Annotated in this window: 51 protein-coding genes and 1 rRNA gene (1 of these 52 running past the window's edge); 36 read left to right on the top strand and 16 right to left on the bottom strand. The window is 55.6% G+C overall.

Features of this window, described 5'->3' with window-relative positions; translation table 11 throughout:
* From hrpB to fhuB, 6 genes are all read left to right on the top strand, one after another.
* Window positions 1–819, top strand: partial view of an ATP-dependent helicase HrpB gene (hrpB, locus tag LLF79_RS18300; protein ID WP_227880110.1) — the end only. It extends 1,611 nt beyond the left edge of the window; the window shows 819 of its 2,430 coding nt (coding positions 1,612–2,430); its start codon lies beyond the left edge, outside the window; its stop codon occupies window positions 817–819.
* A 142-nt stretch (window positions 820–961) separates the two neighbouring features.
* The gene (mrcB, locus tag LLF79_RS18295) at window positions 962–3,487 is read left to right on the top strand and encodes a bifunctional glycosyl transferase/transpeptidase (protein ID WP_008501930.1); all 2,526 of its coding nucleotides are present in this window, start codon (window positions 962–964) and stop codon (window positions 3,485–3,487) included.
* A gap of 231 nt (window positions 3,488–3,718) precedes the next feature.
* On the top strand, window positions 3,719–5,929 hold the full coding sequence (gene fhuA / locus LLF79_RS18290; protein ID WP_021240495.1) for a ferrichrome porin FhuA: 2,211 nt from the start codon (window positions 3,719–3,721) through the stop codon (window positions 5,927–5,929).
* Window positions 5,930–5,979: 50 nt separating this feature from the next.
* A complete protein-coding gene (fhuC, locus tag LLF79_RS18285) occupies window positions 5,980–6,777 on the top strand; it encodes a Fe3+-hydroxamate ABC transporter ATP-binding protein FhuC (protein ID WP_008501928.1) in 798 nt (265 codons plus the stop codon).
* A complete protein-coding gene (gene fhuD, locus LLF79_RS18280) occupies window positions 6,777–7,667 on the top strand; it encodes a Fe(3+)-hydroxamate ABC transporter substrate-binding protein FhuD (RefSeq protein ID WP_023293241.1) in 891 nt (296 codons plus the stop codon). Before fhuC ends, fhuD begins: the two co-directional genes overlap by 1 nt.
* Window positions 7,664–9,646 carry a Fe(3+)-hydroxamate ABC transporter permease FhuB gene (gene fhuB / locus LLF79_RS18275; protein WP_065102057.1) on the top strand — a complete coding sequence of 661 codons (1,983 nt, stop codon included), beginning with the start codon at window positions 7,664–7,666 and terminating at the stop codon, window positions 9,644–9,646. The genes fhuD and fhuB overlap by 4 nt, the downstream gene beginning before the upstream one ends.
* A gap of 84 nt (window positions 9,647–9,730) precedes the next feature.
* Here the strand turns inward: fhuB and hemL are convergent, their stop codons facing one another.
* Entirely contained in the window at window positions 9,731–11,011 is a 1,281-nt protein-coding gene (gene hemL, locus LLF79_RS18270) for a glutamate-1-semialdehyde 2,1-aminomutase (protein WP_008501925.1), read from the bottom strand.
* 177 nt (window positions 11,012–11,188) lie between these two features.
* Between hemL and clcA the strand changes: the two genes are divergently transcribed.
* Window positions 11,189–12,589, top strand: coding sequence for a H(+)/Cl(-) exchange transporter ClcA (gene clcA / locus LLF79_RS18265; RefSeq protein WP_021240492.1), 1,401 nt, complete (start codon window positions 11,189–11,191; stop codon window positions 12,587–12,589).
* A 79-nt stretch (window positions 12,590–12,668) separates the two neighbouring features.
* Window positions 12,669–13,013 carry an iron-sulfur cluster insertion protein ErpA gene (gene erpA, locus LLF79_RS18260; RefSeq protein ID WP_008501923.1) on the top strand — a complete coding sequence of 115 codons (345 nt, stop codon included), beginning with the start codon at window positions 12,669–12,671 and terminating at the stop codon, window positions 13,011–13,013.
* 58 nt (window positions 13,014–13,071) lie between these two features.
* Here the strand turns inward: erpA and LLF79_RS18255 are convergent, their stop codons facing one another.
* The 3 genes from LLF79_RS18255 to mtnN are packed head-to-tail and all read right to left on the bottom strand — an operon-like array spanning window position 13,072 to window position 15,214.
* On the bottom strand, window positions 13,072–13,695 hold the full coding sequence (locus LLF79_RS18255) for a TRIC cation channel family protein (RefSeq protein WP_227880108.1): 624 nt from the start codon (window positions 13,693–13,695) through the stop codon (window positions 13,072–13,074).
* Window positions 13,696–13,722: 27 nt separating this feature from the next.
* A complete protein-coding gene (btuF, locus tag LLF79_RS18250; protein WP_063417720.1) occupies window positions 13,723–14,523 on the bottom strand; it encodes a vitamin B12 ABC transporter substrate-binding protein BtuF in 801 nt (266 codons plus the stop codon).
* Window positions 14,516–15,214 (bottom strand): 5'-methylthioadenosine/S-adenosylhomocysteine nucleosidase, encoded by a 699-nt coding sequence (mtnN, locus tag LLF79_RS18245; RefSeq protein WP_008501920.1) that lies wholly within the window; start codon window positions 15,212–15,214, stop codon window positions 14,516–14,518. The genes btuF and mtnN overlap by 8 nt, the downstream gene beginning before the upstream one ends.
* 82 nt (window positions 15,215–15,296) lie before the next feature.
* Here mtnN and dgt point away from each other — a divergent pair, with 82 nt between their 5' ends.
* The 3 genes from dgt to cdaR all read left to right on the top strand — a co-directional run bounded on the left by dgt (window position 15,297) and on the right by cdaR (window position 19,684).
* On the top strand, window positions 15,297–16,811 hold the full coding sequence (gene dgt, locus LLF79_RS18240) for a dGTPase (RefSeq protein ID WP_008501919.1): 1,515 nt from the start codon (window positions 15,297–15,299) through the stop codon (window positions 16,809–16,811).
* A gap of 131 nt (window positions 16,812–16,942) precedes the next feature.
* On the top strand, window positions 16,943–18,379 hold the full coding sequence (gene degP, locus LLF79_RS18235; protein WP_227880107.1) for a serine endoprotease DegP: 1,437 nt from the start codon (window positions 16,943–16,945) through the stop codon (window positions 18,377–18,379).
* A 147-nt stretch (window positions 18,380–18,526) separates the two neighbouring features.
* Complete coding sequence (cdaR, locus tag LLF79_RS18230; protein ID WP_227880106.1) at window positions 18,527–19,684, top strand: DNA-binding transcriptional regulator CdaR; 1,158 nt, start codon at window positions 18,527–18,529, stop codon at window positions 19,682–19,684.
* Between the two features lie 89 nt (window positions 19,685–19,773).
* Here the strand turns inward: cdaR and LLF79_RS18225 are convergent, their stop codons facing one another.
* The 4 genes from LLF79_RS18225 to map all read right to left on the bottom strand — a co-directional run bounded on the left by LLF79_RS18225 (window position 19,774) and on the right by map (window position 24,664).
* Window positions 19,774–20,163 (bottom strand): DUF3461 family protein, encoded by a 390-nt coding sequence (locus tag LLF79_RS18225; protein ID WP_008501916.1) that lies wholly within the window; start codon window positions 20,161–20,163, stop codon window positions 19,774–19,776.
* Between the two features lie 111 nt (window positions 20,164–20,274).
* The gene (gene dapD, locus LLF79_RS18220) at window positions 20,275–21,099 is read right to left on the bottom strand and encodes a 2,3,4,5-tetrahydropyridine-2,6-dicarboxylate N-succinyltransferase (RefSeq protein WP_008501915.1); all 825 of its coding nucleotides are present in this window, start codon (window positions 21,097–21,099) and stop codon (window positions 20,275–20,277) included.
* A gap of 32 nt (window positions 21,100–21,131) precedes the next feature.
* Window positions 21,132–23,807 (bottom strand): bifunctional uridylyltransferase/uridylyl-removing protein GlnD, encoded by a 2,676-nt coding sequence (glnD, locus tag LLF79_RS18215; RefSeq protein WP_227880104.1) that lies wholly within the window; start codon window positions 23,805–23,807, stop codon window positions 21,132–21,134.
* Window positions 23,808–23,869: 62 nt separating this feature from the next.
* On the bottom strand, window positions 23,870–24,664 hold the full coding sequence (map, locus tag LLF79_RS18210) for a type I methionyl aminopeptidase (protein WP_008501913.1): 795 nt from the start codon (window positions 24,662–24,664) through the stop codon (window positions 23,870–23,872).
* 321 nt (window positions 24,665–24,985) lie between these two features.
* On the opposite strand from map, the gene rpsB reads away from it, so the two are divergent.
* The 20 genes from rpsB to tilS all read left to right on the top strand — a co-directional run bounded on the left by rpsB (window position 24,986) and on the right by tilS (window position 48,464).
* A complete protein-coding gene (rpsB, locus tag LLF79_RS18205; protein ID WP_003856207.1) occupies window positions 24,986–25,711 on the top strand; it encodes a 30S ribosomal protein S2 in 726 nt (241 codons plus the stop codon).
* Between the two features lie 117 nt (window positions 25,712–25,828).
* Window positions 25,829–26,680, top strand: a complete 852-nt coding sequence (gene tsf / locus LLF79_RS18200; RefSeq protein WP_014830708.1) for a translation elongation factor Ts — start codon at window positions 25,829–25,831, stop codon at window positions 26,678–26,680.
* A gap of 150 nt (window positions 26,681–26,830) precedes the next feature.
* Window positions 26,831–27,556 carry a UMP kinase gene (pyrH, locus tag LLF79_RS18195; protein WP_008501910.1) on the top strand — a complete coding sequence of 242 codons (726 nt, stop codon included), beginning with the start codon at window positions 26,831–26,833 and terminating at the stop codon, window positions 27,554–27,556.
* A gap of 167 nt (window positions 27,557–27,723) precedes the next feature.
* Window positions 27,724–28,281: a ribosome recycling factor gene (gene frr / locus LLF79_RS18190; RefSeq protein WP_008501909.1), complete on the top strand. Its 558-nt coding sequence runs from the start codon at window positions 27,724–27,726 to the stop codon at window positions 28,279–28,281.
* Window positions 28,282–28,374: 93 nt separating this feature from the next.
* A complete protein-coding gene (ispC, locus tag LLF79_RS18185) occupies window positions 28,375–29,574 on the top strand; it encodes a 1-deoxy-D-xylulose-5-phosphate reductoisomerase (protein WP_008501908.1) in 1,200 nt (399 codons plus the stop codon).
* Window positions 29,575–29,760: 186 nt separating this feature from the next.
* Window positions 29,761–30,519, top strand: a complete 759-nt coding sequence (gene ispU / locus LLF79_RS18180; RefSeq protein WP_021240487.1) for a (2E,6E)-farnesyl-diphosphate-specific ditrans,polycis-undecaprenyl-diphosphate synthase — start codon at window positions 29,761–29,763, stop codon at window positions 30,517–30,519.
* Between the two features lie 12 nt (window positions 30,520–30,531).
* On the top strand, window positions 30,532–31,389 hold the full coding sequence (gene cdsA / locus LLF79_RS18175; protein WP_008501906.1) for a phosphatidate cytidylyltransferase: 858 nt from the start codon (window positions 30,532–30,534) through the stop codon (window positions 31,387–31,389).
* Window positions 31,390–31,400: 11 nt separating this feature from the next.
* Window positions 31,401–32,753, top strand: coding sequence for a sigma E protease regulator RseP (gene rseP / locus LLF79_RS18170; protein WP_008501905.1), 1,353 nt, complete (start codon window positions 31,401–31,403; stop codon window positions 32,751–32,753).
* Between the two features lie 31 nt (window positions 32,754–32,784).
* Window positions 32,785–35,202 (top strand): outer membrane protein assembly factor BamA, encoded by a 2,418-nt coding sequence (bamA, locus tag LLF79_RS18165; protein ID WP_227880103.1) that lies wholly within the window; start codon window positions 32,785–32,787, stop codon window positions 35,200–35,202.
* 122 nt (window positions 35,203–35,324) lie between these two features.
* On the top strand, window positions 35,325–35,819 hold the full coding sequence (gene skp / locus LLF79_RS18160) for a molecular chaperone Skp (protein WP_008501902.1): 495 nt from the start codon (window positions 35,325–35,327) through the stop codon (window positions 35,817–35,819).
* Between the two features lie 3 nt (window positions 35,820–35,822).
* On the top strand, window positions 35,823–36,848 hold the full coding sequence (gene lpxD / locus LLF79_RS18155) for a UDP-3-O-(3-hydroxymyristoyl)glucosamine N-acyltransferase (protein ID WP_227880101.1): 1,026 nt from the start codon (window positions 35,823–35,825) through the stop codon (window positions 36,846–36,848).
* A 102-nt stretch (window positions 36,849–36,950) separates the two neighbouring features.
* On the top strand, window positions 36,951–37,406 hold the full coding sequence (gene fabZ, locus LLF79_RS18150) for a 3-hydroxyacyl-ACP dehydratase FabZ (RefSeq protein ID WP_010426706.1): 456 nt from the start codon (window positions 36,951–36,953) through the stop codon (window positions 37,404–37,406).
* A 3-nt stretch (window positions 37,407–37,409) separates the two neighbouring features.
* Window positions 37,410–38,198: an acyl-ACP--UDP-N-acetylglucosamine O-acyltransferase gene (gene lpxA, locus LLF79_RS18145; protein ID WP_008501899.1), complete on the top strand. Its 789-nt coding sequence runs from the start codon at window positions 37,410–37,412 to the stop codon at window positions 38,196–38,198.
* Window positions 38,198–39,346: a lipid-A-disaccharide synthase gene (lpxB, locus tag LLF79_RS18140; RefSeq protein ID WP_023293232.1), complete on the top strand. Its 1,149-nt coding sequence runs from the start codon at window positions 38,198–38,200 to the stop codon at window positions 39,344–39,346. The genes lpxA and lpxB overlap by 1 nt, the downstream gene beginning before the upstream one ends.
* Window positions 39,343–39,939, top strand: a complete 597-nt coding sequence (gene rnhB, locus LLF79_RS18135; protein ID WP_227880099.1) for a ribonuclease HII — start codon at window positions 39,343–39,345, stop codon at window positions 39,937–39,939. The genes lpxB and rnhB overlap by 4 nt, the downstream gene beginning before the upstream one ends.
* A gap of 38 nt (window positions 39,940–39,977) precedes the next feature.
* The gene (dnaE, locus tag LLF79_RS18130) at window positions 39,978–43,460 is read left to right on the top strand and encodes a DNA polymerase III subunit alpha (protein ID WP_008501896.1); all 3,483 of its coding nucleotides are present in this window, start codon (window positions 39,978–39,980) and stop codon (window positions 43,458–43,460) included.
* A 12-nt stretch (window positions 43,461–43,472) separates the two neighbouring features.
* Complete coding sequence (gene accA / locus LLF79_RS18125) at window positions 43,473–44,432, top strand: acetyl-CoA carboxylase carboxyl transferase subunit alpha (RefSeq protein WP_008501895.1); 960 nt, start codon at window positions 43,473–43,475, stop codon at window positions 44,430–44,432.
* Between the two features lie 99 nt (window positions 44,433–44,531).
* The gene (locus tag LLF79_RS18120) at window positions 44,532–46,664 is read left to right on the top strand and encodes a lysine decarboxylase LdcC (protein ID WP_227880096.1); all 2,133 of its coding nucleotides are present in this window, start codon (window positions 44,532–44,534) and stop codon (window positions 46,662–46,664) included.
* Window positions 46,665–46,729: 65 nt separating this feature from the next.
* Window positions 46,730–47,119, top strand: coding sequence for a VOC family protein (locus tag LLF79_RS18115; RefSeq protein ID WP_008501893.1), 390 nt, complete (start codon window positions 46,730–46,732; stop codon window positions 47,117–47,119).
* Window positions 47,120–47,177: 58 nt separating this feature from the next.
* Window positions 47,178–48,464, top strand: a complete 1,287-nt coding sequence (gene tilS, locus LLF79_RS18110) for a tRNA lysidine(34) synthetase TilS (protein ID WP_063436215.1) — start codon at window positions 47,178–47,180, stop codon at window positions 48,462–48,464.
* 28 nt (window positions 48,465–48,492) lie between these two features.
* Here the strand turns inward: tilS and rof are convergent, their stop codons facing one another.
* Both rof and LLF79_RS18100 read right to left on the bottom strand, forming a co-directional pair.
* Window positions 48,493–48,753: a Rho-binding antiterminator gene (rof, locus tag LLF79_RS18105; RefSeq protein WP_008501890.1), complete on the bottom strand. Its 261-nt coding sequence runs from the start codon at window positions 48,751–48,753 to the stop codon at window positions 48,493–48,495.
* Window positions 48,740–48,940, bottom strand: coding sequence for a YaeP family protein (locus LLF79_RS18100; RefSeq protein WP_008501889.1), 201 nt, complete (start codon window positions 48,938–48,940; stop codon window positions 48,740–48,742). The genes rof and LLF79_RS18100 overlap by 14 nt, the downstream gene beginning before the upstream one ends.
* A gap of 196 nt (window positions 48,941–49,136) precedes the next feature.
* Between LLF79_RS18100 and LLF79_RS18095 the strand changes: the two genes are divergently transcribed.
* Genes LLF79_RS18095 through nlpE form a run of 3 tightly spaced genes read left to right on the top strand, consistent with a single transcriptional unit; the run spans window position 49,137 to window position 50,834 of the window.
* Window positions 49,137–49,682: a YaeQ family protein gene (locus tag LLF79_RS18095; protein ID WP_021240481.1), complete on the top strand. Its 546-nt coding sequence runs from the start codon at window positions 49,137–49,139 to the stop codon at window positions 49,680–49,682.
* Complete coding sequence (arfB, locus tag LLF79_RS18090) at window positions 49,679–50,101, top strand: alternative ribosome rescue aminoacyl-tRNA hydrolase ArfB (protein WP_008501887.1); 423 nt, start codon at window positions 49,679–49,681, stop codon at window positions 50,099–50,101. Before LLF79_RS18095 ends, arfB begins: the two co-directional genes overlap by 4 nt.
* 34 nt (window positions 50,102–50,135) lie before the next feature.
* Window positions 50,136–50,834, top strand: coding sequence for an envelope stress response activation lipoprotein NlpE (gene nlpE / locus LLF79_RS18085; protein WP_021240479.1), 699 nt, complete (start codon window positions 50,136–50,138; stop codon window positions 50,832–50,834).
* 47 nt (window positions 50,835–50,881) lie between these two features.
* Here nlpE and proS read toward each other — a convergent pair whose 3' ends face one another.
* The 6 genes from proS to metN all read right to left on the bottom strand — a co-directional run bounded on the left by proS (window position 50,882) and on the right by metN (window position 56,461).
* Window positions 50,882–52,600: a proline--tRNA ligase gene (gene proS / locus LLF79_RS18080; RefSeq protein WP_227880094.1), complete on the bottom strand. Its 1,719-nt coding sequence runs from the start codon at window positions 52,598–52,600 to the stop codon at window positions 50,882–50,884.
* Between the two features lie 112 nt (window positions 52,601–52,712).
* Entirely contained in the window at window positions 52,713–53,420 is a 708-nt protein-coding gene (gene tsaA, locus LLF79_RS18075) for a tRNA (N6-threonylcarbamoyladenosine(37)-N6)-methyltransferase TrmO (RefSeq protein WP_023345466.1), read from the bottom strand.
* Entirely contained in the window at window positions 53,417–53,821 is a 405-nt protein-coding gene (gene rcsF, locus LLF79_RS18070) for an Rcs stress response system protein RcsF (protein ID WP_227880092.1), read from the bottom strand. The genes tsaA and rcsF overlap by 4 nt, the downstream gene beginning before the upstream one ends.
* A 106-nt stretch (window positions 53,822–53,927) precedes the next feature.
* Complete coding sequence (metQ, locus tag LLF79_RS18065; RefSeq protein ID WP_014168729.1) at window positions 53,928–54,743, bottom strand: methionine ABC transporter substrate-binding lipoprotein MetQ; 816 nt, start codon at window positions 54,741–54,743, stop codon at window positions 53,928–53,930.
* Window positions 54,744–54,783: 40 nt separating this feature from the next.
* On the bottom strand, window positions 54,784–55,437 hold the full coding sequence (locus tag LLF79_RS18060; protein WP_003856130.1) for a methionine ABC transporter permease MetI: 654 nt from the start codon (window positions 55,435–55,437) through the stop codon (window positions 54,784–54,786).
* Window positions 55,430–56,461 carry a methionine ABC transporter ATP-binding protein MetN gene (gene metN / locus LLF79_RS18055; protein WP_023293225.1) on the bottom strand — a complete coding sequence of 344 codons (1,032 nt, stop codon included), beginning with the start codon at window positions 56,459–56,461 and terminating at the stop codon, window positions 55,430–55,432. The genes LLF79_RS18060 and metN overlap by 8 nt, the downstream gene beginning before the upstream one ends.
* 188 nt (window positions 56,462–56,649) lie before the next feature.
* Here metN and gmhB point away from each other — a divergent pair, with 188 nt between their 5' ends.
* Window positions 56,650–57,216, top strand: coding sequence for a D-glycero-beta-D-manno-heptose 1,7-bisphosphate 7-phosphatase (gmhB, locus tag LLF79_RS18050; RefSeq protein WP_008501879.1), 567 nt, complete (start codon window positions 56,650–56,652; stop codon window positions 57,214–57,216).
* A gap of 368 nt (window positions 57,217–57,584) precedes the next feature.
* Window positions 57,585–57,671, top strand: a 16S ribosomal RNA gene (locus LLF79_RS18045); the annotation flags it as partial.

Below are 57,671 nucleotides of genomic sequence, written 5' to 3'. Positions count from 1 at the left end.
CTGCAGGGGAGCAACTCCCCGGATGCGCGTATCCTGCAAGCGATTGCCGTCGATATTGACGCCCTGACCCGTACCTGTCCGCATCTGCTCCAGCAATCGGACATCGTCGAGTGGGATGACGCCCAGGGCACGCTGAAGGCGTTTCGTCGTAGCCAGATTGGCAAACTGACACTCGGAACGAAGCCGCTGGCGAAGCCGTCGGAAGACGAGCTCCATCAGGCTATGCTGAACGGCATTCGGGAAAAAGGGCTCAGCGTGCTGAACTGGACGCCGGAGGCTGAACAGTACCGCATTCGCCTGCACTGCGCCGCTCGCTGGTTGCCGGAGTACGCCTGGCCAGCGGTGGATGACGAAACGTTACTCGCGTCGCTGGAGGCCTGGCTACTGCCGCAGATGAGCGGCGTACACTCCCTGCGGGCGCTGAAAGCGCTTGATGTTAAGGTCGCGTTACAGAATTTACTGGACTGGTCATTGCGTCAACGTCTGGATAGTGAACTGCCAGGGCATTACACTGTGCCGACCGGAAGCCGGATTGCCATCCGTTATCATGAGGATAATCCGCCGGCGCTGGCGGTTCGAATGCAGGAGATGTTTGGCGAGGCAACCACGCCGTCTATCGCTGAAGGGCGCGTGCCGTTGGTGCTTGAACTGCTGTCGCCCGCGCATCGACCCTTGCAGATCACTCGCGATCTGGGGGCGTTCTGGGCGGGGAGCTACCGTGACGTGCAGAAAGAGATGAAAGGGCGGTACCCCAAACACGTCTGGCCGGACGATCCGGCGAATACGGCGCCGACGAAGCGGACGAAGAAGTATTCCTGAAAGGGATGTGCGGCTTGATGCCCTCACCCCGGCCCTCTCCCACAGGGAGAGGGAGAACTAATTTTGAGAGATTTCTTCTTTCACAGACCGGTGGAAGAAAAGAGAATCGGGCCTTTGCGCCTGAAAGTTGCGGAGAAAAAGCATGGCGGGGAATGACCGCGAGCCAATAGGACGTAAGGGAAGACCAACGCGTCCGGCGAAAGAAAAGGTAAGCCGTCGTCGCCTCAGAGATGAGGACTATGACGATGACTATGAAGACGATGATGAGGATGAAGAACCGATGCCGCGTAAAGGGAAAGGCAAAGGGCGCAAGCCTCGGGGCAAACGCGGCTGGTTCTGGCTGCTGCTGAAGCTCTTTATTGTTTTTGTTGTGCTGATGGCAATTTACGGCGTCTATCTGGATCAGAAGATCCGCAGCCGTATCGACGGTAAAGTCTGGCAGTTACCTGCGGCAGTGTATGGCCGCATGGTGAACCTTGAGCCAGATATGTCCATCACGAAAAACGAAATGGTAAAACTGCTGGAAGCCACCCAGTATCGTCAGGTGTCAAAAATGACGCGCCCTGGCGAATTCACCGTGCAGGCCAACAGCATTGAGATGATCCGCCGTCCGTTTGATTTCCCGGACAGCAAAGAGGGTCAGGTGCGCGCGCGTCTGACCTTTGACGGCGATCGTCTGGATACCATCGAGAACATGGATAACAACCGTCAGTTCGGTTTCTTCCGTCTCGATCCCCGTCTGATCACCATGCTCTCGTCGGCGAACGGCGAACAGCGTCTGTTCGTGGCGCGTAACGGCTTCCCGGATCTGCTGGTTGATACCCTGCTGGCAACCGAAGACCGCCACTTCTACGAGCATGACGGCATCAGCCTCTACTCGATTGGCCGTGCGGTCCTGGCGAACCTGACCGCGGGCCGTACCGTGCAGGGGGCAAGTACGCTGACCCAGCAGCTGGTGAAGAACCTGTTCCTCTCCAGCGAGCGCTCTTACTGGCGTAAAGCGAACGAAGCGTATATGGCCGTGCTGATGGATGCACGCTACAGCAAGGATCGTATCCTTGAGCTGTATATGAACGAGGTGTACCTCGGTCAGAGCGGCGACAACGAAATCCGCGGCTTCCCGCTGGCGAGCCTGTACTACTTTGGTCGTCCGGTCGAAGAGTTGAGCCTGGATCAGCAGGCGCTGCTGGTGGGCATGGTGAAAGGGGCGTCCATTTATAACCCGTGGCGTAACCCGAAACTGGCCCTTGAGCGTCGTAACCTCGTTCTGCGTCTGCTGCAACAGCAGCAGGTGATTGACCAGGAGCTGTACGACATGCTGAGCGCACGTCCGCTCGGCGTGCAGCCGCGCGGCGGGGTGATCTCGCCTCAGCCTGCGTTTATGCAGCTGGTGCGTCAGGAGCTGCAGAGCAAGCTTGGCGATAAGGTGAAAGACCTCTCCGGCGTGAAGATCTTTACGACCTTTGACTCCGTGGCGCAGGATGCGGCAGAAAAAGCGGCGGTGGAAGGCATTCCGGCGCTGAAGAAACAGCGTAAGCTCTCCGATCTTGAAACCGCGATGGTGGTGGTTGACCGTAACTCCGGCGAAGTTCGTGCGATGGTGGGCGGTGCCGAGCCGCAGTTTGCTGGCTATAACCGTGCCATGCAGGCGCGTCGCTCGATCGGCTCTCTGGCAAAACCGGCAACCTATCTCACTGCCCTGAGTCAGCCAAACCAGTATCGTCTCAATACCTGGATTGCGGATGCGCCGATCTCCCTGCGCCAGCCTAACGGCCAGGTGTGGTCACCGCAGAACGACGACAAGCAGTTTAGCGGTCAGGTGATGCTGGTGGATGCGTTGACGCGCTCCATGAACGTGCCGACGGTGAACCTGGGCATGTCGCTGGGTCTGCCAGCGATTGTCGATACCTGGCAGAAGCTGGGCGTGGCGAAAGATCAGCTGCACCCGGTACCGGCGATGATCCTGGGGGCGCTCAACCTGACGCCGATCGAAGTGGCGCAGGCGTTCCAGACGATCGCCAGCGGCGGTAACCGCGCGCCGCTCTCCGCCCTGCGTTCGGTGATTGCCGAAGATGGCTCCGTGCTGTATCAGAGCTTCCCGCAGGCGGAACGTGCCGTTCCTGCGCAGGCGGCCTATATGACGCTGTGGACGATGCAGCAGGTGGTGCAGCGCGGTACCGGCCGTCAGCTGGGGGCGAAGTATCCGGGCCTGCATCTGGCGGGTAAAACCGGGACCACCAACAACAACGTTGATACCTGGTTTGCCGGTATTGATGGTCGTGAAGTGGTGATCACCTGGGTAGGCCGCGACAACAACCAGCCGACCAAGCTGTACGGCGCGAGCGGGGCGATGTCGATTTACCAGCGCTATCTGGCGAATCAGTCCCCGGTGCCGCTGAACCTGGTTGCGCCGGAAGATATCGTCGATATGGGCGTGGACAGCTCCGGTAACTTCGTCTGCGGCGGCGGAATGCGTACTCTGCCGGTCTGGACAACCAACCCGGATTCCCTGTGCCAGCAAAGCCAGCCAGAACAGCCAACGGGTAACCCGTTCGAGCAGTCTTCTCAGCCACAGCAGCCGCAGCAGCAACAGCCGCAGCAGCAGAACGAGAAGAAAGACAGCGATGGTGTCGCAGGCTGGATTAAAGATATGTTCGGCGGTAACTAACCGCGTGAGGTCCCCCCGCAAGGGGGGATTTTTTTACCCATTCCCCCCCTTTTTTTAACCCTCTTTTTAATATTGATTAACCCTTCGTTCTCTCCTGGTTATTTCTTAAACCCTTAATTCTCGTAGGGCCGCTTACTGCTTGCTATGCAGTCAGCGTTTCGCCTATTATGCTGCGGTCATAATAATAATTCTCGTTTACGTTATCATTCACTTTTCCATCAGAGATACACCATGGCGCTTTCCAATACTGCTCAGCCAATCAATACGTCGCTGCGTAAAATCGCGGTCGTCGTCGCCACAGCGGTTGCCGGCATGTCGGCTTATACACATGCTGCCGAAACCCCGAAAAAAGAAGAAACCATTACGGTAACCGCAGCACCTGCGGCACAGGAAAGTGCCTGGGGACCGGCACCCACGATTGCGGCTAAACGCACCGCCACCGCGACCAAGACCGATACCCCGATTGAGAAAACCCCGCAGTCTATTTCTGTCGTCACCCGTGAAGAGATGGACATGAAGCAGCCGGGGACGGTTAAACAGGCGCTGGCCTATACGCCGAGCGTGTTCGCAACACGCGGGGCGTCAACAACGTATGACGTTGTTTCTATTCGTGGGTTCACCACCTCCAGTACCGTGAATACTAACCAGTATCTGGACGGGATGAAGCTGCAGGGAGATAACTATTCTGAAGCGTCCATGGATCCGTATTTCCTTGAGCGCGTCGAGCTGCTGCGTGGCCCAACGTCCGTTCTGTACGGTAAAAGCCACCCGGGCGGCGTGGTCAGCATGGTCAGCAAGCGCCCAACCACCGAGCCACTGAAAGAAATTCAGTTCAAAATGGGTACCGATAACCTGTGGCAGACCGGGTTTGATTTCAGCGATGCGATTGATGATGACGGCGTGTGGTCATACCGTCTGACCGGTCTGGGGCGCAGCGAAAATGCGCAGCAGGAGATGGTGAAATCTTCCCGCTACGCCATTGCACCTGCTTTCAGCTGGCGTCCTGACGATAAAACCGATTTTACTTTCCTGAGCAACTTCCAGAGCGATCCGGATGCAGGCTATTACGGCTGGCTGCCGCGGGAAGGTACCGTTGTGCCTTACTACGATGCCAACGGCAAAGCACACAAGCTGCCGACCGATTTCAACGAAGGTGAAGAAGATAACAAGATCTCCCGTCGTCAGAAAATGGTGGGTTACAGCTTCTCGCATCAGTTTGATGACACCTTTACCGTGCGTCAAAACCTGCGCTACACCAAAATCAATACGCTTTACCGTTCCGTCTACGGTAACGGCTATATTGCACCGGCTCAGATCAGCCGCGCGTATGTGCGCTCCGATGAGGACCTCAACTCGTTTACCGTTGATACTCAGCTTCAGTCCAAATTCGCGACGGGTGCAGTGGATCATACCCTGTTGACGGGCGTTGATTACCTCCGCATGCGTAATGATATTGATGCTGACTACGGCACGGCCGATCCCATCAGTATGACGAAGCCTGCGTACGGCAATCCAAATGTCGACGTTTACTACCTTTACAAAGTGCTCAACCGTCAGGAACAAACCGGCCTTTATGCGCAGGATCAGGCTGAATGGGATAAGTGGGTACTCACAATGGGTGGCCGCTATGACTTTGCGAAAACCTCAGCACTGACGCGTACAACCGGTACTACCGCGGAAATCAACGATCAGGCATTCACGTGGCGCGGCGGGATTAACTACCTGTTCGACAACGGCATCACGCCTTATTTCAGCTATAGCGAATCGTTCGAACCGATTTCAGGTACCACTCAGGGCGGCAAACCGTTCGATCCTGCACGCGGCAAGCAGTATGAAGCGGGCGTGAAGTACGTACCGAAAGATCTGCCTGTTGTGGTCACGGCTGCTGTTTATCAGTTAACCAAAAACAACAACCTGACGGCCGATCCGGCGAATCCAACCAGCGGCTTTAGCGTGCAGGGCGGTGAAATTCGCTCTCGCGGTTTCGAACTGGAAGCGAAAGCTGCCGTCTCTGCCAACGTGAACGTGACGGCTTCCTATAGCTTTACTGATGCCAAATACACGCACGATACCTGGTATGAAGGCCGTCGTCCGGCGGAAGTGCCGCGCAATATGGCGTCTCTGTGGGCAGATTATACCTTCCATGAGACGGCGTTGAGCGGTCTGACGGTAGGGGCTGGCACCCGTTACATTGGTAACACCGTGTCCTATTACTCTGCCTCGTCGCCAAAAGCCTACCAGTCGTTCAACGTCGCGGGCTATGCCCTGGCGGATGCCACCGTGAAATACGATCTGGCACGCTTTGGACTTCCCGGCTCTTCTGTCGGCGTCAACGTGAACAACATCTTCGATCGCGAATACGTCTCCAGCTGCTACAGCGAATATGCCTGCTACTGGGGAGCAGGACGTCAGGTTGTTGCTACCGCGACCTTCCGCTTCTAATCTCTCTTCGGGCACGGTTCGCCGTGCCCTTTTTATTTAAGTTGGCTGATATGCAGGATAATCAAACGCAACCCGACACCACCTTTACGCTCAACCATCTCTCCTTTCGCGTACCCGGGCGCACCCTGCTGCATCCGCTCTCTTTGACGTTTCCCGCAGGTAAAGTCACTGGCCTGATTGGTCACAACGGTTCCGGTAAGTCCACGCTGCTCAAGATGCTGGGACGCCATCAGCCGCCGTCAGAAGGCGACATCCTGCTGGATGACCAACCGCTGGAGAGCTGGAGCAGTAAAGCCTTTGCCCGCAAAGTGGCGTATCTGCCGCAGCAGCTGCCGCAGGCGGAGGGGATGACGGTGCGAGAGCTGGTGGCGATTGGGCGTTATCCGTGGCATGGCGCGCTTGGACGCTTTGGCGTGGCCGACAGAGAGAAAGTGGAAGAGGCGATTGCGCTGGTCGGGCTTAAGCCGCTGGCGCACCGTCTGGTGGATAGCCTGTCCGGCGGTGAACGCCAGCGCGCGTGGATTGCAATGCTGGTGGCCCAGGACAGCCGCTGCCTGCTCCTCGACGAACCCACCTCCGCACTTGATATCGCCCATCAGGTCGATGTTCTGGCGCTGGTGCACCGCTTGAGCCAGCAGCGCGGTCTGACGGTGATTGCGGTGCTGCATGATATCAACATGGCGGCACGCTACTGCGATTACCTTGTTGCGCTGCGCGGCGGCGAAATGATTGCGCAGGGAACGCCGTCCGAGCTGATGCGCAGCGAAACGCTGGAACAGATTTATGGTATTCCGATGGGTATTCTGCCTCACCCGGCCGGGGCTGCACCGGTGAGCTTCGTGTACTGATGCTGGACAACATGCGCATTAGCCGCCGTCGCCTGCTGACGGCGATGGCCCTCTCACCGCTGCTGTTAAAAATGAATACGGCGCGTGCCGCCGCCGTCGATCCGCACCGCATAGTGGCGCTGGAGTGGTTGCCGGTCGAGCTGATGATGGCGCTCGGCGTTACGCCCTACGGCGTCGCGGACATTCCCAACTATAACCTTTGGGTGAACGAGCCGAAGCTGCCGGACTCGGTGATCGACGTCGGCCTGCGTACGGAGCCAAACCTCGAGCTGCTCACCCAGATGAAACCCTCGTTCCTGTTCTGGTCCGCGGGCTACGGTCCGTCAGAAGAGGTGATGGCGCGCATTGCGCCCGGGCGCGGATTCGCTTTCAGCGACGGTAAAAAACCGCTGGCCGTAGCGAAAAATTCGATTGGCGAGATGGCGCATTTCCTTAACCGGGAAGCGGAGGCCAAACGGCATCTCGACGAATTTGATGCCCTGATCGACTCCCTGAAGCCGCGTTTTGCTCACCGGGGCGATCGTCCGCTGCTGATGGTGACGCTGCTGGATGCCCGCCATATGCTGGTCTTTGGTAAAAACTGCCTGTTCCAGGAGGTGCTGGACAGCTTCGGCATTCGCAACGCCTGGGAAGGGGAGATGACGTTCTGGGGCAGTACCGCTGTGGGTATCGATCGCCTCGCGGCGTTTCGCGATGTGGATGTGCTGTGCTTCGATCACGGCAACGAGCGTGACATGCAAACCCTGATGGCGACCCCGCTCTGGCAGGCGATGCCGTTTGTGCGCGAGCGGCGCTTCCAGCGCGCTCCGGCGGTCTGGTTCTACGGCGCGACGCTGTCGGCGATGCATTTTGCCCGCGTGCTGGATAACGCCCTGGGAGGTAAAGCATGAGTACGCGTATTGCCCGTTTCCCGGCGCTTCTGCTGATGCTGATTTTTCTTGCCGCGCTGGCGTTAACCGGGTTCAACCTCTCTGCCGCGTTACCGCGCGCGCAATGGGGAGCCGCGCTGGCCTCGCCGGATATCGACAATATTCAGCAGATGCTGTTCCACTACAGCCTGCTGCCGCGTCTGGCAATCTCCCTTTTAGTCGGTGCCGGTTTAGGGCTGGTGGGCGTGCTGTTCCAGCAGGTGTTACGTAACCCGCTGGCGGAGCCAACCACGCTCGGCGTCGCGACCGGCGCACAGCTTGGGATCACTATCACCACGCTGTGGGCGCTGCCGGGAGCGTTAACCTCGCAGTTTGCGGCACTCGCGGGGGCGTGTGTGGTGGGCGCACTGGTCTTTGGCGTGGCCTGGGGCAAACGCCTTTCTCCGGTGACGCTCATTCTGGCCGGACTGGTGGTGAGCCTCTACTGTGGCGCGATTAACCAGCTGCTGGTGCTTTTCCACCACGATCGGCTGCAAAGCATGTTCCTGTGGAGTACCGGTACGCTCACCCAAACCGACTGGAGCGTTGTGCTGCGCCTGTGGCCGCAGCTGGCTGGCGGTGTCGTGCTGACGCTGCTGCTCCTGCGTCCCCTGACGCTGATGGGACTGGATGATGGCGTGGCGCGTAACCTGGGGCTGGCGCTGTCGCTGGCTCGCCTGGCGGCGCTGACGCTGGCGATTGTATTGAGCGCCCTGCTGGTGAATGCGGTTGGCATCATCGGGTTTATCGGCCTGTTTGCGCCGCTGCTGGCGAAAATGCTTGGTGCGCGCCGTTTGCTGGCGCGTCTGCTGCTGGCCTCGCTGATTGGGGCGCTGATCCTCTGGCTTTCCGATCAGCTTATTCTCTGGCTGGCGCGGGTGTGGCGGGAAGTCTCTACCGGCTCGGTCACGGCGCTTATCGGGGCGCCGCTGCTGCTTTGGCTGCTGCCGCGTCTGCGCAGCATGAGCGCACCGGCGATGGATGCGGGCGATAAAGTCCATGCTGAACGTCAGTCGGTACTGTGGTTTAGCCTTGCCGGGCTGGCGGTGCTGATTATTGCCTCGTTCGCGGCGCTCTCATTCGGTCGCGATGCCGCGGGCTGGCACTGGGCAACGGGCGATTTACTCAACGATCTGCTGCAGTGGCGCTGGCCGCGTATCTTTGCTGCGCTGATCGCAGGGGTAATGCTGGCGGTGGCGGGGTGCATTATTCAGCGTCTGACCGGCAACCCGATGGCGAGCCCGGAAGTGCTTGGGATCAGCTCTGGCGCCGCCTTTGGCGTGGTGCTGATGCTTTTTTTTGTGCCGGGCAATGCGTTTGGCTGGCTGATGCCTGCCGGCAGTCTCGGGGCGGCGGTTACGCTGCTGATTATCCTGATTGCCGCCGGTCGCGGCGGGTTTTCACCGCACCGTATGCTGCTGGCGGGGATGGCGCTCAGCACCGCGTTCACCATGCTGCTGATGATGCTGCAGGCAAGCGGCGACCCGCGTATGGCGAAGATCCTGACCTGGATATCCGGCTCAACGTACGGCGCGACCGGCAGCCAGGCGATCGGGTCCGGGCTCGTGATGGTCGTGCTGCTGGCGATGGTGCCGCTGTGCCGACGCTGGCTCACTATTCTGCCGCTCGGCGGGGAAACCGCACGTGCGGTTGGAATGGCGCTGACGCCAGCGCGTGTAGCGCTGCTGCTGCTCGCCGCGTGCCTGACGGCGACGGCCACCATGACGATTGGCCCGCTGAGTTTTGTGGGGTTAATGGCGCCGCATATCGCCAGAATGATGGGGTTCCGCCGGACGATGCCGCATATCGTCATGTCGGCCCTCACGGGCGGCGTGATGCTGGTGTTTGCAGACTGGTGCGGAAGAATGGTGCTGTTCCCGTATCAGATCCCGGCGGGGCTGCTGTCGACCTTTATTGGTGCGCCGTATTTTATTTATCTGTTGAGAAAGCAGAGTCGGTAGTCAGGTGCGGCCTGATGCCCTCTCCCACGGGGAGAGGGACAACACCGTAGGCCGGGTAAGCGTTAGCGCCACCCGGCAATGCTCTTAGAGCTTCGCAAACACCTTACGCGCCGCGTCAATGGTGTTATTGATATCTTCTTCGCTGTGCGCCACGGACATAAAGCCCGCCTCGAATGCGGACGGTGCCAGGTACACGCCTTCTTCCAGCATCAGGTGGAAGAAGCGCTTGAAGCGTTCAACGTCGCACTTCACCACGTCCTGATAGCGGGTCACGGTTTTCGCCTCGGTGAAGAAAATCCCGAACATCCCGCCTACGTGGTTAACCACCAGCGGAATACCGGCCTCTTCTGCCGCTTCCAGCAGGCCGTTTGCCAGCTGCGTGGTCCGGTCGGTCAGGGTTTCGTGAATACCTGGCTGAGCCACTTCGGTCAGGCAGGCAAAGCCCGCCGCCATGGCGATAGGGTTACCGGAGAGCGTGCCCGCCTGGTAAACCGGGCCGGTTGGAGCCAGCGCTTCCATGACGTCCTTACGACCACCGAACGCGCCGACCGGCATGCCGCCGCCGATGATTTTACCCAGGCAGGTGAGGTCCGGCTCCACGCCGTAATAAGACTGGGCGCCCGCCAGCGCCACGCGGAAGCCGGTCATCACTTCGTCGATGATCAGCAGCGCGCCGAATTCATCGCACAGGGCGCGCAGGCCCGGCAGGAAGTCAGGCTGCGGTGGGATACAGTTCATGTTGCCCGCAACTGGCTCAACGATGATGCAGGCGATCTCCTGCGGATACTGCTCGAACGCCGCGCGAACGGTGTTCAGATCGTTATAGGTGCAGGTCAGGGTATGCTTCGCGAAATCCGCAGGTACGCCAGGCGAGTTTGGCTGGCCGAGCGTCAGCGCGCCGGAACCCGCTTTCACCAGCAGGCAGTCCGCGTGGCCGTGGTAGCAGCCTTCGAACTTGATGATTTTATCGCGGCCGGTAAAACCGCGCGCCAGGCGGATGGCGCTCATGGTGGCTTCGGTGCCTGAGTTCACCATGCGCACCATGTCCATGGTCGGGACCAGCTCGGTGACCAGTTCCGCCATCTTCACTTCCATTTCGGTAGGCGCACCGAAGCTCAGGCCGCGCTGGGCGGCTTCAATCACGGCGTTACGAATGGCCGGATGGTTGTGCCCCAGCACCATCGGTCCCCAGGAGCCGACATAATCGATATAGGCTTTGCCATCGACATCATACAGATACGCGCCGTCAGCACGTTCGATAAACAGCGGTGTGCCGCCCACGCCGGTAAAGGCGCGCACAGGTGAGTTCACGCCACCCGGAATAAGCTCGCGGGCTGCACTGTAGAGGTTTTCAGACTTGCTCATGGCGTCGTTCCTGGTTCGTATAAAATGATTAAGCCCACTATTCTAAGTGATTCGGGGAAGGTTATGAAATTTTTAGCCTGGTAATGCTTTAAGATTTGTTAAGTAATTTTAAGGAGACGGTGGGGCAGTCTCTGGTAAAATCCTCGCGGCTTTTTGTATGACGAATAAGTACAGGACATGAAATCAGATTCTCCGTCTTTTGAAGAACAACAGTTTACGCGCGCCCAGCATCGAATCAGTATTCGACGGCTGCTCAATCGCGATAAAACGCCGCTGGCGATCCTGCTGGCCGCTGCCGTGGTGGGAACGCTCGCCGGTCTGGTGGGCGTGGCGTTTGAAAAAGCGGTTAATGCCGTGCTCAACTGGCGAGTGGGAACCGTGGCCGGTTTCGCCGACAGCCGATGGCTGGTCTGGGTTGCGGCGTTCGGGCTGTCGGCGCTGTTTGCCATGGTGGGGTATTTTCTGGTGCGTAAATTTGCGCCGGAGGCGGGCGGGTCCGGCATCCCGGAAATTGAAGGGGCGCTGGAGGAGCTGCGTCCTGTGCGCTGGTGGCGAGTCATTCCGGTGAAATTTATCGGCGGCATGGGTACGCTGGGCGCGGGGATGGTTCTTGGCCGGGAAGGACCCACGGTTCAGCTGGGCGGGAACGTCGGCCGCATGGTGGGCGATCTCTTTCGGATGCGCAGCGCCGAAGCGCGCCATACGCTGCTGGCAACCGGTGCGGCGGCGGGGCTATCGGCGGCCTTTAACGCGCCGCTGGCGGGCATTTTGTTTATCATCGAAGAGATGCGCGCGCAGTTTCGCTACAACCTGATCTCCATTAAAGCGGTGTTTACCGGCGTCATTATGTCGAGCATTGTGTTTCGCCTCTTTAATGGCGAAGGGGCGGTCATTGAGGTGGGTAAACTGACCAACGCGCCGGTTAACACCCTGTGGCTTTACCTGATCCTCGGCATGATTTTTGGCGTGGTGGGACCGCTGTTTAACACCTTTATCCTGCGCGCTCAGGATATGTTCCAGCGTATTCACGGTGGGAATACGACTAAATGGGTGCTGATGGGCGGCCTGCTTGGCGGAATCTGTGGCGTGCTCGGGTTTATCGAGCCAAATGCCGCGGGCGGCGGCTTCGGGCTGATCCCCATTGCGGCGGCGGGGAACTTCAGCGTGGGTCTGCTGCTGTTTATGTTTATCTCCCGCGTCATCACCACGGTATTGTGTTTTTCCTCCGGCGCGCCCGGCGGGATATTCGCCCCGATGCTGGCGCTGGGAACCTTGTTGGGCACCGCGTTTGGTATGGCGGCTGAGGCGGGCTTTCCCGCCTATCACCTTGATGCAGGGACCTTTGCGGTAGCCGGAATGGGGGCGCTGCTGGCCGCCTCCCTGCGCGCGCCGTTGACCGGTATCGTGCTGGTGCTGGAGATGACGGACAATTACCAGCTCATTTTGCCAATGATCATTACCTGTCTCGGGGCGACACTATTAGCCCAGTTCCTGGGTGGAAAACCGCTATACTCCACCATCCTCGCGCGTACCCTGGCAAAACAAGAGGCGGAGCGGGCCGCCGCGCAGAATACTTGAATGAATTACCAGGGTATTAGATAATGACGAAAAGAATTGGGTGAATTTTACCCAATAGCAGTATTCATGGGAGCATAAGATGAGTGATGACGTAGCTGTGCCGCTGGAATTTACCGAAGCAGCAGCCAACAAAGTGAAAACCCTGATTGCCGACGAAGACAATCCGGATCTGAAACTGCGTGTCTATATTACCGGTGGCGGCTGCAGCGGCTTCCAGTACGGTTTTACTTTTGACGATCAGGTTAACGATGGCGATATGACCATTGAGAAACAGGGCGTCGCGCTGGTGGTTGACCCGATGAGCCTGCAGTATCTGGTAGGTGGTTCGGTAGATTACACCGAAGGTCTGGAAGGTTCACGCTTTGTGGTGACCAACCCGAATGCAACAAGCACCTGCGGGTGTGGGTCTTCGTTCAGCATTTAAGCCTGAATGCGGATTGTAGGCCCGGTAAGCGAAGCGCCACCGGGCTTATAAACGACGCCTATCTTGAAGTTTCATCCAGCGCAAACGTCGGCAGCTTCAGGTGCCAGCGTATCGCCGCTAAACGTATCGCCAGCGTCACGATCATCCCCAGCATCGCGGCGTTTTCCAGCGGAATGGCAAAGGTGTAATACGCGGTCGCGTGGACAATGCCGCCCGCAATACAGGCCGTTGCGTAAATTTCAGTACGCAGGATCATCGGCACCTCACGTGCCAGAATGTCGCGAATGATCCCGCCGCCCACGCCGGTTAATACGCCCATGCAGATCGCCACCATCGGACCGGTGCCCGCATTAAACGCCTTATTGACGCCAATACCGACAAACACGGCCAGACCGACGGCATCCAGTACCGGCAATATCCATTTTGGTAATCGGCGGGGCTGGCGAACCAGCACAATGGTTAATAAACAGGTGACCATCGCGATCACCAGGTCGGTTGGATCTTTCACCCAAAACACCGGGCCATTGGCCAGCGCCATATCGCGGATAGTCCCGCCGCCCACGGCGGTCACCACGCCCAGCACCAGCACGCCAAACGGATCCATGCGTAGTTTTCCGGCGAGCAGGACGCCGGAGATAGCAAAAACGGCTGTGCCAAGAATATCCAGCCAATAAACGAGCATCGTTAAATCCTCGAAAAGGGTCTTATGTTAGTGACTCTCTGCCAGCGCGGCACAGAGCTGTTTTGCGGCGAGGATAATACGCGGGCTGGCGCGTTCAAACCAGTCGCTGTTGAGGGGTATTACCGGTATTTTTAGCTGCTTTTGCCAGAATTGCTCGATTTTGGGAATTTCGCTCGCATTTCCGACCACCACGATGGCCTGTGGCTGGCGCGCCAGAACCTGCTCACGGCTTACCTGAGGCCACGGTACCCGGCTGGCTGCAAAGATGTTTTCACCGCCACAGACTTCCAGTACCTGATTCTGAATCGACCCTTTTCCGGTGGTGAACAGCGGCTGGCTGCCAAACTGCAGGAAGATGCGCTTTTTAACAGGGGTATCGTATCGGGATTTCAGCGCGGCATAGTCGCTGAGCATCTGTTTCGCTGCAGCCTCGGCTTTTTTGGGCGTAGGGCTATAGGGTGCCAGGGCCTGTAGCGCCTGAGCGACCTGCTCAATGCTGACGGCATCAATCCACATGACCTTGATGCCAAGGGAGGTAAGCTGGTTGACCTGCCGCTCGGCGTTTCCGCCGCGCCAGGCCAGCACGAGATCCGGTTTCAGCGCCACGATGCGCTCAAGGTTCATCCCTTGCCAGGTTGCCACCTGTTCAATGCCTGTCGCCTGAGGGGGATAATCCGAAAAGCTGCTCACGCCAACGGGTGTGATCCCGGCGGCAAACGCCAGTTCGGTATTGGCGGGAGAGAGGGTAATCACACGCGGCGCGGCAAAAAGCCACGCCGGTGCGAGCAGAAGCAGGGCGGCCAGCGCCCTGAAGGTATGTTTAGCCACGTGCCAGGTTCTGCACCAGGCGTTCCACCATCACGGTGGACTGTTTTGCCGCAACGGTCAGGAACTCGTCGAAGCTGATGTGGGACTGCTGATCTGCCACGTCAGAGATGGCGCGAACCACTACAAACGGTACGTTGAAATTATGGCAAACGTGCGCGATCGCGGTCGCTTCCATCTCAACGGCCACCGCCTGAGGGAAGTTATGACGGATTTTCGCCAGGCCAACGGAGCCGTTGATGAACGCATCACCGCTGACAATCAGACCGCGTACCGCGTTGAGGTTGAGCTCAGCAATGCAGGTCTCTGCCGCCGCAATCAGTTTGTCGTCCGCTTTAAACCCTGCCGGGCAGCCCGGAAGCTGGCCGTACTCGTAGCCGAACGCGGTGACGTCAGCATCGTGGTAACGCGCTTCGTCGGAAACAACGATATCACCCACCTTCAGCGTCGGCGCCAGGCCGCCCGCAGAGCCGGTATTCACGATCACGTCCGGCTTGCAGCGCTCAAGCAGCAGGGTGGCACCCAGCGCCGCAGCGACTTTACCGATGCCTGATTTCAGCAGAGCCACGTCAACACCGTTTAGCTGACCGGTATAGATCTCACAACCCCCCAGAGAGAGGGTCTGACGGTTCTCAATTTTGTCACGCAGGAGCGTAACTTCTTCTTCCATTGCACCAATAATGCCGATTTTCATAGATTTACTCGCGATGTGCCTTGTTAAGATGCATAGTCTATCATGCGGTTAAGGGGAAACGCATTCTCACGCGGGGGAGCACATGTCACCAATCGATTTTCGCACCAAAATTAACTGGCACCGACGTTTCCGTTCGCCGCAGGGCGACAAGAGCGAACATGAGATCCTGCGTATCTTCGAAAGCGATCGCGGGCGGATCATTAACTCGCCCGCCATCCGCCGTCTGCAGCAAAAGACCCAGGTCTTTCCGCTGGAGCGTAACGCCGCGGTGCGCACGCGCTTAACCCACTCCATGGAGGTGCAGCAGGTCGGGCGCTACATCGCCAAAGAGATTTTAAGCCGTCTCAAAGAGCAGCGCTTACTGGAAACCTATGGTCTGGACGAGCTGACGGGGCCTTTTGAGAGCATCGTTGAGATGGCCTGCCTGATGCATGACATCGGCAACCCGCCTTTCGGCCACTTTGGTGAGGCGGCTATCAATGACTGGTTTAAGCAACGGCTTTACCCTTCGGATGCGGTAAGCCAGCCGCTGAGCGACGACCGCTGCATCGTACGCGATTTACGCCTGCGTGAAGGTGAAGAGGGGCTGAACGATCTGCGCCGCAAGGTGCGCCAGGACCTCTGTCACTTTGAGGGTAACGCGCAGGGGATCCGGCTGGTGCATTCCCTGATGCGTATGAACCTGACCTGGGCGCAGGTCGGCTGCATTCTTAAATATACGCGCCCCGCGTGGTGGATGGGGGAGACGCCCGCGTCCCACAGTTATTTAATGAAAAAACCGGGCTATTACCTTTCCGAAGAGGCTTATATTGAACGGTTACGTAAAGAACTTTCATTGACGCCAAACGGCCGTTTTCCATTGACCTGGATTATGGAAGCCGCCGATGATATTTCCTATTGCGTGGCCGATCTGGAAGACGCCGTTGAGAAAAGAATTTTCAGCGTCGAGGAGCTTTATCAGCATCTTTATACGGCCTGGGGCACCCATGAAAAAGGCTCGCTGTTTGCGCAGGTTGTCGAAAATGCCTGGGAAAAATCGCGCTCAAATACATTAAGCCGCAGTACGGAAGACCAGTTCTTTATGTATTTGCGGGTCAATACATTAAATAAGCTGGTGCCATACGCGGCGTCACGCTTTATTGATAATTTGCCGCTGATTTTCAGCGGGGAATTCAACCACGCCCTGCTGGAAGATGACAGCAGTTTCAGCCAGCTCCTCGAGCTTTATAAACATGTGGCGATGCGGCATGTATTCAGCCATCCGGATGTCGAACAATTAGAGCTGCAGGGATATAGAGTGATCAGTGGGTTACTGGAAATTTATGCTCCGCTGCTCCAGCTGTCGGTCGACGAATTCAGCGAGCTGGTGGAACACGAGCGCGTGCGCCGTATTCCCATTGAATCACGACTTTATCAAAAACTTTCTACCCGACACCGTCTGGCGTATGTCGAAGCGATTGGCAAGCTGGATCGCCAGTCACCGCAGTGGCCGGTGATGGAATATTATTACCGCTGCCGTCTTATCCAGGACTATATCAGCGGCATGACGGATTTGTATGCCTGGGATGAATACCGCAAGCTGATGGCGGTGGAATAATTCCGGAGTTTTGTAAAGACGGCCAATAAATTTTTACCTTTTCCATAAACTTATCGCCGGAACTAAGCGGTATAAAACGAATCTGAGTTACACAGCAATTTTGCGTTACCTGTAAATCGAGATTGAGAAACATGAAAAAAACCACATTAGCAATGAGTGCACTGGCTCTGAGTTTAGGTTTAGCGCTGTCTCCTCTGACTGCTACTGCAGCCGAGACCGCGTCGTCGGCAGCAACCGCGCAGCAGATGCCAAGCCTGGCACCGATGCTCGAAAAAGTGATGCCATCGGTGGTGAGTATTAACGTTGAGGGTAGCACGACCGTCAATACGCCGCGCATGCCGCGTAACTTCCAGCAGTTCTTCGGCGACAACTCGCCGTTCTGCCAGGACGGTTCGCCATTCCAGAGCTCTCCGTTCTGTCAGGGCGGTGGCGCAGGGGATGACAGCCAGGGCGGCGGCCAGCAGCAGAAATTCATGGCGCTTGGCTCGGGGGTAATCATTGATGCAGCGAAAGGCTATGTCGTCACCAACAACCACGTTGTCGATAACGCGAGCAGTATTAAGGTTCAGCTGAGCGATGGCCGTAAGTTTGACGCCAAAGTGGTCGGCAAAGACCCGCGCTCCGACATCGCGCTGATCCAGATTCAGGATCCGAAAAACCTGACGGCGATTAAAATTGCCGACTCCGACGCGCTGCGCGTGGGTGACTATACCGTGGCGATCGGTAACCCGTTCGGTCTGGGTGAAACCGTGACCTCGGGTATCGTCTCTGCACTGGGCCGTAGCGGCCTCAATGCTGAGAACTATGAGAACTTCATCCAGACGGATGCGGCGATCAACCGCGGTAACTCCGGCGGCGCGCTGGTGAACCTGAACGGCGAGCTGATCGGTATCAACACCGCGATCCTGGCACCGGACGGCGGCAACATCGGGATCGGCTTTGCTATCCCAAGTAACATGGTGAAAAACCTGACCGCGCAGATGGTGCAGTATGGCCAGGTGAAACGCGGTGAGCTGGGTATCCTGGGTACGGAACTGAACTCCGAACTGGCTAAGGCAATGAAGGTTGACGCCCAGCGCGGGGCATTCGTCAGCCAGGTGATGCCAAACTCCTCTGCCGCGAAAGCGGGCATTAAAGCGGGGGATGTGATCACCTCCCTGAACGGTAAACCGATCAGCAGCTTTGCCGCCCTGCGTGCGGAAGTCGGCTCTATGCCTATCGGCAGCAAAGTGACCCTTGGTCTGCTGCGCGACGGCAAGGCGGTTAACGTCAGCCTGGAGCTGCAGCAGAGCAGCCAGAATCAGGTGGACTCCAGCACCATCTTCAGCGGTATTGAAGGTGCCGAGATGAGCAACAAAGGCGCAGATAAAGGCGTAATGGTGAATAACGTGAAGGCGAATTCACCGGCAGCCCGTATTGGCCTGAAAAAAGGCGATGTGATCATGGGCGCTAACCAGCAGCCGGTGAAAAACATCGCGGAACTGCGTAAGATCCTCGACAGCAAACCTTCCGTGCTGGCGCTGAATATCCAGCGTGGTGACACCTCTATTTACCTGCTGATGCAGTAATACTCTGAAGCCCCTGTTCGCAGGGGCTTTTCTCGTTTCTGTGACCTTTCACACAAGTCCACACTTCTTCCTCTCTCTTTGTGCATCTGCACAATGCGGGCGTCGCTGAACTTCCCTATGCTTGAGCTCTGCTCACGGGAGGGTTCTATGGCTGGCTGGCATCTTGATACCAAAATGGCGCAGGATATTGTGGCGCGCACCATGCGCATCATTGATACCAATATCAACGTAATGGATGCCCGTGGGCGCATTATTGGCAGTGGCGATCGCGAGCGTATTGGGGAATTGCACGAAGGCGCGCTGCTGGTGCTCTCCCAGGGGCGCGTGGTCGATATCGACGATGCGGTAGCGAAACACCTGCACGGCGTCCGTCAGGGCATCAATTTACCGCTGCGCCTTGAAGGCGAGATTGTGGGGGTCATCGGCCTCACCGGCGAGCCCGAGTCATTGCGAAAATATGGCGAGCTGGTCTGCATGACGGCGGAGATGATGCTGGAGCAGTCGCGGCTGATGCACCTGCTGGCTCAGGACAGCCGCCTGCGCGAAGAGCTGGTGATGAACCTTATTCAGGCAGAGGAGCATACGCCTGCGCTGAGCGAGTGGGCGCAGCGTCTGGGGATCGATCTGAATCAGCCGCGCGTGGTGGCGGTCATTGAGGTCGACAGCGGCCAGCTGGGCGTAGACAGCGCGATGGCCGAGCTGCAGCAGCTGCAAAATGCACTGGCGACGCCGGAGCGCGATAACCTGGTGGCGATCGTTTCTCTGACGGAGATGGTGGTGCTCAAACCGGCGCTCAATACGTTTGGCCGCTGGGATGCGGACGATCATCGCCGTCGCGTGGAGCAGTTAATTTCCCGTATGAAAGAGAATGGTCAGCTGCGTTTTCGCGTTGCGCTGGGCAACTACTTTACCGGTCCGGGCAGTATCGCCCGCTCCTGGCGAACCGCGCGCACCACCATGATGGTGGGCAAGCAGCGAATGCCGGAGAGCCGCAGCTATTTTTATCAGGACCTGATGCTGCCGGTGCTGCTCGACAGCCTGCGCGGTGGCTGGCAGGCCAATGAGCTGGCGCGGCCACTGGCGCGCCTGAAAGCCATGGACAATAACGGCCTGCTGCGCCGGACCCTGCAGGCGTGGTTCCGTCATAACGTGCAGCCGCTGGCGACGTCAAAAGCGCTGTTTATTCACCGCAATACCCTGGAGTATCGGTTAAACCGAATTTCAGAGCTGACGGGGTTAGATCTGGGAAATTTCGACGACAGGCTGCTGCTGTATGTGGCGCTGCAGTTGGATGAACAGAGATGAAGCTGTTTGCCGGGGGGCGGCTTCGCCTTACCCGGCCTACATGCGTTCGTAGGCCCGGTAAGCGAAGCGCCACCGGGCAATAAAACGGCTTATTTGTTGCGGGTTAACTTCTCAAGATCCGCTTCAATCTCGCTGATCTTATTGGTAACAACGCTTTCAAGGTGACGCAGATCGTCAAGGATCTTGCGCTTGAGATCGACTTCGGTGCGGTCGCGCTGGCAGATCTGATCGAGTTCATCGATCACATAGCGCAGGTTAGGGCTGATTTCCTGTACTTCTTTGTATCCCTGTCCTACACCGTCAGCAACAACGGTCTTACGCTGGCGTGGGTATTTAAACTTCACGCTTTTGGCGAAAAACTCTCCTTTGTCCTTGTGAAAATAGATTTTCAAAATATCGTTATTGGCTTCCTGGCGGAGGCTGTAACGATCAATTTCATCAGGATTGGTAATGCCCAGACTTTTCAGATTATCGTACATAGCGGTACCCTTGATCTCAACATAACCTTTGAATAATTAACGAAAAAATCTATTTTCGCCACCCTCAGATATAAAAAAAGCGGGGTTGCCCCCGCTTTTTGTTATACCCGATTAATCGATGGTGCGCAGCAATTCGTTGATGCCCACTTTACCGCGCGTTTTCGCATCCACTTTCTTCACGATAACCGCACAGTACAGGCTGTATTTGCCATCTTTTGACGGCAGGTTGCCGGACACCACGACGGAGCCCGCCGGAACGCGACCGTAATGCACTTCGCCGGTTTCACGATCGTAGATACGGGTGCTCTGACCGATGTAAACGCCCATGGAGATCACGGAGCCTTCTTCCACGATCACGCCTTCAACCACTTCAGAGCGCGCGCCGATGAAGCAGTTATCTTCGATGATGGTCGGGTTAGCCTGCAGTGGCTCCAGAACACCACCGATGCCCACGCCGCCGGACAGGTGAACGTTTTTACCGATCTGCGCGCAGGAACCGACTGTTGCCCAGGTGTCGACCATGGTACCTTCGTCAACGTAGGCACCGATGTTCACGTAGGATGGCATCAGCACGGTATTACGTGCGATGAAGGCGCCCTGGCGCACTGCCGCAGGCGGTACCACGCGGAAACCTTCTTTCTGGAAACGCGCTTCGTCGTAGTCAGCGAACTTCATTGGCACTTTATCGAAGTAGCGGCTTTCTGCTCCGTCGATAACCTGGTTATCGTTGATGCGGAAAGAGAGCAGCACGGCTTTCTTCAGCCATTGATGAGTGACCCACTGACCGTCGATTTTTTCTGCCACGCGCAGCGCGCCGGAATCCAGCAGGGAAATCACCTGGTTTACCGCTTCACGGGTCACGGTATCCACATTTGCCGGGGTAATCTCGGCGCGACGCTCAAAAGCGGACTCAATAACGTTCTGTAACTGCTGCATTGTTTACTCTTTCCATTTCACTAAAAAACATATCACCCTTTATCGTTTGGATTGAGGGCTGCTGTCAACCGTTGTTGCACTTCAAGCTGCAGGTCATTATTAAGGGCACGCCGGTCGGCGGTGGCGATTATAAATAAATCTTCTACTCGCTCGCCAATCGTTGTAATTCGGGCCCCATGAAGCGAAATTCCCAGATCGGCAAAAACCTGGCCGACGCGGGCGAGCAGCCCTGGCTGGTCGAGCGCGATCAGCTCCAGGAACGATTTACGATCGGTGTGGGTCGGCAGGAAATTGACCTCGGTATCCACGGTAAAGTGGCGCAATTTCGCCGGCTGGCGACGCGGCTGCGGGGGCTGCCAGCTGCGCTGGGTAATCGCCTGCTCCAGACCAAAACGTATCCCTTCATGCCTGTCCGACGACAGCGGGCTGCCGTCCGGCTCCAGCACGATAAAGGTGTCCATGGCCATGCCGTCGCGGGTGGTGAAAATCTGCGCGTCATGCACGCTCAGGTTACGTCTGTCCAGCTCGGCACAGACGGCAGCAAACAGATAAGGCCGGTCCGGGCTCCAGATGAAAATCTCCGTTCCGCCGCGCGTGGCCTGCGGGCTTAGCAGGATCATCGGCTGGGACAGATCGTGCTTGAGCAGATGCCGCGCGTGCCACGCCAGTTGGTTTGGGCTGTGGCGGACAAAATAGTTGGCGCGGCAGCGGGCCCAAATCTGATGTAGCGCCTCTTCATCAATGTTATCCATCCGCAGCAGCGCCAGCGCCTGAAGCTGGTGGTGACGCACGCGCTCGCGCATGTCCGGCGTGTTCTGCATCCCGCGACGCAGCTGTTTTTCGGTAGCGAAGTACAGCTCGCGCAGCAGGCTCTGCTTCCAGCTATTCCACAGGGTTTCGTTGGTGGCGCAAATATCCGCCACCGTCAGGCAGACCAGATAGCGCAGGCGGTTTTCCGTCTGAACTTCTTCCGCGAACTGCTTAATGACTTCCGGGTCCTGAATGTCCCGACGCTGCGCGGTGACCGACATCAGCAGGTGATGGCGCACCAGCCAGGCCACCAGCTGCGTTTCACGTGAGTTCAGGCCGTGCAGTTCGGCAAATTTCAGCACGTCCTGGGCGCCCAGTACCGAGTGGTCACCGCCGCGGCCCTTGGCGATGTCGTGGAACAGGGCGGCAATCAGGATCAGTTCCGGATGGGTCAGGCGCGGCCACAGCTCGACGCACAGCGGGTGGCGGGAGCGCGTCTCTTCTTTGGCAAAGCTCTCCAGCTTGAGCATCACGCGGATGGTGTGTTCATCCACCGTGTAGGCGTGGAACAGGTCGAACTGCATTTGGCCGACAATGTGCGACCACTGCGGCATATAGGCCCACAGCACGCTGTGGCGGTGCATCGGCAGCAGCCCGCGGCTGACGGCGCCCGGGTGGCGGAGCATGCTCAGGAACAGCGAACGGGCTTCCGGGATATAGCACAGCGGCTGCGTCAGATGACGGCGCGCATGGCGCAGATGGCGCAGGGTGGTGGAGTAGATCCCGGTGATGCTGCTGTTGCGCACCATGGTGTAGAACATCCGCAGGATCGCTTCCGGCTCGCGGATAAACAGCGTTTCGTCGCGCAGATCGATAAGCGTGCCGCGCAGCTGGAATTCATCGTCAATCGGGCGCGGCTTTTCGTCCGCCGTCAGGGCCAGAATGGCCTCGTCGAACAGCTGCAACAGCATCTGGTTCAGCTCGGTCACCCGGCGGGTGACGCGGAAGAAATCCTTCATCATCTGCTCAACCGGCTCGTTACCTTCGCCCTGGTAATTCAGGCGCTGCGCCACGCTGAGCTGGCGGTCAAACAGCAGACGGTTATCGTAGCGGGTGACCTCCAGATGCAGGGCAAAGCGGATGCGCCACAGCAGGTGCAGACACTCGTTGAGCTCGTTACGCTCCGCCTCGGTTAAAAAGCCGAAGCCAACCATCTCGTCCAGCGAGGTGGCGCCGAAATGGCGACGGGCGACCCACTGTAACGTGTGGATGTCGCGCAGGCCGCCGGGGCTGCTTTTAATGTCAGGCTCAAGGTTATAGCTGGTGCCGTGGTAGCGCTGGTGGCGCTGGTTTTGCTCCTCGACCTTCGCGGCGAAGAACTTTTCTGACGGCCAGAAGCCGTCGCTGAAGATGTGTTTTTGCAGCTCCAGGAACAGCGCGACGTCGCCAATCAGCAGACGGGTTTCAATCAGGTTGGTGGCAACGGTCAGGTCCGATAGCCCTTCCAGCAGACACTCTTCCAGGGTGCGAACGCTGTGGCCGACTTCCAGCTTCACGTCCCAGAGCAGGGTCAGAAGCTCGCCGATTTTTTGCGCCTGTTCGTCCGGCAGCTTTTTGCGGCTTAGGATCAGGAGATCGATATCGGAAAGCGGATGCAGCTCACCGCGGCCATAGCCCCCGACGGCAACCAGCGCGATGTCGCTAACCTGCCCGAAACCGTAGTCGATCCATAGACGCTGCAGGAGCTGGTCGATAAACTCGGTGCGCGCCTCAATGAGCTGCTCGGCAGATACGCCTGCATCGAACGCGCTACCCAGCCAGCGATGGAAAACATCCATATGGGCTTTAATATGCGCGCAGGTCAGCTCGTGCGGCGGCCAGACGCCCGGGTTATCGGGCTGGTCGGGGAGGGTGGGAAGGGCTGTGTTAGCATACTGTTCGGGTAAAAGATTACTCATCGTGCGCCACCCATAAGAAAAAGCTATCGCCATTAAAAAAGCCGGCATTTGCCGGCTTCTTATCACTCAATGTTCGTCAGTATCGCCGGGATGGTGTCATCCTTGCGCAACGTCATAATTTCGCAGCCGTTGTCTGTTACCACAATAGTATGCTCGTACTGGGCAGACAAGCTTCTGTCTTTGGTTTTCACCGTCCAGCCGTCTTTCATGGTGCGGATGCGGTAGTCACCGGCGTTGACCATTGGCTCGATGGTGAAGGTCATGCCCTTTTGCAGCACAACGCCGCCGTCGTCTGCATCGTAGTGCAGAACCTGCGGCTCTTCATGGAAGACGCGGCCAATACCGTGACCGCAGTATTCGCGCACCACGGAGAACCCTTCCGCTTCCACAAATTTCTGAATTGCGGCGCCGATAGTACGCAGGCGAATACCCGGCTTCACCATTTTCAGCGCCAGGTAGAGGCTGTCCTGGGTGACTTTGCACAGGCGCTCGCCCAGGATGGTCGGCTTGCCAACGATGAACATTTTTGAGGTGTCACCGTGGTACTCGTCTTTAATGACGGTCACGTCGATGTTGACGATATCGCCGTCTTTCAGCAGTTTTTCATCGTCAGGAATGCCGTGGCACACCACTTCATTAATAGAGATGCAGACGGATTTCGGGAAACCGTGGTAGCCGAGGCAGGCGGAAACCGCGTGCTGCTCGTTCACGATATAGTCGTTACAGATGCGGTCCAGTTCACCCGTGCTGACGCCCGGCTTCACGAACGGCTCGATCATTTCCAGCACTTCCGCGGCCAGACGACCGGCGACGCGCATCTTTTCAATTTCTTCAGGTGTCTTAATAGAGATAGCCATGTAATCTGTCCATCGGTGTCGATTTTTTCGACAATACTAGTCTAAGTGTCGTCAATGGTATCAGTCAGGCACGCTCCGTGCCAAATTGAGAATCATTAACAGCACACTCCGCCAACAACTGTTGGTTTCTGGTCGTGTTTTGTGGTATAAAGCGCGCCGGACTTCCGATCCATCTCAGATACACAGGCTGGACGGAAGCGACAAATCTCACTTTGTGTAACAACACACACGTATCGGCACATATTCCGGGGTGCCCTTCGGGGTCGGTAATATGGGATACGTGGAGGCATAACCCCAACTTTCAATATAGAGGTTTTAAACATGGCAACTGTTTCCATGCGCGACATGCTCAAGGCTGGTGTTCACTTTGGTCACCAGACCCGTTACTGGAACCCGAAAATGAAGCCTTTCATCTTCGGCGCACGTAACAAAGTTCACATCATCAACCTTGAGAAAACTGTACCAATGTTCAACGAAGCCCTGGCTGAGCTGAACAAGATCTCTTCCCGTAAAGGTAAGATTCTGTTCGTTGGTACTAAGCGCGCTGCAAGCGAAGCTGTGAAAGATGCTGCTAACAGCTGCGACCAGTTCTTCGTGAACCATCGCTGGTTGGGCGGCATGCTGACCAACTGGAAAACTGTTCGTCAGTCCATCAAGCGCCTGAAAGATCTGGAAACCCAGTCTCAGGACGGTACTTTCGACAAGCTGACTAAGAAAGAAGCGCTGATGCGCACTCGTGAACTGGACAAGCTGGAAAACAGCCTGGGCGGTATCAAAGATATGGGCGGCCTGCCAGACGCGCTGTTCGTAATCGATGCAGACCACGAGCACATCGCTATCAAAGAAGCTAACAACCTGGGTATCCCGGTATTCGCTATCGTTGATACCAACTCCGATCCGGACGGTGTTGACTTCGTTATCCCGGGTAACGACGACGCAATCCGTGCTGTTAGCCTGTACCTGAGCGCTGTAGCTGCTACCGTTCGTGAAGGCCGTTCCCAGGATCTGGCTTCTCAGGCGGAAGAAAGCTTCGTAGAAGCTGAATAATAAGGTTTTACCCCTTATTAGTACCGTGTATGAATAGGGGCCCATTACCGGCCCCTTTTTTCAATTTACACTGTTTGGCCCCCGGCCGGGCAGTTCACATCTCCCGAGGATTTAAGAATGGCTGAAATTACCGCATCCCTGGTAAAAGAGCTGCGCGAGCGTACTGGCGCAGGCATGATGGATTGCAAAAAAGCGCTGACTGAAGCGAACGGCGACATCGAGCTGGCAATCGAAAACATGCGTAAATCCGGTGCGATCAAAGCAGCTAAAAAAGCAGGCAACGTTGCTGCTGACGGCGTGATCATCACTAAGATCGACGGCACCTACGGCATCATTCTGGAAGTTAACTGCCAGACTGACTTCGTTGCTAAAGATGGTGGTTTCCAGGCATTTGCTAACAAAGTTCTGGACGCAGCGGTTGCTGGCAAAATCACTGACGTTGAAGTTCTGAAAGCACAGTTCGAAGAAGAGCGTGTTGCGCTGGTTGCTAAAATCGGTGAGAACATCAACATCCGTCGCGTTGCTTCTCTGGAAGGCGACGTTCTGGGTTCATACCAGCACGGTGCCCGTATCGGTGTTCTGGTTGCGGCTAAAGGCGCTGACGAAGAGCTGGTTAAACAGCTGGCAATGCACATCGCTGCAAGCAAGCCAGAATTCGTTAAGCCAGAAGACGTGTCTGCTGAAGTGGTAGAGAAAGAGTACCAGGTTCAGCTGGACATCGCGATGCAGTCTGGTAAACCAAAAGAAATCGCAGAGAAGATGGTTGAAGGCCGCATGAAGAAATTCACCGGCGAAGTTTCTCTGACTGGCCAGCCATTCGTAATGGACCCAAGCAAGTCTGTTGCTCAGCTGCTGAAAGAGCACAACGCTGACGTAACTGGCTTCATCCGCTTCGAAGTGGGCGAAGGCATCGAGAAAGTTGAGACTGACTTCGCAGCAGAAGTTGCTGCAATGTCCAAGCAGTCTTAATGATTGAAAAGGAGCCGCCTGAGGGCGGCTTCTTTTTGTCACCCGTCACAGGAAATCAGACAGGCTCCAGTATCGCTGTACTGATTTGCGGCATATCATGTCGCCAGAATTAACCCCCATCTTAATCGTTGACAGTCTCAGGAAAGAAACATGGCTACCAATGCAAAACCCGTGTACAAACGCATTCTGCTTAAGCTGAGTGGCGAAGCGCTGCAGGGATCGGAAGGCTTCGGTATTGACGCAAGCATCCTTGATCGCATGGCACAGGAAATCAAAGAACTGGTCGAACTGGGCATCCAGGTTGGCGTGGTCATTGGCGGTGGCAACCTTTTCCGTGGTGCTGGTCTGGCGAAAGCGGGGATGAACCGCGTTGTGGGCGACCACATGGGTATGCTGGCAACCGTGATGAATGGCCTGGCGATGCGTGATGCGCTCCATCGCGCCTATGTGAACGCCCGCCTGATGTCCGCGATCCCCCTGAATGGCGTATGCGATAATTACAGCTGGGCAGAAGCTATCAGCCTGCTGCGCAACAACCGCGTGGTGATCCTCTCCGCCGGTACGGGTAACCCGTTCTTTACGACCGATTCCGCTGCCTGCCTGCGCGGTATCGAGATCGAAGCTGATGTGGTACTGAAAGCGACCAAAGTCGATGGCGTGTTTACTGCCGATCCGGCAAAAGATCCTTCTGCCACCATGTACGATCAGCTGAGCTACAGCGAAGTGCTGGATAAAGAGCTGAAAGTGATGGATCTTGCCGCCTTCACGCTGGCTCGCGACCACAAATTGCCAATTCGTGTCTTTAACATGAACAAACCTGGCGCACTGCGTCGCGTGGTCATGGGCGAAAAAGAAGGCACTTTGATCACGGAATAATTTCCGTTGACGATAAATACAGGTAAGATTCCGCTTTATTTTGTAGTGGTATCTTACCCGGGCGCGCCTTTGGCGTTGTCATGAATTAAACGCGACTATACTTAGCACACCTGTAGCGCTGTGCTGGCGGATAGTCTGCCTGAGACAAGTTTCCAAGGATTCGTAACGTGATTAACGACATCAGAAAAGATGCTGAAGTACGCATGGAAAAATGCGTAGAAGCGTTCAAAACCCAAATCAGCAAAATCCGTACTGGCCGTGCTTCCCCAAGCCTGCTGGATGGCATCATCGTCGAGTACTACGGTACGCCAACCCCTCTGCGTCAGCTGGCGAGCGTGACGGTAGAAGATACCCGTACGCTGAAAATCAACGTATTCGATCGTTCTATGGGCCCGGCGGTTGAGAAAGCGATCATGGCGTCTGACCTCGGTCTGAACCCAAGCTCTGCGGGGGCTGACATCCGCGTTCCACTGCCACCGCTGACCGAAGAGCGTCGTAAAGACCTGATCAAAGTGGTACGTGGCGAAGCTGAGCAGGGTCGTGTATCCGTGCGTAACGTCCGTCGCGACGCGAATGATAAAGTAAAAGCGCTGCTGAAAGAAAAAGAGATCAGTGAAGATGACGATCGTCGTTCCCAGGACGACATTCAGAAAATGACTGACGCTGCCATCAAGAAAATTGATGCGGCGCTGGCAGATAAAGAAGCGGAACTGATGCAGTTCTGATTTCTGTCGTACACTGATAAACGCCGTTCAGAGGGACTTTGGGTCTTGCTGGCGGCGTTTTGCTTTTAAATGGTCTAACTTTTCGGGCATCTCATGAAGCATTTAACACTCCTTGGCTCAACCGGCTCTATTGGTTGCAGCACTCTCGACGTTGTTCGCCATAATCCTGAACTTTACACCGTGACAGCGCTGGTGGCCGGTAAGAATGTGCAGCGAATGGTTGAGCAGTGCCTGGAGTTTACGCCCCGCTATGCGGTGATGGATGACGAAGAGAGCGCGCGCCTGCTGAAAGCACAGCTGCTTGAGAAGGGCAGTCGAACCGAGGTGCTGAGTGGCCAACAGGCGGCCTGCGAGATGGCGGCGCTGGATGAGGTGGATCAGGTAATGGCGGCCATTGTCGGGGCGGCAGGATTATTGCCGACGCTTGCCGCGATTGATGCCGGTAAGGACGTTCTGCTGGCCAATAAAGAGTCGCTGGTTACCTGCGGACGCCTGTTCATGGAGGCGGTGAAGCAGCGCGGCGCACGTCTTTTGCCCGTCGACAGCGAGCACAACGCGATTTTTCAGAGTTTACCGCAACCTTTTCAACAGAACCTGGGGTACGCTGACCTGGAGCAGAATGGTGTCGTGTCGATTCTGCTTACCGGGTCAGGTGGCCCGTTCCGTGAAACGCCACTGTCTGAACTGCGTGCGATGACGCCGGATCAGGCGTGCCGTCATCCGAACTGGTCGATGGGGCGTAAAATCTCCGTTGACTCTGCCACCATGATGAATAAAGGTCTGGAATACATTGAAGCGCGCTGGCTGTTTAATGCGTCAGCGAAACAGATGGAAGTACTGATTCACCCGCAATCGGTGATTCATTCGATGGTGCGTTATCAGGATGGCAGCGTGCTGGCGCAGCTGGGCGAACCGGATATGCGTACGCCGATTGCCCATTCCATGGCGTGGCCGAATCGAGTGAAGTCCGGCGTGAAGCCGCTTGATTTCTGCAAGCTAAGTTCCCTGACGTTCAGTGAACCAGACTATGACCGTTACCCTTGTCTGAAGCTTGCAATGACGGCCTTTGACCAGGGGCAGGCGGCGACAACGGCACTGAATGCAGCCAATGAAATTACCGTTGAAGCATTTCTGAATCAGCAAATTCGTTTTACCGATATTGCGGCGTTAAATTTATCGGTACTGGAGATGATGGATTTGCGCGAACCACAGAGCGTGGAAGAGGTGCTAACGGTGGATGCAGCTGCGCGTAATATTGCGCGCCAACAGGTGACACGTCTCGCAAGCTGGTGATAAAGCAACCACTAGTCGTCGTGCTATTTGTTAGCGTTGGGCTTCAGTGATATAGTCTGCGCCACCTGATCGCAGGTATTTGACTTTACGTGGTCAGGTGAGCCGTGGTTTGACACGGCTTTTTTATGTATCGGCTTCAGTATTCCTGAGTACCGTTAAATCCTTTTCAGGGACAAAAAACGCGTTATGTTGTCTGCGAATCAACCAATAAGCGAAAACTTGCCAGCTCATGGCTGCCGTCATGTAGCAATCATTATGGATGGCAATGGCCGCTGGGCGAAAAGACAAGGGAAGATACGAGCCTTTGGGCATAAAGCTGGGGCGAAATCCGTTCGCCGCGCCGTTTCTTTTGCCGCCAATAACGGCATTGATGCGTTAACGCTCTATGCTTTTAGCAGTGAAAACTGGAATCGACCGCTGCAGGAAGTGACTGCGTTGATGGAATTGTTTGTGTGGGCGCTAGACAGCGAAGTAAAAAGCCTGCACCGCCACAACGTCCGCCTGCGTATCATTGGCGATACCAGTCGTTTTAACTCACGTTTGCAGGAACGGATTCGTAAAGCAGAGGCGCTGACTGAAAATAATACCGGTCTGACGCTGAATATTGCGGCGAATTACGGCGGACGCTGGGATATTATCCAGGGCGTTCGGCATCTCGCCGAACAGGTTCAGGAAGGGCTGTTGAGACCCGACCAAATTGATGAAGAAGCGCTGAGCAAGCAAATCTGCATGAATGAACTGGCACCTGTGGATTTAGTAATTAGGACAGGGGGAGAACATCGCATAAGTAACTTTTTGATATGGCAAATTGCCTATGCCGAACTTTACTTTACAGATGTTCTTTGGCCCGATTTTGATGAACAAGACTTTGAAGGTGCGCTGCATGCCTTTGCCAATCGAGAGCGTCGTTTCGGCGGCACCGAGCCTGGTGGCGACAACGCCTGATGGGGGTAGCTTTTGCTGAAGTATCGCCTGATTTCCGCTTTTGTATTAATACCCATTGTCATTGCGGCGCTGTTTTTACTGCCCCCGGTGGGATTCGCTATTGTTACGCTGGTGGTGTGCATGCTCGCCGCGTGGGAATGGGGGCAGTTTAGCGGCTTTACCTCGCGTACGCAGCGAGTATGGCTTGCGGTACTTTGTGGCTTTATTCTGGCCGTAATGCTGTTCACGTTGCCTGAATATCATCATGATATTCATCAGCCTCTGGTGGCTGGTTCCTTGTGGATATCGTTGGCCTGGTGGGTTGCCGCGCTGTTGCTGGTGCTGTTTTATCCCGGCTCCGCGGCGTTGTGGCGTCATTCAAAAGTGCTGCGACTGATTTTTGGTTTGCTCACTATTATTCCTTTTTTCTGGGGTATGGTTGCGCTGCGCGCCTGGCACTACGACGAAAACCACTACAGCGGTGCGATCTGGCTGCTTTATGTGATGATTCTCGTCTGGGGGGCTGACTCCGGGGCCTATATGTTTGGTAAACTGTTTGGCAAACATAAGCTGGCACCGAAGGTTTCTCCGGGCAAAACCTGGCAAGGATTTATCGGCGGTTTGTTTACGGCCGCGATCATCTCCTGGGGCTACGGCGTCTGGGCGAATCTTGAAGTGGCACCATCAATACTGCTGGTGTGCTCGATTTTTGCTGCGCTTGCCTCCGTGCTCGGTGATTTAACCGAAAGTATGTTCAAGCGTGAAGCAGGGATTAAGGACAGTGGACACCTGATTCCAGGGCATGGCGGTATACTGGATCGCATTGATAGCCTGACAGCGGCTGTTCCAGTGTTTGCGTGTTTGCTTTTACTGGTATTCGGGACGATTTAACGGAAGGTTTTATGCTGAGCATTCTCTGGAATCTGGCGGCGTTCATAGTTGCACTGGGTGTACTGATTACCGTGCATGAATTTGGCCATTTCTGGGTTGCTCGCCGCTGTGGCGTGCGCGTAGAGCGATTTTCCATCGGTTTTGGTAAATCACTCTGGACGCGCACCGACCGCCACGGTACGCAATTTGTCATCGCCCTTATCCCGCTGGGCGGCTACGTCAAAATGCTCGACGAACGCGTCGAGCCTGTCGCGCCTGAACTGCGACACAGCGCATTCAACAATAAAACCGTTGGACAACGCGCCGCCATCATCGCTGCCGGACCGGTAGCCAACTTCATCTTTGCGATTTTCGCTTACTGGCTGGTGTTTATCATCGGCGTCCCTGGCGTGCGTCCGGTAGTAGGTGACATTGCCCCCAACTCCATCGCGGCGAGTGCGCAAATTACATCCGGGATGGAACTTAAAGCGATTGATGGCATCGAAACCCCTGATTGGGATGCCGTGCGACTGCAGCTGGTTGCTAAAATTGGCGATCCGCAGACCACCATCAGCGTATCGCCATTTGGGTCAGACGCCCGTCAGGACAAAGTGCTCGATTTACGTCAATGGCGTTTCGAGCCAGACAAAGAGGATCCCGTCGCTGCGCTGGGCATTCGTCCGCGCGGCGCGCAGATCGAGCCGGTATTAGCCGAAGTACAGGCAAACTCGGCGGCGAGCAAAGCGGGTTTGCAAGCAGGCGACAGGATCGTTAAAGTCGATGGTCAACCATTAACAGAGTGGATGACCTTTGTTACTCTGGTGCGCGATAATCCGGGTACGTCTCTCGCGCTGGAAGTTGAAAGGCAGGGCAGTCCGCTTTCGCTGACGCTGATCCCGGATACGAAGTCGGTCGGCAAGAAGGCAGAAGGGTTTGCAGGCGTTGTGCCAAAAGTGATCCCGCTGCCAGATGAGTACAAGACAATACGCCAGTATGGGCCGTTCAGCGCCATCCTTGAAGCCACGGATAAAACATGGCAACTGATGAAGCTGACGGTCAACATGTTGGGGAAATTGATAACCGGTGATGTGAAACTGAACAACCTCAGTGGGCCAATTTCGATTGCCCAGGGGGCTGGGATGTCAGCGGAATTCGGGGTGATTTACTATCTCATGTTCCTCGCGCTCATTAGCGTGAACCTTGGGATAATCAACCTGTTCCCGCTTCCCGTTTTAGACGGGGGTCATCTGCTGTTTTTAGCGATTGAAAAGCTAAAAGGCGGGCCGGTATCCGAGCGAGTTCAAGACTTTAGTTATCGCATTGGCTCGATTTTGCTGGTGCTGTTAATGGGGCTTGCACTTTTCAATGATTTCTCTCGGTTGTAAGAGAGTTAGTTAGGAAGAACGCATAATAACGATGGCGATGAAAAAGTTGCTCATAGCGTCGCTGCTGTTTAGCAGCGCCACCGTATACGGTGCTGACGGGTTCGTAGTGAAAGACATTCATTTCGAAGGCCTTCAGCGTGTCGCCGTTGGTGCGGCCCTCCTCAGTATGCCTGTGCGCCCCGGCGATACGGTTAATGATGATGATATCAGTAATACCATCCGTGCTCTGTTTGCCACCGGCAACTTCGAGGATGTCCGCGTCCTGCGTGATGGTGATACCCTGCTGGTACAGGTAAAAGAACGTCCAACGATCGCCAGTATCACTTTCTCCGGCAACAAGTCGGTGAAAGATGACATGCTCAAGCAAAACCTTGAAGCATCCGGTGTTCGTGTGGGTGAGTCTCTGGACCGCACAACCCTTTCAGACATTGAAAAAGGTCTGGAAGACTTCTACTACAGCGTCGGTAAATACAGCGCCAGCGTGAAAGCGGTTGTGACTCCGCTGCCGCGTAACCGTGTTGACCTGAAGCTGGTCTTCCAGGAAGGTGTCTCTGCGAAGATCCAGCAGATCAACATTGTGGGTAACCACGCGTTCAGCACCGACGAACTGATCTCCACCTTCCAGCTGCGCGATGAAGTGCCGTGGTGGAACGTGGTGGGCGATCGCAAATACCAGAAACAGAAACTGGCGGGCGACCTTGAAACCCTGCGCAGCTACTATCTGGATCGTGGTTACGCGCGTTTCAACATCGACTCGACTCAGGTGAGCCTGACGCCGGACAAGAAAGGCATCTACATTACGATCAACATCACGGAAGGCGATCAGTACAAGCTTTCGGGTGTTGAGGTGAGTGGTAACCTGGCGGGGCATTCTGCTGAAATCGAATCGCTGACCAAAATTCAGCCAGGCGATCTCTATAGCGGATCCAAAGTCACCAAAATGGAAGACAGCATTAAGAAGCTGCTCGGCCGCTATGGTTATGCCTATCCGCGCGTACAGACTCAGCCGGAAATCAATGACGCGGATAAAACCGTTAAGCTGCACGTGAATGTTGACGCGGGTAACCGTTTCTACGTGCGTAAGATCCGCTTCGTCGGTAACGACACCTCCAAAGACTCCGTTCTGCGTCGCGAAATGCGTCAGATGGAAGGCGCATGGTTAGGTAGCGATCTCGTTGATCAGGGTAAAGAGCGTCTGAACCGTCTGGGCTATTTTGAAACGGTTGATACTGATACCCAGCGCGTACCGGGCAGCCCGGATCAGGTTGATGTCGTTTATAAAGTGAAAGAGCGTAACACCGGTAGCTTTAACTTCGGTGTGGGCTACGGTACTGAAAGCGGCGTCAGCTTCCAGGTTGGCGTGCAGCAGGATAACTGGCTGGGTACGGGTTACTCTGTCGGAATTAACGGTACCAAAAACGACTATCAGACCTACTCTGAGTTCTCTGTAACGAACCCATACTTCACCGTTGACGGTGTGAGCCTGGGCGGTCGTATCTTCTATAACGACTTTAAAGCCGACGATGCGGATCTGTCCTCCTACACCAACAAGAGTTACGGTGTGGACGGAACGCTTGGCTTCCCGATTAACGAATACAACACCCTGCGAGCGGGCTTAGGTTACGTGCATAACGACCTGTCCAATATGCAACCGCAGGTGGCCATGTGGCGTTACCTGGATTCTATTGGCCAGTCGGCGAGCAAAAACAGCGATAACAACGGTTTCGCTGCAGATGACTTCACCTTCAACTACGGCTGGACCTATAACCGTCTCGACCGTGGTTACTTCCCAACGGAAGGTTCTCGCGTCAACCTGAACGGTAAAGTTACCGTCCCGGGTTCCGATAACGAGTTCTATAAGGTGACGCTGGATACTGCGTCCTACTTCCCGATCGATGACGATCACAAGTGGGTGGTTCTGGGTCGTACCCGTTGGGGCTATGGTGATGGTTTAGGCGGCAAAGAGATGCCGTTCTATGAAAACTTCTATGCCGGTGGTTCCAGTACCGTTCGTGGCTTCCAGTCCAACAACATTGGTCCGAAAGCGGTTTACTACGGCGGGAACGACAAAGATAACTGCGATAAGTCTTCCTCATCAGAAGTCTGTAGTTCTGATGACACAGTCGGCGGTAACGCTATGGCCGTTGCCAGTCTGGAGTTCATCACGCCAACGCCGTTTATTAGTGATAAATATGCGAACTCCGTCCGTACATCCTTCTTCTGGGATGCGGGTACGGTGTGGGATACCAACTGGGAGAACACTGCCCAGATGCGTGCAGCTGGCGTTCCTGACTACAGCGATCCGAGCAATATTCGCATGTCTGCCGGTATCGCATTACAATGGATGTCACCGCTGGGGCCGTTGGTCTTCTCTTACGCCCAGCCGTTTAAGAAATATGATGGAGACAAAGCGGAGCAATTCCAGTTTAACATTGGTAAAACCTGGTAATAATCCGCTGCAAAGGAATGCGTTGGCAGTGTAGCGCTGACAACTGGCGATCGGTAAAACGGTCGCCTTGCCACGCAAAGAACGGTACCTTCTGGTGCCAATGGGATGGTAAGGAGTTAATTGTGAAAAAGTGGTTATTAGCTGCAGGTCTCGGTTTAGCGATGGCAACTTCTGCTCAGGCAGCAGACAAAATTGCAATCGTCAACATGGGTAATTTGTTCCAGCAGGTTGCACAGAAAACAGGTGTTTCTGCGACTCTGGAAAACGAATTCAAAGGCCGTGCAAGCGAACTGCAGGGTATGGAAAACGATCTTCAGTCCAAAATGCAGCGTCTGCAGCGTGATGGTTCTACCATGAAGGCAAGCGACCGCAGCAAGCTGGAAAAAGACGTAATGGCTCAGCGCCAGGCGTTCTCCCAGAAAGCGCAGGCTTTCGAGCAGGATCGTCAGCGTCGTTCTAACGAAGAACGCGGCAAGCTGGTGACTCGCATTCAGACCGCTGTTAAAGCAGTGGCTGCCGATCAGAGCATCGATCTGGTTGTTGATGCGAACGCCGTCGCTTTCAACAGCAAAGATGTTAAAGACATCACTGCTGACGTTCTGAAACAGGTTAAATAAGTAATGCCTTCAATTCGACTGGCTGATTTAGCTCAGCAGTTGGATGCAGAATTACACGGTGATGGCGATATCGTCATCACCGCTGTTGCGTCCATGCAATCTGCTAAAGCTGGCACGATTACCTTCATGGTAAGCCCTAAGTACCGTGAGCAACTGGCTCAATGCCAGGCGTCAGCTGTTGTTCTGACGCAGGACGATCTTCCATTTGCCACTGTAAGCGCGCTGGTAGTGAAAAACCCCTACCTGACGTATGCACGCATGGCTCAAATTCTTGATACCACGCCGCAACCGGCCCAGAACATTGCTGCCAGCGCAGCGATTGATGAGACGGCCAAGCTGGGTAACAACGTCGCCGTTGGTGCGAATGCGGTTATCGAATCCGGCGTCGAGCTGGGCGATAACGTCGTCATTGGCCCGGGCTGCTTCGTTGGGAAAAATACGAAAATCGGCGCCGGGACCCGTTTATGGGCGAATGTGTCCGTATACCATGACGTTGAAATTGGCGAAAACTGCCTCGTCCAGTCCAGCACCGTGATTGGTTCTGATGGCTTTGGTTACGCTAACGATCGCGGTAACTGGGTTAAGATCCCGCAGCTTGGTCGCGTTATTATTGGCGATCGCGTGGAGATCGGCGCCTGTACCACCATTGACCGTGGCGCGCTTGACGACACGATCATTGGCAATGGTGTTATCATCGATAACCAGTGCCAGATTGCGCATAACGTTGTGATTGGCGACAATACCGCGGTTGCGGGTGGCGTCATCATGGCGGGCAGCCTGAAAATTGGCCGTTATTGCATGATTGGCGGTGCGAGCGTGATTAATGGCCATATGGAAATCTGCGACAAGGTGACCGTGACGGGAATGGGCATGGTAATGCGTCCTATCACTGAACCTGGCGTCTATTCCTCCGGCATTCCGCTCCAGCCCAACAAGGTATGGCGTAAAACAGCAGCTCTGGTGATGAACATTGATGATATGAGCAAGCGCCTCAAGTCCCTTGAGCGCAAGATCGATCAACAAGACTAAGCGTCATCCGTTTAACGCTATTTTTCCCGGCCTGTCGGCTTTCTAATAAACCGGCAGGCCGTGTTATTATTGTTATCAGTACATTTTGACAGGAAGAGTATTTTGACTACTGACACTCATACTCTGCATATTGAAGAGATTTTAGAACTTCTGCCGCACCGCTACCCGTTTCTGCTGGTAGACCGTGTGCTGGATTTTGAAGAAGGTCGTTTTCTGCGCGCAGTGAAAAATGTTTCCGTGAATGAGCCGTTCTTCCAGGGGCACTTCCCTGGTAAACCTATCTTCCCGGGTGTGTTGATTCTGGAAGCGATGGCTCAGGCTACCGGTATTCTGGCGTTTAAAAGCGTCGGTAAACTGGAACCAGGTGAGCTGTATTACTTCGCGGGTATTGACGAAGCGCGCTTTAAGCGCCCTGTCGTGCCTGGTGATCAGATGATCATGGAAGTCACTTTTGAAAAAACGCGTCGTGGCCTGACTCGCTTCAAAGGCGTAGCGCTGGTTGACGGTAAAGTTGTTTGCGAAGCGACGATGATGTGTGCTCGTAGCCGGGAGTCCTGATACGTGATTGATAAATCCGCCTTTATTCATCCTACCGCCATTGTGGAAACGGGTGCCATCGTTGGTGCTAACGCCCACATTGGCCCGTTTTGTATTGTTGGACCCCATGTCGAAATTGGTGAGGGTACAGTGCTGAAATCTCACGTTGTGGTGAATGGTCACACGACCATTGGCTGCAATAACGAGATCTATCAGTTCGCCTCCATCGGCGAAGTTAACCAGGATCTGAAATATGCTGGTGAGTCGACCCGTGTGGAAATCGGCGATCGTAACCGTATTCGCGAAAGCGTCACCATTCATCGTGGAACAGTACAGGGTGGTGGGTTGACGAAGGTGGGCAGCGATAACCTGTTTATGGTGAATGCGCATATCGCGCACGACTGTACCGTGGGTGACCGCTGTATCCTTGCCAACAATGCCACGCTGGCAGGACACGTATCAGTTGATGACTTCGCAATTATTGGCGGCATGACCGCAGTCCATCAGTTCTGCATCATTGGTGCGCACGTGATGGTCGGCGGATGCTCCGGTGTGGCGCAGGACGTCCCACCGTATGTGATTGCGCAGGGCAACCATGCCACGCCGTTTGGCGTGAACATCGAAGGCCTCAAGCGTCGTGGTTTTAGTCGCGAAGCGATTACTGCCATCCGCAACGCGTACAAACTGCTGTACCGTAGCGGTAAAACGCTGGAAGAGGCGAAGCCGGAAATTGCCGAACTGGCGAAAAAGCACCCGGAAGTGGACGCGTTCATGGAGTTCTTTGACCGTTCAACAAGGGGTCTGATTCGTTAATGGTCGACAGTCGTCCGCTTACGATAGCCCTGGTCGCCGGAGAAACCTCCGGCGATATTCTTGGTGCTGGTCTCATCCGTGCGCTTAAGGCACGCGTACCCAATGCTCGCTTTGTCGGTGTTGCTGGCCCGCTGATGCAGGCCGAAGGCTGTGAAGCCTGGTATGAAATGGAAGAGCTGGCCGTGATGGGGATCGTTGAGGTGCTGGGACGGTTACGCCGTTTGCTGCACATCCGTGCCGACCTCACCCGCCGCTTTACCGAACTCAAACCCGATGTGTTTGTCGGTATCGATGCACCTGATTTCAACATTACCCTCGAAGGGAACCTGAAAAAGCAGGGCATTAAAACGATTCACTATGTCAGTCCGTCCGTCTGGGCGTGGCGACAGAAACGCGTTTTCAAAATCGGACGGTCCACCCACCTGGTGCTGGCTTTCCTGCCTTTCGAAAAAGCGTTTTACGACAGATTTAATGTTCCGTGCCGTTTTATCGGTCATACCATGGCGGATGCGATGCCACTGGATCCGGATAAAAACGCGGCGCGCGACGCGCTGGGCATCCCGCATGATGTGCACTGTCTGGCCTTACTGCCAGGCAGCCGTGGCGCAGAAGTTGAGATGCTGAGCGCCGATTTTCTTAAGACTGCGCAAATTCTTCGCCAGACCTATCCCGATCTTGAAGTGGTCGTGCCGCTGGTGAATGCCAAACGCCGCGAGCAGTTTGAGCGCATCAAAGCTGACGTCGCCCCGGATCTTCACGTCCGTCTTCTGGACGGGCAGGGGCGGGAAGCGATGTATGCGAGCGATGCCGCACTGCTGGCCTCCGGCACGGCGGCGCTGGAGTGTATGCTGGCGAAATGCCCGATGGTGGTCGGTTACCGCATGAAGCCGTTTACCTTCTGGCTGGCAAAACGTCTGGTGAAAACAGATTACGTCTCCCTGCCAAACCTGCTTGCCGGGCGCGAGCTGGTGAAAGAGCTGCTGCAGGATGAATGCCAGCCGCAGGCGCTGGCGGAGGCCCTGCTGCCGCTGCTCGCCAACGGTAAAACCAGCCACCAGATGCACGATACCTTCCGCGAACTGCATCAACTGATCCGCTGTAATGCTGATGAGCAAGCGGCCGATGCGGTGCTGGAGTTAGCAAAATGATGGAATTTGTTTATCCTCACACCCACCTTGTGGCGGGTGTGGACGAAGTGGGTCGTGGTCCGTTAGTGGGAGCCGTGGTGACCGCTGCGGTGATCCTCGATCCGGCTCGGCCGATCGTCGGGCTGAACGACTCAAAAAAATTGTCTGAAAAGTGCCGGCTGGCGCTGTTTAGTGAGATTCAGGAGAAAGCGCTGGCCTGGAGCCTCGGGCGCGCTGAACCGCATGAGATAGACGAGCTGAATATTTTGCATGCCACGATGCTGGCGATGCAGCGTGCGGTGGCGGGGCTGAAAATTTCCCCTGAATATGTCCTGATTGACGGCAACCGCTGTCCGGCATTGCCCATGCCTTCAATGGCAGTGGTCAAAGGCGATAGCCGGGTCGCAGAAATTAGCGCAGCTTCTATTATTGCCAAAGTGACACGCGACGCCGAAATGGCCGCGCTGGATCTCACTTACCCTCAGTATGGTTTCGCCCAGCATAAGGGATATCCCACACCTTTCCACCTGGAGAGGCTGGCTGAACATGGCGCAACCGAACACCATCGGCGCAGTTTTGGCCCGGTAAAACGCGCCCTGGGACGGGTGTCCTGAATCATTACGCAAGCAATTAAGTAACGCGGAATCTGAAGATGGCTGAACCACGTTTCGTACACCTGCGGGTGCATAGCGACTACTCCATGATCGATGGGCTGGCGAAGACCGGGCCGCTGGTAAAAAAGGCGGCCTCGCTTGGCATGCCTGCGCTGGCGATCACCGATTTTACCAACCTGTGTGGTCTGGTGAAGTTCTACGGAACGGCGCACGGCGCGGGGATGAAGCCGATCGTCGGCGCAGACTTCCACGTGCAGAGCGACCTCATCGGGGATGAACTGACGCAAATCTCCGTGCTGGCGATGAACAACACGGGTTACCAAAACCTCACACTTCTGATCTCCAAAGCCTATCAGCGCGGTTACGGCGCGCTGGGCCCGTGGATCGACCGCGACTGGCTGGCTGAACTGAACGAAGGGCTACTCCTGATCTCAGGCGGCCGGATGGGGGACGTCGGCAAATCCCTGCTGCGCGGTAACAGCGCGCTGGTGGATCAATGCGTCTCGTTCTATGAAGAATATTTCCCGAATCGTTATTATCTGGAGTTGATCCGTACCGGTCGTCAGGATGAAGAGAGCTATCTTCATGCCGCCGTGGCGCTCGCAGAGGAGCGCGGGTTGCCCGTAGTGGCCACCAACGACGTGCGGTTCCTTGAGGCGGGCGATTTTGACGCTCACGAAATTCGCGTGGCGATCCACGATGGCTTTACCCTCGACGATCCGAAGCGGCCGCGTAATTACTCCGCTCAACAGTACATGCGCAGCGAGGAGGAGATGTGTGAGCTCTTCTCCGATATCCCCGAAGCGCTGGAAAACAGCGTAGAGATTGCCAAGCGCTGCAACGTCACCGTCCGCCTTGGCGAATACTTCCTGCCGCAGTTCCCGACGGGTGACATGACCACGGAAGATTTCCTGGTCATGAAATCGAAAGAAGGTCTGGAAGAGCGTCTGGAATTCCTGTTCCCGGATGAAGAAGAGCGTAAAAAGCGTCGTCCGGAGTATGACGAACGCCTGGACATTGAACTCCAGGTGATCAACCAGATGGGCTTCCCGGGCTACTTCCTGATCGTTATGGAGTTCATCCAGTGGTCGAAGGATAACGGCGTGCCGGTAGGACCGGGGCGTGGCTCCGGCGCAGGTTCGCTGGTAGCGTATGCGCTGAAAATTACCGACCTCGATCCGCTGGAATTCGACCTGCTGTTCGAACGTTTCCTCAACCCGGAACGTGTCTCGATGCCCGACTTCGACGTCGACTTCTGCATGGAGAAACGTGACCAGGTGATCGAGCACGTGGCCGACATGTACGGTCGTGATGCGGTATCGCAGATCATTACCTTCGGTACGATGGCGGCGAAAGCGGTTATCCGCGACGTGGGCCGCGTGCTGGGCCACCCTTACGGGTTTGTCGATCGCATCTCTAAACTGGTGCCGCCCGATCCGGGCATGACGCTGGCAAAAGCCTTTGAGGCTGAACCGCAGCTGCCGGAAATCTATGAAGCGGACGAAGAGGTCAAAGCGCTGATCGACATGGCGCGCAAGCTGGAAGGCGTCACGCGTAACGCCGGTAAGCATGCGGGGGGCGTGGTTATCGCCCCGACCAAAATCACCGACTTCGCGCCGCTGTATTGCGATGAAGCGGGCCAGCATCCGGTCACCCAGTTCGACAAGAACGACGTAGAATACGCCGGGCTGGTGAAGTTCGACTTCCTTGGCCTGCGTACGCTGACCATCATCAACTGGGCGCTGGAGATGATCAACGCCCGCCGCGAGAAGAACGGCGAGCCGCCGCTGGATATCGCGGCCATCCCGCTGGACGACAAGAAAAGTTTCGACATGCTGCAGCGCTCGGAGACCACCGCCGTCTTCCAGCTTGAATCCCGCGGCATGAAAGATCTGATTAAGCGCCTGCAGCCCGACTGCTTCGAAGATATGATCGCGCTGGTGGCCCTGTTCCGTCCGGGCCCTTTGCAGTCAGGGATGGTAGATAACTTTATCGACCGTAAGCACGGGCGCGAAGAGATTTCCTACCCGGACGTTCAGTGGCAGCACGAAAGCCTGAAGCCGGTACTGGAGCCAACCTATGGCATCATCCTGTATCAGGAACAGGTGATGCAGATCGCCCAGGTGCTTTCCGGCTATACGCTCGGCGGCGCGGACATGCTGCGTCGTGCGATGGGTAAGAAAAAGCCGGAAGAGATGGCCAAGCAGCGTTCCATCTTTGAAGACGGGGCGAAGAAAAACGGCGTCGACGGCGAGCTGGCGATGAAAATCTTCGACCTGGTGGAGAAATTCGCCGGGTACGGATTTAACAAATCTCACTCAGCCGCCTATGCTTTGGTGTCGTATCAAACGCTGTGGCTGAAGGCACACTATCCTGCGGAGTTTATGGCTGCGGTAATGACCGCCGATATGGACAACACCGAGAAGGTGGTGGGCCTGGTGGATGAGTGCTGGCGCATGGGGCTGAAGATCCTGCCGCCGGATATTAACTCAGGTCTCTACCATTTCCACGTCAACGACGACGGGGAGATCGTTTACGGGATCGGCGCGATCAAGGGCGTAGGTGAAGGGCCGATCGAGGCGATCATCGAAGCGCGCAACAACGGCGGGTATTTCCGCGAGCTGTTCGATCTTTGCGCCCGTACCGATACCAAAAAGCTGAATCGCCGCGTGCTGGAAAAACTGATCATGTCCGGCGCGTTCGACAGGCTGGGGCCGCACCGCGCCGCGCTGATGAACTCGCTGGGCGACGCCCTGAAAGCGGCGGATCAGCACGCAAAAGCGGAAGCCATTGGCCAGGCGGATATGTTCGGGGTGCTGGCGGAAGAGCCGGAGCAGATTGAGCAGTCGTATTCCAACTGCCAGCCGTGGCCAGAACAGGTGGTGCTGGACGGCGAGCGTGAAACGTTAGGTTTGTACCTGACGGGTCACCCGATCAACCAGTACATTAAAGAAATTGAGCGCTATGTCGGCGGCCACAGGCTAAAAGACATGCATCCGACAGAACGTGGTAAAATCACCACGGCTGCGGGGCTCGTGATTGCTGCAAGGGTTATGGTCACCAAGCGCGGCAATCGTATCGGCATCTGTACGTTGGATGACCGTTCCGGGCGTCTGGAGGTGATGTTGTTCACCGACGCGCTGGATAAATACCAGCAATTGCTGGAAAAAGACCGCATACTTATCGTCAGCGGACAGGTCAGCTTTGATGACTTCAGTGGGGGGCTTAAAATGACCGCCCGCGAAGTGATGGACATTGACGAAGCCCGGGAAAAATATGCTCGCGGGCTTGCTATCTCGCTGACGGACAGGCAAATTGATGACCAGCTTTTAAACCGACTCCGTCAGTCTCTGGAACCCCACCGCTCGGGGACAATTCCAGTACATCTCTACTATCAGAGGGCGGATGCACGTGCGCGGTTGCGCTTTGGTGCAACGTGGCGTGTCTCTCCGAGCGATCGTTTACTGAACGATCTCCGTGGCCTCATTGGTTCGGAGCAGGTGGAACTGGAGTTTGACTAATACAGGAATACTATGAGTCTGAATTTCCTTGATTTCGAACAGCCGATTGCTGAGCTGGAAGCGAAAATCGATTCTCTGACAGCGGTAAGCCGTCAGGATGAAAAACTGGATATTAACATCGACGAAGAAGTGCATCGTCTGCGCGAGAAAAGCGTAGAACTGACGCGCAAAATCTTTGCCGATCTCGGCGCATGGCAGGTGGCCCAGCTGGCACGCCATCCACAGCGTCCGTACACCCTGGATTATGTCCGCCTGGCGTTTGACGAATTTGACGAACTGGCAGGCGATCGCGCATACGCTGACGACAAAGCTATCGTAGGCGGTATCGCGCGTCTGGACGGACGCCCGGTGATGATCATTGGTCATCAGAAAGGCCGTGAAACCAAAGAGAAAATCCGTCGTAACTTTGGTATGCCAGCACCAGAAGGCTACCGTAAAGCCCTGCGTCTGATGGAGATGGCTGAGCGTTTCAACATGCCAATCATCACCTTCATCGACACCCCGGGTGCCTACCCTGGCGTGGGCGCGGAAGAGCGCGGTCAGTCTGAAGCCATCGCACGCAACCTGCGCGAGATGTCTCGTCTGAAGGTGCCGGTCATTTGTACCGTTATCGGTGAAGGGGGTTCCGGTGGCGCGCTGGCGATTGGCGTGGGCGATAAAGTGAATATGCTGCAGTACAGCACCTATTCCGTTATCTCCCCGGAAGGCTGTGCGTCCATTCTGTGGAAAAGTGCTGACAAAGCGCCTCTGGCTGCCGAAGCGATGGGCATCATTGCGCCGCGTCTGAAAGAGCTTAAGCTGATCGATTCCATCATCCCGGAACCGCTGGGTGGGGCTCATCGTAAGCCGGAAGTGATGGCAGCGTCTCTGAAAGCGCAGCTGCTGGCCGATCTGGCAGATCTGGACGTGCTGAGCAAAGAAGATCTGCTCAACCGCCGTTACCAGCGTCTGATGACCTACGGTTACGCGTAAGCCTCACAATTATCTGAAAAGCCGCACACTGTTGCGGCTTTTTTTATACCTGCGGTTTAGCCGGACTATGCTTAGCTAAAGTTTTTAAGGAGGAAGCCCATGAATATCATTGCCATTATGGGGCCGCACGGCGTCTTTTATAAAGATGAGCCAATTAAGGAGCTTGAGCACGCCCTGCAGTCGCGCGGGTATCAGCTGATCTGGCCGCACAACAGCGCCGACCTGCTGAAGTTCATTGAGCATAATCCGCGTATCTGCGGCGTGATCTTCGACTGGGATGAATATGACCTCGAACTGTGCAGCGATATCAACAAGCTGAACGAATATCTCCCGCTGTACGCGTTTATTAATACCCACTCAACCATGGACGTCAGCGCCAATGACATGCGTATGGCGCTGTGGTTCTTTGAATATTCCCTCGGCGTGGCGGAAGACATTGCGACCCGAATTCAGCAATACACGAATGAATATCTCGATAACATTACGCCGCCCTTTACCCGGGCGCTCTTCACCTACGTGAAAGAGGGGAAATATACCTTCTGTACGCCTGGGCATATGGCGGGAACGGCCTACCAAAAAAGCCCGGTGGGCTGCCTGTTCTATGATTTCTTTGGTGGCAACACGCTGAAAGCGGACGTGTCCATTTCAGTCACCGAATTAGGCTCTCTGCTGGATCATACCGGGCCGCATCTGGAAGCCGAAGAGTATATCGCCCGCACCTTTGGGGCCGAGCAGAGCTATATGGTGACCAACGGCACCTCGACCTCAAACAAAATCGTCGGGATGTATGCTGCACCTGCCGGCAGTACCCTGCTGATTGACCGTAACTGCCATAAATCGCTGGCGCACTTGCTGATGATGAGCGACGTTGTACCGCTCTGGCTGTCGCCCACACGTAACGCGCTCGGCATTCTGGGCGGTATTCCGCGGCGGGAGTTCACGCATCAAGCCATTGAAAGCAAGGTCGCGGCAGTGCCCGGTGCAGGCTGGCCTGTCCATGCGGTGATCACCAACTCAACCTATGACGGTTTGCTGTACAACACTAACTGGATTAAAGAAACGCTGGATGTGCCGTCGATCCACTTTGATTCCGCGTGGGTGCCGTACACCAACTTCCACCCGATTTACGAGGGTAAAAGCGGCATGAGCGGTGAACGCGTGCCGGGTAAAGTGTTCTTCGAAACGCAGTCGACGCACAAAATGCTGGCCGCGTTTTCCCAGGCTTCGCTGATTCACATCAAAGGCGAGTACGACGAAGAGACCTTTAACGAAGCCTTTATGATGCATACCACTACCTCACCGAGCTATCCGCTGGTGGCCTCCATTGAAACGGCCGCGGCGATGCTGCGCGGCAACCCGGGTAAACGCCTCATCAACCGTTCGGTGGAGCGCGCGCTGCATTTCCGTAAAGAGGTTCAGCGGCTGAAAGAGGAAGCCGACGGCTGGTTTTTTGATATCTGGCAGCCGGAAGAGATTGATGAAGCAGAATGCTGGCCGGTTTCGCCCGGCGAAGACTGGCATGGCTTCCGGGATGCCGATAGTGACCATATGTTCCTCGATCCGGTTAAGGTGACGATCCTGACGCCGGGTATGGATGAGCAGGGCAAGATGAGCGAGGAAGGGATCCCGGCTGCGCTGGTGGCGAAATTCCTTGATGAACGCGGCGTGGTGGTGGAGAAAACAGGCCCCTATAATTTGCTGTTCCTGTTCAGTATCGGGATCGATAAAACCCGGGCGATGGGGCTGCTCCGCGGTCTGATGGAATTTAAGCGCGCCTACGATCTCAACCTGCGGGTGAAGAACATGCTGCCGGATCTCTACGCGGAAGATCCTGACTTCTACCGCAATATGCGTATTCAGGATCTGGCCCAGGGGATCCACAGGCTGATCCGTCAGCACGATCTGCCGCGTCTGATGCTACAGGCGTTCGATGTGTTGCCGGAGATGAAGTTTACCCCGCACAAGGCATGGCAGCGCCAGGTGAGGGGGGAGGTCGAAACCGTCGAACTGGAAAATCTGGTTGGGCGCGTATCGGCCAACATGATCCTGCCGTATCCGCCGGGCGTACCGCTCCTGATGCCGGGAGAGATGATTACCGAAGAGAGTCGGGCCGTGCTCGATTTCCTGCTGATGCTCTGTTCGGTAGGGCGTCACTATCCCGGTTTTGAGACGGATATCCACGGTGCGAAGCGCGACGAAAACGGCGTGTACTGGGTGCGAGTCCTAAAATAAGGGTGACCGCTTGCCAGGTGCGGGTTTTCGGTTGTAACGTTCAGGCATCATAAAAAGGAGAAGCTATGCTGGGTTTAAAAGCTGTTCATCATATTGCGATCATTGCGACTGATTACGCAAAGAGTAAGGCCTTCTACTGCGACATTCTCGGCTTTACGCTGTTGAGCGAGGCCTACCGTGAGGAGCGCGACTCCTGGAAGGGCGACCTGGCGTTAAACGGGCAGTATGTGATTGAACTGTTCTCTTTTCCTTTTCCGCCTGCGCGTCCGTCCCGTCCGGAAGCCTGTGGCCTGCGCCATCTTGCCTTCAGCGTCGATGACCTGGATAGCGCAGTAAAACATCTGGAAGCGCACGGCGTGACGTGTGAAGCAATCCGCGTCGATCCGTTTACCGACAAGCGCTTTACCTTTTTCAACGACCCGGACGGCCTGCCGCTGGAGCTTTATCAGCAGTAATCTTCGTCCTGTGTGATAATGCCCGCTCAGTTCGGGCATTTTTTATGTGTAATTCCCTATGACCTTACCCGCTATCGCACACGCCGTTTCACCGTACCGCCAGCTGCTGGTGGGGTTTAGCGGTGGCCTGGATTCCACCGTTCTGCTCCATCGTCTTAAACGCTGGCGCGACCAGGAGCCTGACGTCCAGCTGCGGGCGATACATATTCATCACGGATTAAGTCCTCACGCAGAGGAGTGGGTGGCGCACTGCGAAGCCTTGTGTGCGGCGTGGGCGATCCCGCTTCTCGTCGAGCGCGTCACGCTTGCGGAGGAAGGGCTGGGCATTGAGGCGCAGGCGCGTAAAGCCCGCTATGCCGCCTTTGCCGGGGCATTGCGTACAGGAGAAGCACTGGTCACAGCCCAGCACCTGGACGATCAGTGTGAAACCTTTCTGCTGGCGCTTAAGCGGGGCAGCGGACCGGCAGGGCTTTCAGCCATGCCTGAGCGTTCTGAGTTTGGCGGTACAACGTTACTGCGTCCGCTGCTTGGCGAGACGCGCGCCTCGCTTGAGGCCTGGGCGCGAGAACATCAGCTCAGCTGGATTGAAGATGAGAGCAACCAGGATGACGGCTATGACCGTAACTTTCTGCGTCTGCGCGTCCTCCCGCTATTGAGCGAGCGCTGGCCGCATTTCGCCGACGCGACGGCAAGAAGCGCTATGCTGTGCGCCGAACAGGAATCGCTGCTGGACGAGCTGTTGAGTGACGAGCTGGCTGAACTGATTTCTGAAGACGGAGCGCTGGCGATTGCACCGCTGAAAGCGATGAGTCCGGTTCGTCGGGCCGCACTGCTGCGCCGTTGGCTGGCCTCTCACCATGCAACAATGCCATCGCGTGCCATGCTGGGACGTATCTGGGACGAAGTCGCCCTGGCGCGGGAGGATGCGACGCCGTGTGTGCACCTGAACGGTTTTGACGTCAGGCGCTTTAAAGGAGAGCTCTGGTGGGTTAAATCGAACCCCTCGCTTACGGACGTGGTGCTCGACTGGCCGTCGCATGATGAGCCGCTGGTGTTGCCCTGTGATATCGGAAGCCTGTCTCTGGTGACGCCCGGCCATGTACGTTTACCGAAAGCCGATGAGCCGGTCACCGTGCGCTTTAAGGCCAGCGGTATGCTGCATATTGTTGGGCGCAATGGGGGAAGAAAGCTGAAAAAAATCTGGCAGGAGTGCAATGTGCCGCCCTGGTTACGAGATACCACCCCATTACTTTTCTACGGTGAAACCCTGATTGCGGCTGCAGGGGTGTTCATTACAGAAGAGGGGTGGGCAGAAACGGGTGTGAGTCTGGAGTGGACAGCGTAACGGGCAGCCAGGCTGCCCGTTAATGTCATCAGGATTCGCTCACCACGACGGTGCCGATTTGCGGGTGGCTGAAGCTGGCTATTTTATCCAGGCGCAGCTCACGCGTCGCACCGGCATCTTCCACTATCAGGTATTCCACATTCTTACGTGAAACCAGATCGCTGGCCTTCGCCTTCAACACTTCGCCATCTTTTAGCTCCAGCGTCAGTAATAAATGATGCTGGCAGGCGAGTTCGAGGTTGTCATAGTCATCACAATTGATGGGTTGATAAGTATCATTCATCGACATAATCGCTCACCAGTAAATTCGCCGCAGCATACGCTGCTTTTTCCCTGACCGATTCTGAAAGGCTCTCATCAGAGGCCACTTCATTAAGCACTTTCAATACACAGCCCAACGCGTCCGGGACATACCCCAGATCTCCGCTGGCGATTTCCGCATACCGTTTGCGAATTAACTCACAATAATTATTCACATCCCCTCCCGCCAGCGCACTGACTTACTGTGAGATATCATTAAGCCTACGAAGATAAACTCGGTTTAGCAAGGTGACTATACCATACTCATTTAAGCAATATCAGCGCCTTGATAGCGGTGTATTTATCACCCTACAACAGCCTTTTGCCGCGGTTTTCGCTACAATGAGCGCCTGATTCGAATGGAGTTCTCTCATGGCGCTGAAAGCGACAATTTATAAAGCAGTGGTCAATGTGGCCGATCTTGATCGCAACCAGTTCCTGGACGCCTCGCTGACGCTGGCTCGCCACCCCTCCGAAACCCAGGAGCGCATGATGCTGCGCCTGCTGGCGTGGATTAAGTACGCTGACGAGCGTCTGCAGTTTACCCGTGGGTTAAGCGCAGAAGACGAGCCAGAAGCCTGGCTGCGCAACGATCATCTGGGTATCGATTTGTGGATCGAACTTGGACTGCCGGACGAGCGCAGAATTAAGAAGGCCTGCACTCAGTCCGCTGAAGTGGCCTTATTCGCGTATAATCAGCGCGCTGCGGAGATTTGGTGGCAGCAAAACAAGAGCAAGTGCGGACAGTTTAAAAATCTCACGGTCTGGTATCTGGATGATGAGCAGCTGGCTCAACTGAGCGACTTTGCCAGCCGGACCATGGTGTTGCAGGCGACGATTCAGGACGGTGCCATCTGGCTCTCTGATTCTCAGAATAATCTGGAAATTCATTTGACGGCGTGGCAACCGGCCTCATGATCGTCCTGTCCCGAAACGTCAGCATTCCGGACAACGAGCTGGAGATCACCGCCATCCGTGCTCAGGGGGCAGGTGGGCAGCACGTCAACAAGGCCTCAACGGCAATCCATTTGCGTTTTGACATTCGGGCCTCAAGCCTGCCAGAGTATTATAAAGAAAGTCTGCTTGCTGCCAGCCATCACCTGATCACCAGCGATGGCGTGATGGTGATCAAAGCCCAGGAATACCGCAGTCAGGAGCTCAACCGGGAAGCGGCCATCGCCAGGCTGGTGGCGGTCATCAAAGAATTAACGGCAGTACAAAAAAGCCGCCGGGCAACGCGGCCAACCCGCGCATCGAAAGAGCGTCGGCTGGCCTCGAAGGCCCAAAAATCCACAGTGAAAGCACTACGCGGTAAAGTTCGTCGCCCCACAGAGTGACGAAAGGGAACACACTTTTCATAAGGAATTCATTGTGAAAAAAGCATTATGGTCAGCGCTGGCAGTGAGTACGCTGTTTGCGCTTTTCGGGTGTAACAACCGCTCCGAAACGCAGGTTTTACAACCCACGCAGACGGAAGAATTAAAACCGATGCAGCAGAGCTGGCGCGGCGTATTGCCTTGCGCGGACTGTGAAGGCATTGAAACGTCCCTGTTCCTGCAAAAAGACGGCACCTGGGTGATGAACCAGCGCTATCAGGGCGCAAAAGAGCCTTCTTCTTTTGCAACTTATGGAACATGGGCGCGAACGGCGGAGAAGCTGGTTCTGACGGATACCGCTGGCGAGAAAACTTATTTCCGCGCCAAAGGCGAGGGGATGGAGATGCTGGATCGTGAAGGCAATCCAATTGAATCCCAGTTCAACTACACGCTGGCACCGGTAAAAGCGGCTCTGCCCGCGACGCCGATGGCGATGCGGGGGATGTACTTCTATATGGCGGATGCGGCGATCTTTACCGACTGCGCAACCGGTAAGAAGGTCAGCGTGGCAAACAATGCGCAGCTTGAACGTGATTACGCGGTGGCGCGCGGCAATGACAGCAAACCGGTATTGCTGACGGTGGACGGTCACTTTACGCTGGAGCCAAACCCGGATAGTGGAGAGATGGTGAAAACGCTGGTGGCAGATAAAGACGCGAAGTTTGTTGCGGGTAAAGACTGTAACAGTAAATAAGCTGACGCTGAGCCATTAAAAAACCCCGCCTGAGCGGGGTTTTTTGTTTAGCCTTTGATGGCTTTCACCAGGTAATCAAGAATCTCGCCTGTCTTGATCATCTGTTTTTCGCCGCTGCGACGGTATTTGTATTCAACCTCGTCGCTGTCGAGGTTACGGTCGCCGATCACGACGGTGTGTGGGATACCGATCAGTTCCATATCGGCAAACATCACGCCCGGACGCTCTTTACGGTCATCCATCAGCACTTCGATACCCTGCGCACGCAGCTCGGCATACAGCTTCTCGGCCAGTTCCTGCACGCGGTAAGACTTGTGCATGTTCATTGGCAGAATAGCAACCTGGAACGGTGCGATGTTGTCTGGCCAGACGATGCCGCGCTCGTCATAGTTCTGCTCAATGGCGGCAGCTACCACGCGCGTCACCCCGATACCGTAGCAACCCATGGTCAGGATCTGGTTACGGCCATCTTCACCCTGAACAGCGGCGTTCAGCGCGCGCGAGTATTTATCGCCCAGCTGGAAGATGTGACCGACTTCAATGCCACGCTTGATCATCAGGGTACCCTGACCGTCCGGGCTTGGATCGCCTGCGACCACGTTACGGATGTCTGCTACTTCCGGCGTCGCCACGTCGCGATCCCAGTTGATGCCGAAGTAGTGTTTACCGTCGACATTCGCACCGGCGGAGAAGTCGCTCATCGCGGCTACCGTGCGGTCAATAACAACAGGAACCGGCATATTCACCGGACCAAGAGAACCTGGGCCAGCATTGACCACGGCGCGGATTTCCGCTTCCGTCGCGAACGTCAGCGGGCTGGCGACCTGCGGCAGCTTCTCAGCTTTCACTTCGTTCAGCTCGTGATCGCCACGCACCAGCAGGGCAACCAGCGGGTAAGCGCTCCCTTCGGTGGCTTTCACCAGCAGCGTCTTAACGGTTTTTTCGATCGGCAGGTTGAACTGCTCAACCAGCTCGGCAATGGTTTTCGCGTTTGGCGTATCAACCAGCGTCATCTCTTGCGTTGCGGCAGCACGCGGTTCTTTTGGTGCCAGCGCTTCTGCGAATTCGATGTTCGCCGCGTAATCTGAAGAGTCAGAGAAGATCACATCGTCTTCACCGCTCTGCGCCAGTACCTGGAATTCATGAGATGCGCTACCGCCGATGGAGCCGGTATCAGCCTGCACAGCACGGAAATCCAGACCCATGCGGGAGAAGATTTTGCTGTACGCCGCGTACATTGCGTCGTAGGTCTCTTGCAGGGATTCCTGAGAGGTATGGAAAGAGTAAGCGTCTTTCATCAGGAATTCGCGAGAGCGCATGACGCCGAAACGCGGGCGAACTTCGTCACGGAACTTGGTCTGGATCTGGAAGAAGTTCAGCGGCAGCTGTTTGTAAGAGCTCAGCTCATTACGAATCAGGTCGGTGATGACTTCTTCATGCGTTGGGCCGAGAACGAACGGACGCTCGCCACGATCGACGAAGCGCAACAGTTCAGGACCATACTGTTCCCAACGACCGCTCTCCTGCCACAGGTCAGCGGGCTGAACCACGGGCATGGACACCTCGATAGCACCGGCGTTGTTCATCTCTTCACGCACGATGTTTTCGACTTTTTTCAGGACGCGCACGCCGGTCGGCAGCCAGGTGTATAACCCGGAGGCCAGCTTGCGGATCATCCCGGCGCGCAGCATCAGCTGATGGCTGATCACTTCGGCGTCGGCAGGCGTCTCCTTCAGAGTGGAGAGCAGATATTGGCTAGTACGCATGTTGTTACGGTTCCATTTCGACGATTGGAACAGGCTGAAACACCAGCCTGACACAAAAAAAGTGGTTTAGTTTACCAGTGTGGCAAAGATGCCAAAAGAGAGGAGAACAAAATTACCTGGGTTCAAGGGCAAACACTTCAAAACCTGCCTCGGTGACGCGCCAGCGAACGTTAAAATCCAGCAGCCAGACGGCGTACGTTTTACCTGCTTCCTCTTCTTTACGGTAGGCCGGACGCGGGTCCTGTGCCAGAACTTCGGTGATGAAATCCCGTAAGCGAGGATAGCGTTTCTCCAGTTGGCCGAACTGAGCGGTTATCTCAGGCGTAAAATATACAGGCATGTCCGCCTGTGGGGCGTCCTGAGCATAACTTGCACGCGCGTCCGGAAGGGCTTCGGCGAAGGGCAAATAGGGTTTGATGTCGATCACCGGCGTGCCGTCGACAAGGTCCAGGCTACCTAACTCCAGTATCACCCGATCTTTCTGGCAGCGTATGCCTTTCAGTTCAACCAGTGACATGCCAACCGGGTTTGGACGGAAGGTCGAGCGCGTCGCAAACACCCCCATTCTCGCATTGCCGCCAAGACGAGGAGGACGCACGGTAGGACGCCAGCCGCCTTCCATCGTCTGGTGAAACACGAACACCACCCACAGGTGGCTGAATGCCTCAAGCCCGCGTACCGCATCGGCCTGATTGTAAGGCGCAATCAGGTGAAGCTCACCGCGTCCGCTGGTGACAAGACCGGGCTGGCGGGGGACGGCGAACTTCTCTTTGTAAGGAGAGTGGATAACGCCTATCTGCTCGAACTGAAATGCACTCATTTCGCCGTGATGTTCAGCGCAGAACCGATGCACACCGCCTGACGGTAGCAGCCCGGCGTGCCGCTGGTGACTTCACAGCTGTGCAGCAGGACCGCGTTGGCTTTCATTTTTGCGGCATTAATCTGCATGCGTTTACGCGCTGTCGGGATATTCGGTGGTGAGTCCTGATTGGCCGCCTGACAGGATTCGCCGCTCACTTCGCCCAGTTCACGGAACGGTTTACCGACGAGTTCATCCGCTTTCGTGATAATGCGAACCGGCGCAGGGCGAACCACTTTCGGTTTCGCAGGCTCGGTCTTTGGCGGGGTTGCCGTGCTTTGAACAGGTTCAACGGGAGATCTGCTTAGCATAGAACAGCCGCTCAGCATGAGTGCTAAAAGACAGATCGGTAAAGCACGCATAATATTTCCTCAATGGATAATCAAAACGTCAGATATTGAATCAGTTGACTGCACAAATGACAAGACGGGCATAAGCCCGTCCTGATGATATTACACTGAGGTGAGATTACCAGCCCTTAACAGCGCCGCCGTTAAACACTTTGTTGGCTTCCTGGTAAACTTCGTCAGACTGATAGGCCTGTACGAATTTCTTCACGTTTTCCGCGTCTTTGTTGTCTTCGCGAGTCACGATCAGGTTTACGTATGGAGAGTCTTTATCTTCAACGAAGATACCGTCTTTAGCTGGCGTCAGGCCAATCTGGCTGGCGTACGTGGTGTTGATAACGGCCAGGGCAATCTGCGCATCGTCCAGAGAACGTGGCAGCTGCGGTGCTTCCAGCTCAACAATTTTCAGATTTTTCGGGTTCTCGGTGACATCCAGAACGGTTGGCAGCAGGCCAACACCGTCTTTCAGTTTGATCAGGCCCACTTTCTGCAGCAGCAGCAGGGAACGACCAAGGTTAGTTGGGTCGTTAGGGACGGCAACCTGAGAGCCCGGCTGCAGCTCGTCCAGGGATTTAATTTTCTTAGAGTAACCGGCAATTGGATAAACGAAGGTGTTACCCACGCCCACCAGTTTATAGCCGCGATCTTTGATCTGTTGGTCCAGGTATGGTTTATGCTGGAAGGCGTTCGCGTCGATATCACCTTTGCTCAGCGCTTCGTTCGGCAGAACGTAATCGTTGAAGGTCACCAGCTCCACGTCCAGGCCATATTTCTCTTTCGCCACTTTCTGAGCAACTTCTGCAACCTGCTGTTCTGCACCTACGATAACGCCCACTTTAATGTGGTTCGGATCTTTTTCATCCTGACCGCAACCCACCAGTGCCAGAGAGCCGATCAGCGCGCCTACTGCTGCGAAGGTCTTTAATTTAAACGCCATGTTTTATCCTTAACTCGTAGAGTTTATGTTGTGTGTAACGTTATTTGTGCGTAACAGCCCGGACGATGCGATCGCCAGAGAACTGGATTAAGTAAACCAGAACAACCAGCAATACCAGAACGGTATTCATCACGGTCGCGTTATATCCAATATAGCCGTACTGGTAACCAATCTGACCTAAACCGCCCGCGCCTACGGCACCGCCCATCGCGGAATAACCGACCAGGGTGATAAGCGTAATGGTTGCCGCATTCACCAGCCCTGGCAGTGCCTCAGGCAGCAGAACCTTGCGGACGATCTGCATCGGCGTGGCGCCCATCGCGCGGGACGCTTCGATCAAACCGGTAGGGATCTCTAGCAGGGCGTTTTCCACCATGCGGGCGATAAACGGCGCAGCGCCAACGGTCAGCGGAACGATCGCCGCCTGCAGACCGATAGACGTTCCGACGATCACGCGGGTAAATGGAATCATCCACACCAGCAGAATAATGAACGGGATAGAACGGAAGATGTTCACCAGCGCAGAGAGCGTACGGTACAGCTTCGCGTTCTCAATGATTTGACCCGGACGCGTCACGTACAGCAACACGCCGACCGGCAGGCCAATCACAAAACCAAAGAAGCCAGAGACAAAGGTCATTGCCAGCGTTTCCCAAACGCCGCGAACCAGCAGCCACATCATCGGCTCAGACATAACCCAGTACCTCTACTTTTACGTGATGTTCTTGCAGCCAGGCAATGGCTGCCTGGGTTTCTTCTTGTGTGCCGTGCATTTCTGTCAGCATGATGCCGAACTTCACGCCACCGGCGTAATCCATCTGCGCGCTGATGATGTTGTTATTCACGTTAAAGCGGCGTGCGGTTTCGGAAAGCAGGGGAGCATCAACGGACTGGCCGGTGAACTCCATGCGCAGCATCGGGACGCTGTCAGCTGTGGATTCTGTTTTCAGACGTTCCAGATAGTCTTCCGGAATATCCAGATGCAGCGTGGACTGGATGAACTGCTGCGCCAGCGGGGTTTTCGGATGCGAGAACACTTCGCTTACCGTGTCCTGCTCGATCAGTTCACCGTTACTGATGACCGCCACGCAGTCGCAGATGCGTTTCACCACATCCATCTCGTGCGTAATAAGGAGGATCGTCAGGCCCAGACGACGGTTAATGTCTTTCAGCAGTTCCAGAATAGAACGCGTGGTTGCCGGATCCAGTGCGCTGGTGGCTTCATCACACAGCAGTACCTTAGGATTGCTGGCCAGCGCGCGGGCAATGGCCACACGCTGTTTTTGCCCACCGGACAGATTTGCCGGGTAGCTATCCTGTTTGTCGCCCAGACCCACGAGGTCGAGCAGCTCGGTGACACGACGCTTCACTTCTTCTTTCGGCGTGTTATCCAGCTCCAGCGGTAAGGCAACGTTGCCGAACACGGTGCGGGAGGCCAGCAGGTTGAAGTGCTGGAAGATCATGCCAATCTGACGGCGCGCTTTGGTGAGTTCTTTCTCTGAAAGGGCGGTAAGTTCCTGGCCGCCAACTTCTACGCTGCCCTGGGTTGGGCGCTCAAGCAGGTTAACACAACGGATCAGCGTACTTTTACCTGCACCCGATGCGCCAATGACGCCATAAATTTGACCAGCAGGAACATGCAGGCTGACGTTGTTCAGCGCCTGAATGGTTCGGTTCCCCTGCTGGAACACTTTGGTGATATTGGAAAGTTTAATCATTAGATTATTTTTATCGTATGTAAGTTAGCCGTGGCATTTTCTTCTGCCAGATACGGGTGATGACCGTAAACAAAACGGATGTTAAGGCATCCAGACGTCTAAATCAATCCAACTCTGTACGATGAGCACTTTATTGCGCTGCGATTCATGAGATACTAGCTGAACATGCCTTTTTCAGGAGCAAACCGGTGGCAAAATCAGTACCCGCAATTTTTCTCGATCGTGACGGCACTATTAATGTGGATCACGGTTATGTCCATGAGATTGATGAGTTCGAGTTTATCGAGGGCGTAATAGATGCCATGCGCCAGCTGAAAGAGATGGGCTATGCGCTGGTGGTGGTGACGAACCAGTCTGGTATTGCACGCGGTAAATTCACCGAAGCGCAGTTCGAGACGCTGACCGAATGGATGGACTGGTCACTTGCCGACCGCGGTGTGGATCTCGATGGCATCTACTATTGTCCGCATCATCCGCAGGGCACCGTAGAAGCATATCGTCAGACCTGTGATTGCCGTAAGCCGCATCCGGGGATGTTTATCTCTGCGCAGGAGTTCCTGCACATTGATATGGCGGCTTCTTATATGGTGGGCGATAAACTGGAAGATATGCAGGCAGCCGCAGCCGCGGGTGTAGGGACTAAAATATTAGTGCGTACCGGCAAGCCAGTGACGCCAGAAGCTGAGAATGCGGCGGATTGGGTGATTAATAGTCTGGCCGATCTGCCAAAAGAGATTAAAAAGCACCAAAAATAGCCTTTTTGGTGAAAAGGTGAGCGGTTGAAATAAAAATGCATTTTTCCGCTTGTCATTCCTCGGCGGCTCCCTATAATGCGCCTCCATCGACACGGCGGATGTGAATCACTTCACAGACAACGCGGTCGGTTGAAGAGAAAAAATCCTGAAATAACGGGTTGACTCTGAAAGAGGAAAGCGTAATATACGCCACCTCGCAACGGTGAGCGAAAGCCGCGTTGCACTGCTCTTTAACAATTTATCAGACAATCTGTGTGGGCACTCAAAGTGACATGGATTCTTAACGTCCTCGGACGAAAAATGAATACCAAGTCTCTGAGTGAACATGCGTAATTCATTACGAAGTTTAATTCACGAGCATCAAACTTAAATTGAAGAGTTTGATCATGGCTCAGATTGAACGCTGGCGGCAGGCCTAACACATGCAAGTCGAGCGGCAGCGGAAAGTAGCTTGC

Source organism: Enterobacter cloacae complex sp. 2021EL-01169, from assembly GCF_020733125.1.
GTDB classification, from domain to species: Bacteria; Pseudomonadota; Gammaproteobacteria; order Enterobacterales; family Enterobacteriaceae; genus Enterobacter; species Enterobacter roggenkampii.
The sequence above is the reverse complement of the archived record's forward strand: the minus strand, read 5'-3'. Positions and strand labels throughout refer to the sequence as shown.

Bases quoted from the DNA above. Each gene is read 5' to 3' on its own strand.
- mrcB (WP_008501930.1), top strand. From the start codon at position 962: ATGGCGGGGAATGACCGCGAGCCAATAGGACGTAAGGGAAGACCAACG.
- fhuA (WP_021240495.1), top strand. From the start codon at position 3,719: ATGGCGCTTTCCAATACTGCTCAGCCAATCAATACGTCGCTGCGTAAA.
- fhuC (WP_008501928.1), top strand. From the start codon at position 5,980: ATGCAGGATAATCAAACGCAACCCGACACCACCTTTACGCTCAACCAT.
- fhuD (WP_023293241.1), top strand. From the start codon at position 6,777: ATGCTGGACAACATGCGCATTAGCCGCCGTCGCCTGCTGACGGCGATG.
- fhuB (WP_065102057.1), top strand. From the start codon at position 7,664: ATGAGTACGCGTATTGCCCGTTTCCCGGCGCTTCTGCTGATGCTGATT.
- hemL (WP_008501925.1), bottom strand. From the start codon at position 11,011: ATGAGCAAGTCTGAAAACCTCTACAGTGCAGCCCGCGAGCTTATTCCG.
- clcA (WP_021240492.1), top strand. From the start codon at position 11,189: ATGAAATCAGATTCTCCGTCTTTTGAAGAACAACAGTTTACGCGCGCC.
- erpA (WP_008501923.1), top strand. From the start codon at position 12,669: ATGAGTGATGACGTAGCTGTGCCGCTGGAATTTACCGAAGCAGCAGCC.
- LLF79_RS18255 (WP_227880108.1), bottom strand. From the start codon at position 13,695: ATGCTCGTTTATTGGCTGGATATTCTTGGCACAGCCGTTTTTGCTATC.
- mtnN (WP_008501920.1), bottom strand. From the start codon at position 15,214: ATGAAAATCGGCATTATTGGTGCAATGGAAGAAGAAGTTACGCTCCTG.
- dgt (WP_008501919.1), top strand. From the start codon at position 15,297: ATGTCACCAATCGATTTTCGCACCAAAATTAACTGGCACCGACGTTTC.
- degP (WP_227880107.1), top strand. From the start codon at position 16,943: ATGAAAAAAACCACATTAGCAATGAGTGCACTGGCTCTGAGTTTAGGT.
- cdaR (WP_227880106.1), top strand. From the start codon at position 18,527: ATGGCTGGCTGGCATCTTGATACCAAAATGGCGCAGGATATTGTGGCG.
- LLF79_RS18225 (WP_008501916.1), bottom strand. From the start codon at position 20,163: ATGTACGATAATCTGAAAAGTCTGGGCATTACCAATCCTGATGAAATT.
- dapD (WP_008501915.1), bottom strand. From the start codon at position 21,099: ATGCAGCAGTTACAGAACGTTATTGAGTCCGCTTTTGAGCGTCGCGCC.
- glnD (WP_227880104.1), bottom strand. From the start codon at position 23,807: ATGAGTAATCTTTTACCCGAACAGTATGCTAACACAGCCCTTCCCACC.
- map (WP_008501913.1), bottom strand. From the start codon at position 24,664: ATGGCTATCTCTATTAAGACACCTGAAGAAATTGAAAAGATGCGCGTC.
- rpsB (WP_003856207.1), top strand. From the start codon at position 24,986: ATGGCAACTGTTTCCATGCGCGACATGCTCAAGGCTGGTGTTCACTTT.
- tsf (WP_014830708.1), top strand. From the start codon at position 25,829: ATGGCTGAAATTACCGCATCCCTGGTAAAAGAGCTGCGCGAGCGTACT.
- pyrH (WP_008501910.1), top strand. From the start codon at position 26,831: ATGGCTACCAATGCAAAACCCGTGTACAAACGCATTCTGCTTAAGCTG.
- ispC (WP_008501908.1), top strand. From the start codon at position 28,375: ATGAAGCATTTAACACTCCTTGGCTCAACCGGCTCTATTGGTTGCAGC.
- ispU (WP_021240487.1), top strand. From the start codon at position 29,761: ATGTTGTCTGCGAATCAACCAATAAGCGAAAACTTGCCAGCTCATGGC.
- rseP (WP_008501905.1), top strand. From the start codon at position 31,401: ATGCTGAGCATTCTCTGGAATCTGGCGGCGTTCATAGTTGCACTGGGT.
- bamA (WP_227880103.1), top strand. From the start codon at position 32,785: ATGGCGATGAAAAAGTTGCTCATAGCGTCGCTGCTGTTTAGCAGCGCC.
- lpxD (WP_227880101.1), top strand. From the start codon at position 35,823: ATGCCTTCAATTCGACTGGCTGATTTAGCTCAGCAGTTGGATGCAGAA.
- lpxB (WP_023293232.1), top strand. From the start codon at position 38,198: ATGGTCGACAGTCGTCCGCTTACGATAGCCCTGGTCGCCGGAGAAACC.
- rnhB (WP_227880099.1), top strand. From the start codon at position 39,343: ATGATGGAATTTGTTTATCCTCACACCCACCTTGTGGCGGGTGTGGAC.
- dnaE (WP_008501896.1), top strand. From the start codon at position 39,978: ATGGCTGAACCACGTTTCGTACACCTGCGGGTGCATAGCGACTACTCC.
- accA (WP_008501895.1), top strand. From the start codon at position 43,473: ATGAGTCTGAATTTCCTTGATTTCGAACAGCCGATTGCTGAGCTGGAA.
- LLF79_RS18120 (WP_227880096.1), top strand. From the start codon at position 44,532: ATGAATATCATTGCCATTATGGGGCCGCACGGCGTCTTTTATAAAGAT.
- LLF79_RS18115 (WP_008501893.1), top strand. From the start codon at position 46,730: ATGCTGGGTTTAAAAGCTGTTCATCATATTGCGATCATTGCGACTGAT.
- tilS (WP_063436215.1), top strand. From the start codon at position 47,178: ATGACCTTACCCGCTATCGCACACGCCGTTTCACCGTACCGCCAGCTG.
- rof (WP_008501890.1), bottom strand. From the start codon at position 48,753: ATGTCGATGAATGATACTTATCAACCCATCAATTGTGATGACTATGAC.
- LLF79_RS18095 (WP_021240481.1), top strand. From the start codon at position 49,137: ATGGCGCTGAAAGCGACAATTTATAAAGCAGTGGTCAATGTGGCCGAT.
- arfB (WP_008501887.1), top strand. From the start codon at position 49,679: ATGATCGTCCTGTCCCGAAACGTCAGCATTCCGGACAACGAGCTGGAG.
- proS (WP_227880094.1), bottom strand. From the start codon at position 52,600: ATGCGTACTAGCCAATATCTGCTCTCCACTCTGAAGGAGACGCCTGCC.
- tsaA (WP_023345466.1), bottom strand. From the start codon at position 53,420: ATGAGTGCATTTCAGTTCGAGCAGATAGGCGTTATCCACTCTCCTTAC.
- rcsF (WP_227880092.1), bottom strand. From the start codon at position 53,821: ATGCGTGCTTTACCGATCTGTCTTTTAGCACTCATGCTGAGCGGCTGT.
- metQ (WP_014168729.1), bottom strand. From the start codon at position 54,743: ATGGCGTTTAAATTAAAGACCTTCGCAGCAGTAGGCGCGCTGATCGGC.
- LLF79_RS18060 (WP_003856130.1), bottom strand. From the start codon at position 55,437: ATGTCTGAGCCGATGATGTGGCTGCTGGTTCGCGGCGTTTGGGAAACG.
- metN (WP_023293225.1), bottom strand. From the start codon at position 56,461: ATGATTAAACTTTCCAATATCACCAAAGTGTTCCAGCAGGGGAACCGA.